The organism is Candidatus Limnocylindria bacterium, from assembly GCA_036523395.1.
Taxonomy (GTDB): domain Bacteria; phylum Chloroflexota; class Limnocylindria; order P2-11E; family P2-11E; genus CF-39.
The window spans coordinates 1-57,671 of the sequence record DATDEH010000072.1; the positions used below are offsets into that span (position 1 = coordinate 1).

The 57,671-nt window shown below is 67.6% G+C and carries 58 protein-coding genes and 1 riboswitch (1 of these 59 running past the window's edge); of the genes, 29 read left to right on the plus strand and 29 right to left on the minus strand.

Going from position 1 to position 57,671, the window contains the following annotated elements; genetic code table 11:
* The 5 genes from VI056_09185 to VI056_09205 form a co-directional block, all read left to right on the plus strand.
* The coding region (locus tag VI056_09185; GenBank protein ID HEY6203204.1) for an amino acid permease at positions 1–602 on the plus strand (602 nt) is incomplete at its 5' end.
* Positions 583–2,664: an APC family permease gene (locus tag VI056_09190; protein ID HEY6203205.1), complete on the plus strand. Its 2,082-nt coding sequence runs from the start codon at positions 583–585 to the stop codon at positions 2,662–2,664. The genes VI056_09185 and VI056_09190, both read left to right, overlap by 20 nt.
* 13 nt (positions 2,665–2,677) lie before the next feature.
* Positions 2,678–3,106, plus strand: coding sequence for a universal stress protein (locus VI056_09195; GenBank protein HEY6203206.1), 429 nt, complete (start codon positions 2,678–2,680; stop codon positions 3,104–3,106).
* Positions 3,103–3,573, plus strand: a complete 471-nt coding sequence (locus VI056_09200) for a TrkA family potassium uptake protein (protein ID HEY6203207.1) — start codon at positions 3,103–3,105, stop codon at positions 3,571–3,573. Before VI056_09195 ends, VI056_09200 begins: the two co-directional genes overlap by 4 nt.
* On the plus strand, positions 3,574–4,230 hold the full coding sequence (locus tag VI056_09205; protein HEY6203208.1) for a TrkA family potassium uptake protein: 657 nt from the start codon (positions 3,574–3,576) through the stop codon (positions 4,228–4,230).
* On the opposite strand, the gene VI056_09210 is transcribed toward VI056_09205, so the two are convergent.
* From VI056_09210 to VI056_09225, 4 genes are all read right to left on the minus strand, one after another.
* Positions 4,227–6,311, minus strand: coding sequence for an APC family permease (locus tag VI056_09210; protein HEY6203209.1), 2,085 nt, complete (start codon positions 6,309–6,311; stop codon positions 4,227–4,229). The genes VI056_09205 and VI056_09210 overlap by 4 nt on opposite strands.
* A gap of 90 nt (positions 6,312–6,401) precedes the next feature.
* Positions 6,402–7,100 carry a response regulator transcription factor gene (locus VI056_09215; GenBank protein ID HEY6203210.1) on the minus strand — a complete coding sequence of 233 codons (699 nt, stop codon included), beginning with the start codon at positions 7,098–7,100 and terminating at the stop codon, positions 6,402–6,404.
* 13 nt (positions 7,101–7,113) lie between these two features.
* Positions 7,114–8,664, minus strand: a complete 1,551-nt coding sequence (locus tag VI056_09220) for an ATP-binding protein (GenBank protein HEY6203211.1) — start codon at positions 8,662–8,664, stop codon at positions 7,114–7,116.
* Positions 8,665–8,684: 20 nt separating this feature from the next.
* Complete coding sequence (locus VI056_09225; GenBank protein HEY6203212.1) at positions 8,685–10,016, minus strand: Hsp70 family protein; 1,332 nt, start codon at positions 10,014–10,016, stop codon at positions 8,685–8,687.
* A 166-nt stretch (positions 10,017–10,182) separates the two neighbouring features.
* On the opposite strand from VI056_09225, the gene VI056_09230 reads away from it, so the two are divergent.
* The 7 genes from VI056_09230 to VI056_09260 all read left to right on the plus strand — a co-directional run bounded on the left by VI056_09230 (position 10,183) and on the right by VI056_09260 (position 18,789).
* Positions 10,183–10,551 (plus strand): MerR family transcriptional regulator, encoded by a 369-nt coding sequence (locus VI056_09230; GenBank protein HEY6203213.1) that lies wholly within the window; start codon positions 10,183–10,185, stop codon positions 10,549–10,551.
* Positions 10,552–10,564: 13 nt separating this feature from the next.
* Positions 10,565–11,026, plus strand: a complete 462-nt coding sequence (locus VI056_09235; protein HEY6203214.1) for an Hsp20/alpha crystallin family protein — start codon at positions 10,565–10,567, stop codon at positions 11,024–11,026.
* Between the two features lie 117 nt (positions 11,027–11,143).
* The gene (gene lon / locus VI056_09240; protein ID HEY6203215.1) at positions 11,144–13,651 is read left to right on the plus strand and encodes an endopeptidase La; all 2,508 of its coding nucleotides are present in this window, start codon (positions 11,144–11,146) and stop codon (positions 13,649–13,651) included.
* Between the two features lie 70 nt (positions 13,652–13,721).
* Positions 13,722–14,687, plus strand: a complete 966-nt coding sequence (locus VI056_09245; protein ID HEY6203216.1) for a DnaJ C-terminal domain-containing protein — start codon at positions 13,722–13,724, stop codon at positions 14,685–14,687.
* Positions 14,688–14,711: 24 nt separating this feature from the next.
* Positions 14,712–17,351 (plus strand): ATP-dependent chaperone ClpB, encoded by a 2,640-nt coding sequence (clpB, locus tag VI056_09250; protein HEY6203217.1) that lies wholly within the window; start codon positions 14,712–14,714, stop codon positions 17,349–17,351.
* A 38-nt stretch (positions 17,352–17,389) separates the two neighbouring features.
* Complete coding sequence (locus VI056_09255) at positions 17,390–18,472, plus strand: M28 family peptidase (protein HEY6203218.1); 1,083 nt, start codon at positions 17,390–17,392, stop codon at positions 18,470–18,472.
* Between the two features lie 47 nt (positions 18,473–18,519).
* A complete protein-coding gene (locus VI056_09260; GenBank protein HEY6203219.1) occupies positions 18,520–18,789 on the plus strand; it encodes a hypothetical protein in 270 nt (89 codons plus the stop codon).
* Here VI056_09260 and VI056_09265 read toward each other — a convergent pair.
* The 7 genes from VI056_09265 to VI056_09295 all read right to left on the minus strand — a co-directional run bounded on the left by VI056_09265 (position 18,779) and on the right by VI056_09295 (position 22,060).
* Complete coding sequence (locus VI056_09265; GenBank protein ID HEY6203220.1) at positions 18,779–19,300, minus strand: RNA polymerase sigma factor; 522 nt, start codon at positions 19,298–19,300, stop codon at positions 18,779–18,781. The genes VI056_09260 and VI056_09265 overlap by 11 nt on opposite strands.
* 41 nt (positions 19,301–19,341) lie before the next feature.
* Positions 19,342–19,770 (minus strand): hypothetical protein, encoded by a 429-nt coding sequence (locus tag VI056_09270; GenBank protein HEY6203221.1) that lies wholly within the window; start codon positions 19,768–19,770, stop codon positions 19,342–19,344.
* Between the two features lie 76 nt (positions 19,771–19,846).
* The gene (locus VI056_09275) at positions 19,847–20,479 is read right to left on the minus strand and encodes a hypothetical protein (GenBank protein ID HEY6203222.1); all 633 of its coding nucleotides are present in this window, start codon (positions 20,477–20,479) and stop codon (positions 19,847–19,849) included.
* Between the two features lie 136 nt (positions 20,480–20,615).
* Positions 20,616–21,137: a class I SAM-dependent methyltransferase gene (locus VI056_09280; GenBank protein HEY6203223.1), complete on the minus strand. Its 522-nt coding sequence runs from the start codon at positions 21,135–21,137 to the stop codon at positions 20,616–20,618.
* Positions 21,137–21,610 (minus strand): D-aminoacyl-tRNA deacylase, encoded by a 474-nt coding sequence (dtd, locus tag VI056_09285; protein ID HEY6203224.1) that lies wholly within the window; start codon positions 21,608–21,610, stop codon positions 21,137–21,139. The genes VI056_09280 and dtd overlap by 1 nt, the downstream gene beginning before the upstream one ends.
* Before the next feature lie 15 nt (positions 21,611–21,625).
* Positions 21,626–21,832 (minus strand): hypothetical protein, encoded by a 207-nt coding sequence (locus VI056_09290; protein HEY6203225.1) that lies wholly within the window; start codon positions 21,830–21,832, stop codon positions 21,626–21,628.
* Between the two features lie 42 nt (positions 21,833–21,874).
* Complete coding sequence (locus tag VI056_09295; GenBank protein ID HEY6203226.1) at positions 21,875–22,060, minus strand: hypothetical protein; 186 nt, start codon at positions 22,058–22,060, stop codon at positions 21,875–21,877.
* A gap of 163 nt (positions 22,061–22,223) precedes the next feature.
* Between VI056_09295 and VI056_09300 the strand changes: the two genes are divergently transcribed.
* The 3 genes from VI056_09300 to VI056_09310 are packed head-to-tail and all read left to right on the plus strand — an operon-like array spanning position 22,224 to position 25,590.
* Positions 22,224–23,522, plus strand: coding sequence for a tetratricopeptide repeat protein (locus VI056_09300; protein HEY6203227.1), 1,299 nt, complete (start codon positions 22,224–22,226; stop codon positions 23,520–23,522).
* A 35-nt stretch (positions 23,523–23,557) separates the two neighbouring features.
* Positions 23,558–25,309, plus strand: coding sequence for a DNA polymerase/3'-5' exonuclease PolX (gene polX / locus VI056_09305; protein ID HEY6203228.1), 1,752 nt, complete (start codon positions 23,558–23,560; stop codon positions 25,307–25,309).
* Complete coding sequence (locus VI056_09310; GenBank protein ID HEY6203229.1) at positions 25,306–25,590, plus strand: acylphosphatase; 285 nt, start codon at positions 25,306–25,308, stop codon at positions 25,588–25,590. The genes polX and VI056_09310 overlap by 4 nt, the downstream gene beginning before the upstream one ends.
* A gap of 1 nt (position 25,591) precedes the next feature.
* Here the strand turns inward: VI056_09310 and VI056_09315 are convergent, their stop codons facing one another.
* Positions 25,592–25,990 carry a hypothetical protein gene (locus VI056_09315; GenBank protein ID HEY6203230.1) on the minus strand — a complete coding sequence of 133 codons (399 nt, stop codon included), beginning with the start codon at positions 25,988–25,990 and terminating at the stop codon, positions 25,592–25,594.
* Between the two features lie 46 nt (positions 25,991–26,036).
* Here VI056_09315 and purH point away from each other — a divergent pair, with 46 nt between their 5' ends.
* Together purH and VI056_09325 are read left to right on the plus strand one after the other, a co-directional pair.
* Positions 26,037–27,587, plus strand: a complete 1,551-nt coding sequence (gene purH / locus VI056_09320; GenBank protein ID HEY6203231.1) for a bifunctional phosphoribosylaminoimidazolecarboxamide formyltransferase/IMP cyclohydrolase — start codon at positions 26,037–26,039, stop codon at positions 27,585–27,587.
* A 44-nt stretch (positions 27,588–27,631) separates the two neighbouring features.
* Positions 27,632–29,101 (plus strand): AAA family ATPase, encoded by a 1,470-nt coding sequence (locus tag VI056_09325; protein HEY6203232.1) that lies wholly within the window; start codon positions 27,632–27,634, stop codon positions 29,099–29,101.
* Between the two features lie 2 nt (positions 29,102–29,103).
* On the opposite strand, the gene VI056_09330 is transcribed toward VI056_09325, so the two are convergent.
* The 3 genes from VI056_09330 to VI056_09340 form a co-directional block, all read right to left on the minus strand.
* The gene (locus VI056_09330) at positions 29,104–29,802 is read right to left on the minus strand and encodes a PIG-L deacetylase family protein (protein HEY6203233.1); all 699 of its coding nucleotides are present in this window, start codon (positions 29,800–29,802) and stop codon (positions 29,104–29,106) included.
* A gap of 2 nt (positions 29,803–29,804) precedes the next feature.
* Positions 29,805–30,995, minus strand: coding sequence for a glycosyltransferase (locus tag VI056_09335; protein ID HEY6203234.1), 1,191 nt, complete (start codon positions 30,993–30,995; stop codon positions 29,805–29,807).
* A 71-nt stretch (positions 30,996–31,066) separates the two neighbouring features.
* Complete coding sequence (locus VI056_09340) at positions 31,067–32,050, minus strand: GNAT family N-acetyltransferase (GenBank protein ID HEY6203235.1); 984 nt, start codon at positions 32,048–32,050, stop codon at positions 31,067–31,069.
* Between the two features lie 60 nt (positions 32,051–32,110).
* Between VI056_09340 and VI056_09345 the strand changes: the two genes are divergently transcribed.
* The 3 genes from VI056_09345 (at position 32,111) to VI056_09355 (ending at position 35,740) form a co-directional block, all read left to right on the plus strand.
* On the plus strand, positions 32,111–33,271 hold the full coding sequence (locus tag VI056_09345) for a glycerate kinase (protein HEY6203236.1): 1,161 nt from the start codon (positions 32,111–32,113) through the stop codon (positions 33,269–33,271).
* 10 nt (positions 33,272–33,281) lie between these two features.
* Complete coding sequence (gene glpX, locus VI056_09350; protein ID HEY6203237.1) at positions 33,282–34,271, plus strand: class II fructose-bisphosphatase; 990 nt, start codon at positions 33,282–33,284, stop codon at positions 34,269–34,271.
* 74 nt (positions 34,272–34,345) lie between these two features.
* Positions 34,346–35,740 (plus strand): tetratricopeptide repeat protein, encoded by a 1,395-nt coding sequence (locus tag VI056_09355; protein ID HEY6203238.1) that lies wholly within the window; start codon positions 34,346–34,348, stop codon positions 35,738–35,740.
* On the opposite strand, the gene VI056_09360 is transcribed toward VI056_09355, so the two are convergent.
* A complete protein-coding gene (locus VI056_09360) occupies positions 35,694–36,542 on the minus strand; it encodes a bifunctional 5,10-methylenetetrahydrofolate dehydrogenase/5,10-methenyltetrahydrofolate cyclohydrolase (protein ID HEY6203239.1) in 849 nt (282 codons plus the stop codon). The two genes, VI056_09355 and VI056_09360, sit on opposite strands and share 47 nt — an antisense overlap.
* On the minus strand, positions 36,542–37,168 hold the full coding sequence (locus VI056_09365) for a cyclodeaminase/cyclohydrolase family protein (protein HEY6203240.1): 627 nt from the start codon (positions 37,166–37,168) through the stop codon (positions 36,542–36,544). The genes VI056_09360 and VI056_09365 overlap by 1 nt, the downstream gene beginning before the upstream one ends.
* 55 nt (positions 37,169–37,223) lie before the next feature.
* Positions 37,224–37,329, plus strand: a riboswitch (SAM riboswitch).
* Positions 37,330–37,381: 52 nt separating this feature from the next.
* Here VI056_09365 and VI056_09370 point away from each other — a divergent pair.
* The 4 genes from VI056_09370 to VI056_09385 all read left to right on the plus strand — a co-directional run bounded on the left by VI056_09370 (position 37,382) and on the right by VI056_09385 (position 41,687).
* Positions 37,382–38,302: a methylenetetrahydrofolate reductase gene (locus VI056_09370; protein HEY6203241.1), complete on the plus strand. Its 921-nt coding sequence runs from the start codon at positions 37,382–37,384 to the stop codon at positions 38,300–38,302.
* A complete protein-coding gene (locus VI056_09375; GenBank protein HEY6203242.1) occupies positions 38,299–39,261 on the plus strand; it encodes a hypothetical protein in 963 nt (320 codons plus the stop codon). Before VI056_09370 ends, VI056_09375 begins: the two co-directional genes overlap by 4 nt.
* The gene (locus VI056_09380) at positions 39,258–40,247 is read left to right on the plus strand and encodes a methionine synthase (protein HEY6203243.1); all 990 of its coding nucleotides are present in this window, start codon (positions 39,258–39,260) and stop codon (positions 40,245–40,247) included. The genes VI056_09375 and VI056_09380 overlap by 4 nt, the downstream gene beginning before the upstream one ends.
* Positions 40,248–40,355: 108 nt before the next feature.
* Positions 40,356–41,687, plus strand: a complete 1,332-nt coding sequence (locus tag VI056_09385; GenBank protein ID HEY6203244.1) for a M20/M25/M40 family metallo-hydrolase — start codon at positions 40,356–40,358, stop codon at positions 41,685–41,687.
* Here the strand turns inward: VI056_09385 and VI056_09390 are convergent.
* Together VI056_09390 and VI056_09395 are read right to left on the minus strand one after the other, a co-directional pair.
* Positions 41,684–42,091 (minus strand): HIT family protein, encoded by a 408-nt coding sequence (locus tag VI056_09390; GenBank protein ID HEY6203245.1) that lies wholly within the window; start codon positions 42,089–42,091, stop codon positions 41,684–41,686. The two genes, VI056_09385 and VI056_09390, sit on opposite strands and share 4 nt — an antisense overlap.
* Positions 42,092–42,107: 16 nt before the next feature.
* The gene (locus tag VI056_09395; protein ID HEY6203246.1) at positions 42,108–43,244 is read right to left on the minus strand and encodes a DEAD/DEAH box helicase; all 1,137 of its coding nucleotides are present in this window, start codon (positions 43,242–43,244) and stop codon (positions 42,108–42,110) included.
* A gap of 77 nt (positions 43,245–43,321) precedes the next feature.
* Between VI056_09395 and VI056_09400 the strand changes: the two genes are divergently transcribed.
* Positions 43,322–44,470, plus strand: a complete 1,149-nt coding sequence (locus tag VI056_09400) for a site-2 protease family protein (protein ID HEY6203247.1) — start codon at positions 43,322–43,324, stop codon at positions 44,468–44,470.
* Between the two features lie 37 nt (positions 44,471–44,507).
* Here the strand turns inward: VI056_09400 and VI056_09405 are convergent, their stop codons facing one another.
* The 8 genes from VI056_09405 to VI056_09440 all read right to left on the minus strand — a co-directional run bounded on the left by VI056_09405 (position 44,508) and on the right by VI056_09440 (position 50,766).
* Complete coding sequence (locus VI056_09405) at positions 44,508–45,404, minus strand: pseudouridine-5'-phosphate glycosidase (protein ID HEY6203248.1); 897 nt, start codon at positions 45,402–45,404, stop codon at positions 44,508–44,510.
* Complete coding sequence (locus VI056_09410) at positions 45,405–45,911, minus strand: MogA/MoaB family molybdenum cofactor biosynthesis protein (protein HEY6203249.1); 507 nt, start codon at positions 45,909–45,911, stop codon at positions 45,405–45,407. It lies immediately after the preceding gene.
* Positions 45,908–46,369 (minus strand): cyclic pyranopterin monophosphate synthase MoaC, encoded by a 462-nt coding sequence (gene moaC / locus VI056_09415; protein ID HEY6203250.1) that lies wholly within the window; start codon positions 46,367–46,369, stop codon positions 45,908–45,910. Before moaC ends, VI056_09410 begins: the two co-directional genes overlap by 4 nt.
* A 67-nt stretch (positions 46,370–46,436) precedes the next feature.
* Positions 46,437–47,690, minus strand: a complete 1,254-nt coding sequence (gene glp, locus VI056_09420; protein ID HEY6203251.1) for a gephyrin-like molybdotransferase Glp — start codon at positions 47,688–47,690, stop codon at positions 46,437–46,439.
* A 21-nt stretch (positions 47,691–47,711) separates the two neighbouring features.
* Positions 47,712–48,758, minus strand: a complete 1,047-nt coding sequence (locus VI056_09425) for an ABC transporter ATP-binding protein (GenBank protein ID HEY6203252.1) — start codon at positions 48,756–48,758, stop codon at positions 47,712–47,714.
* Positions 48,758–49,543, minus strand: coding sequence for an ABC transporter permease (locus tag VI056_09430; GenBank protein HEY6203253.1), 786 nt, complete (start codon positions 49,541–49,543; stop codon positions 48,758–48,760). The genes VI056_09425 and VI056_09430 overlap by 1 nt, the downstream gene beginning before the upstream one ends.
* Positions 49,540–50,340 carry a molybdate ABC transporter substrate-binding protein gene (modA, locus tag VI056_09435; protein HEY6203254.1) on the minus strand — a complete coding sequence of 267 codons (801 nt, stop codon included), beginning with the start codon at positions 50,338–50,340 and terminating at the stop codon, positions 49,540–49,542. The genes VI056_09430 and modA overlap by 4 nt, the downstream gene beginning before the upstream one ends.
* A 27-nt stretch (positions 50,341–50,367) precedes the next feature.
* Entirely contained in the window at positions 50,368–50,766 is a 399-nt protein-coding gene (locus VI056_09440; GenBank protein HEY6203255.1) for a helix-turn-helix transcriptional regulator, read from the minus strand.
* Positions 50,767–50,895: 129 nt separating this feature from the next.
* On the opposite strand from VI056_09440, the gene VI056_09445 reads away from it, so the two are divergent.
* From VI056_09445 to VI056_09460, 4 genes are all read left to right on the plus strand, one after another.
* The gene (locus tag VI056_09445) at positions 50,896–51,561 is read left to right on the plus strand and encodes a Maf family protein (protein HEY6203256.1); all 666 of its coding nucleotides are present in this window, start codon (positions 50,896–50,898) and stop codon (positions 51,559–51,561) included.
* A 22-nt stretch (positions 51,562–51,583) separates the two neighbouring features.
* Complete coding sequence (locus VI056_09450) at positions 51,584–52,243, plus strand: response regulator transcription factor (protein HEY6203257.1); 660 nt, start codon at positions 51,584–51,586, stop codon at positions 52,241–52,243.
* A gap of 80 nt (positions 52,244–52,323) precedes the next feature.
* The gene (locus VI056_09455) at positions 52,324–54,333 is read left to right on the plus strand and encodes an EAL domain-containing protein (protein HEY6203258.1); all 2,010 of its coding nucleotides are present in this window, start codon (positions 52,324–52,326) and stop codon (positions 54,331–54,333) included.
* A complete protein-coding gene (locus VI056_09460; protein ID HEY6203259.1) occupies positions 54,330–54,698 on the plus strand; it encodes a response regulator in 369 nt (122 codons plus the stop codon). Before VI056_09455 ends, VI056_09460 begins: the two co-directional genes overlap by 4 nt.
* On the opposite strand, the gene VI056_09465 is transcribed toward VI056_09460, so the two are convergent.
* Together VI056_09465 and VI056_09470 are read right to left on the minus strand one after the other, a co-directional pair.
* Positions 54,695–55,540, minus strand: coding sequence for a hypothetical protein (locus tag VI056_09465; protein HEY6203260.1), 846 nt, complete (start codon positions 55,538–55,540; stop codon positions 54,695–54,697). The genes VI056_09460 and VI056_09465 overlap by 4 nt on opposite strands.
* Before the next feature lie 49 nt (positions 55,541–55,589).
* Positions 55,590–57,671 carry the 3' portion of a PAS domain S-box protein gene (locus VI056_09470; GenBank protein HEY6203261.1) on the minus strand. It continues 324 nt past the right edge of the window, so 2,082 of the gene's 2,406 nt are visible here — the last part of the coding sequence; its start codon lies beyond the right edge, outside the window; its stop codon occupies positions 55,590–55,592.

Genomic DNA, 57,671 nt, shown 5'->3' on the forward strand with positions numbered 1-57,671 from the left:
TCGTCGTCGGCATCAGCAAGTTCCAGGTCGGTGCGTGGATGGTCATCGCGATCCTGCCGGTCCTCGTCGCGATGCTGTACGCGATCAATCGCCACTACCGATCGATCGAAGACAGCCTCCTCATCGCGGCGACCGCCCCGATCCGCGTGCAGCCGACGGTCCCGCGCGTCGTGGTGCCGATCAGCCGCATCGACCGCGCTTCGCTGCGCGCGCTGAGCATCGCGCGCGGCCTGGGCGGTGAGGTGCACGCGGTCCACATCTCGTACGACACCCAAGGCGCCGCGGCGTTCAAGCGGCGCTGGGAAAGCGTCGTGGGCGAGACGATCGCGCTCGATACCATAATCTCGCCGTACCGTGCGCTCATGCCACCGCTCCTCAAATATCTCGACGCGATCGACCGGGGTGGCCCCGGACGGCCGATCATCGTGGTCCTCGCGGAGTTCGTGCCGCGGCACTGGTGGGAAGCTCTGCTCCACAACCAGACCGCGTTGCTGTTGAAGCTACGGTTATTCGTACGACGCAACACAGCCGTGCTCGACGTGCCGTATCACCTCGACGATCCCGAACCGCTGGATGTGGAGGATGAGCGACCGGGGCGATAACGGTCGCGATGACCCTCCTGACGCGCCTTCGCTCGAGGAACGTGCGACCCACTCAGGAACGAAGATCGGCGACCGCCGCGTGCGGATCGTCCGACCCGCGGCCAGCGAGTTCCGGCGCCACAGCGGCCACTACGTCGCGACGCCACGCGTGGACGCGGCGCAAGGCAAGCTCGGGCGCGCCTATCAGGGCGTGCGCCGCATCCTGTTCGGCGCACGCCTGACCTCGGAAGAGGAGGCGGGAGAGCGGCTCTCGAAGAAGACCGGTCTTGCGATCATGGCCTCGGACAACATCTCGTCGTCCGCGTACGCGACCGAGGAAGCGATGCGCGTTCTCGCGATCGCCGGCGGCGCCGCTCTCGCGCTCACGATGCCGATCGCGATCGCGGTCTGCGTGGTCCTCGCGGTGGTGATCCTCTCCGAGTCGCGCGTCATCCGTGCGTATCCGAACGGCGGCGGCAGCTACATCGTTGCCAAGGAGAACCACGGGGTCATCCCTGGGCTGATCGCTGCCTCCGCGCTGCTCATCGACTACGTCCTCACCGTCGCGGTGTCATCGGCCGCGGGCGTGGCCGCGATCTCGAGCTTCGTGCCTGCCGTCCACGATCACCGCGTGCTGTGGGCGCTCGGTCTTATCGCGCTCCTGACGCTCGGCAATCTGCGTGGGATCCGGGAGGCCGGCGTGATCTTCGCGGCGCCGACGTACGTCTACATCACCTCGCTGCTCGGGCTCATCGCGTACGGCGTGTTCCGCATCGTGTCGGGTGATGTGCCAGACGCGGTCATCCCGCGCGACGCGTTCGAGCCGGAGGGACTCGAGCTGCTCACGCCGCTCATCGTGCTGCGCGCTTTCGCGTCCGGCTCGGTCGGCCTCACCGGTAGCGAGGCGATCGCCAACGGCGTCCCGAACTTCAAGTCACCGGAGTCACGCAACGCCGTGATCACGCTGGTCTGCATGGGCACCATCTTCGGCACCCTGTTCCTTGGGCTTACCTATCTCGCGACGCGCATCGGCATCGCGCCCGATCAGTCCGAGCTCGAGACGGTGAACAGCATGCTCACGCGGTCGCTCGTCGGCGACCGCACGCCGTTCTATTTCGTGGTGCAGCTCTCCACCGCGATCATCCTGCTGCTGGCCGCGAATACCGGGTTCAGCGGCTTTCCGCGCCTCGCCTCGGTGCTTGCCGACGACCGCTTCATGCCTCGCCAATTCGCCTTCCGTGGCGAGCGCCTCGCTTTTTCGTTCGGGATCATCGCGCTGGCGATCATGTCCGCCGCGGTCTTGGCCGCGTTCCATGGGAGCGTGACCGAACTCGTTCCGCTCTACACGATCGGCGTGTTCGCCGCGTTCACGCTCTCGCAGAGCGGTCTCGTGCGACGCTGGTGGCATCTTCGCAATCCCGGATGGCGCCTCAGCATGTTCATCAACAGCTTCGGCACGATCGTCACCGGCACGGTGCTCGCGGTGGTCGTGTACACGAAGTTCTTCTACGGTGCCTGGATGGTGCTCGTCGTCATGCCGATCCTGGTCGGCCTGCTCTACGCGATCAACCGCCATTACACGACCGTGCACGACTCGCTCACGCTGGACCGGCCTGATGAGCCCATCCCGACGCTGAAGCCGCCGGTCGTGATCATCCCCGTCGCGCGCCTCGATCGCGCGACGCTGCAGGCGGTCGCGTTCGCCCGCTCCATCTCGCCGACCGTACGCGCCGTGCACATCGCGACGACCACCGAGAGCGCGAAGGAGTTCGAGCGCCGTTGGAAACGCTGGACGACCGAGGTGCCGCTCGATGTGATCGAGTCGCCCTATCGCTCGCTATTACAACCGCTGCTCCGCTACATCGACGCCATCGACAAGCGCGACGACCGTCCGATCACCGTGGTGCTTGCGGAGTTCGTGCCGCGCAACTGGTGGGAATGGATACTTCACAGCCAGACGGCGCTTCGCCTCAAGCTCTCGCTGCTCTTCCGTCCGAACACGATCGTCATCGACATTCCGTATCACACCGAAGATACCGGCCACGGCGTCACACCACGCGAGCCGAACGAACCATCGCGGTAGACTCCCGCGAGCAATGCAGTTGAAGCGCATCCTCGTGCCGCTCGCGGGCACGAGCGTGGACCCCGAGGTCATTCGCGTGGCGGTGGTCCTCGGGAAGCCCGCGAAGGCCGAGATCGTGGCGATCCATGTGATCGAGGTCAGGTGGAATCTTCCTCTCGACGCGATCCTGGAGCCTGAAAGCGAGCGCGGGGAGGGCGTCCTCGACGACGCCGTAAAGGTGGCGGAGCAAGCCGGCGCGCACATCGAGACAGAGCTCGTGCAGGCGCGGGAGGCGGCGGCCGCGATCATCGACACAGCGCGGGACAGAAAGACGGACCTCATCTTGCTCGGCATGCCGTTCCGCAAGCGTTTAGGCCGGGTGTACGTCGGCAAGACGGTCCAGGGCGTGTACGTAGGAGCGCACTGCGCAGTGCTCGCGTATCGTCAGGAAGAGACACGTTGAACATCGTCATCGTCGGATGCGGCCGGGTCGGCGCGTTCCTCGCGGGTCAGCTGGACAAGGCTGGTCACGCGGTCACGATCGTCGACCTCGAGCGTGGTTCGTTCGTCCACCTACCTCAGAACTTCGGCGGCACCACGCTGCTCGGCAACGGGACCGATCTCGAGGTCCTACGAACGGCCGGGGTCGACAAGGCGGATGCCGTCTTCACACTCACCCAGGGTGACAACCGGAACCTCATGGCGGCGCAGATCGCGCGCCAGATCTTCGGTGTGAAGCGGGTCATCGCCAAGGTGAACGATCCCATCCGTGCCGCGCTCTACCGAGAGCACGAGATCAGCACGGTCTCGCGCACGACGATCCTGGGCACGCTGCTCGAGGCGATGCTCATGGGCGATGCCGAGGTGGGGAAGGTGCTCATAGAGAAATCCAAGAAGGCGGAGACCGCGATGGCGGGGGAGCTCGGCTAGGTGTATTTCGTCATCGCAGGGGGCGGAGAGGTGGGCTTCCATCTCGCCAAGGCGCTCCTCGAGTCGTCCCACGAGGTCATGCTCCTCGAGAGCGACCGGCGGCGAGCGCAGGTCATCGAGGAGCAGCTCGGCTCGATCGTCCTCAACGCGCCGGCAGACGAGGGCCGATACCAACTGGAGGCCGGCTGCCAGCGCGCGGATGCCGTGATCGCCGTGACAGGCCAGGACGCCGTCAACCTCATCGTCTGCCAGCTCGCGAAGTGGAAGTGCAACGTCCCGCGCGTGATCGCTCGCGTGAACGACCCGAAGAACGAGATCGTGTTCAAGGCCCTCGGCATCGACGAGACGATCTCGTCGACGCGCGTGATCATGAACGTCATCGAGCAGGAGCTTCCGTCGGGCGGGTTCATGCCTCTGATGCCGCTCACTGGGTCGCATCTCGAGCTCATTGAGGCGGAGATCGCCGCAGGCACGCCTGCCGCGGGCAGGGCGATCGGCTCGCTCGGTCTGCCGGACGGCGCTGCCGTCGGCGGGATCGTGCGCAAGGGAAGCGTCGTGCACGCTGACGACGACACGAAGCTCCAGGTCGGTGACCGGATCGTCGTGCTGTCACCGACAAAGGACGAAGCCAGCGTGCGGAAGGCGCTTTTCGGCTAGGACTCGGCGGGGTCCCATCCGTCGCTGGCGACGTGGTACGGAATGTCGACGACGACCGTGTTCGGCCGGAAGAAGAGGCGCAGCTTGAGCCGGAGCGCGGTCTGGTTGTGGAGCACGTATTCCCAGAAGTGGCGCGGCACGAACTCCGCCAGCACGATCGTGATCGGGCGCTCCGGATCCTGCCGCGCTCGCGCATCGACGTAGGCGAGCAGTGGCGGGATGAGAGCCCGGTAGGGCGATTCGATGACGACCAGAGCGATGCCATCGTCGCGCGCGCGCCAGCGCTCCCGCATGCGCTCCGCAGCGCCTGCGTCATCGGCGACATGCACCGCCGTCACGTCGTTCGAGATCGAGCGCGCGAACGCGAGCGCGTGAAGTGCGGCGCGATCGAGCCTGGCTACCGGCACGATGACGTGCGGCACGGCCATGCGCGGGAGCGGCAGGTCGGGTCGCTCGAGCGTCAACAGATCGCCGACCGTCCGGTAATGGCGGGAGATCGCCCACATGAGCGCGATGAGGGCGGGGATGAGCACGGCGATCATCCACGCGCCGAGCGCGAACTTCGCCACTGCGACCTCGACGCTCACGATCGCGGTGGTCACCGCGCCGATGCCGTTGATCGTCGCCCGCAGCCGCCAGCGTGGCTCGGTCGCTCGTAGGCGCCACCAGTGCTTCACCATGCCGCTCTGACTGAGCGTGAAAGCGATGAAGACGCCGATCGTGTAGAGCGGGATGAGGTTCGTCACGCTGCCGGCGAATGCGACGATGAGCAGCGCGGCCACGAGCGACAAGAGCACGATGCCGCTCGAGAACGCCAGTCGGTCGCCGCGGAACTGAAAGACGCGCGGCAGGAAACGATCGCGCGCGAGGATGCTCGCGAGCCGCGGGAAGTCGGCGAATGCGGTGTTTGCGGCAAGCACCAGCAGCAGCGCGGTCGCGATCTGTACCAGGTAGTGGTAGGGCGTGCCGGTGCCCACGATCGTTCTCGTCAGCTGGCTCACCACGGTCTCCTGCTCGCTCGGGTCGGGCACGATCCCAAGCTGACCGGCGAGGAAGCTGATGCCGAGGAAGATCGAGCCGAAGCAGAGGCCCATGAGGATGAGCACGCGCTGGGCTCGTTTGGGCTCGGGAGGCGCGAAAGCGGGCACGCCGTTCGAGACGGCTTCCGTACCGGTCAATGCGACCGAGCCGGCGGCGAACGCGCGCAGGAGCAGGACGAGTCCGAGCGCCTCACCGGTCCCGGTCGGGATCCAGTCCGCCGGCGGCACGTAGCTCGGCAAGGCGCCGGTCGCGGCGAGGAAGAGGCCGTAGCCGAGTAGTCCGAACATCGCGCCGAGGTAGACGTACGTCGGCGCCGCGAAGATGGTCGCGCTCTCGCGAATGCCGCGAAGATTCCCGAGGCACAGCAGCGCAACGAACGCGACGCCGACGGTGACGCGTAGGTCGAAGAGCCCTGGAAAGATCGAGGTGAGGGCCGCCACGCCGGCAGCGATCGAGACCGCGACCGTGAGGACGTAATCGGTGAGGAGCGCACCGGCCGCGATGAGTCCCGACACCGGTCCGAGGTTGTCGCTCGCGACGATGTACGAGCCGCCCCCGTTCGGGTATGCGCGGATCGTCTGTTGGTAGCTGGTCACGACGATAGCGAGCACCACGACGATGCCGATCGTGATGGGCATCGTGAGGGCGAGCGCACCTGCGCCCGCGAGCAGGAGCACGCGCATGATCTCTTCGGTCGCGTACGCCGCGGATGAGATGTTGTCGGACGCGAAGACGGCAAGGCCCTTGAGCGTCCCGACGCGTTCCTCGATCTCCTGCTCGGAGCGGAGCCGTCGCCCGATGAGCAGCGTGCGCAGCGAACCGAGCGCGCGTCCCGCTCGGCCATGGCCCTCGAGCACGCGCTCCTCCGCGACGAGGTAGCCGGGTGCGCGATGCTTGAAGTCACCGTCCCGCGGCGTGACGATGCGTACGTACCGCGAACCTGGGAGGCGACCACGAACGACATGCCGCCGCACGAGGTCGGGTGAGCGTTGTGGGGAGGCTGCGGCCTCTTCGGTCGCAGGCTCCTCTGGTAATGCCATGCACCAAGGGTGCGGCGGTGTTGCTCAACGCAGGGTCATCGGAATCCGCCGCCCGCTCAAAGTTCGCTCAATACGTGCGTAGCTGGCGGGTCAGGCCTCCTCAGTGAGCAGCCGGTAGCCGATCCCTGGCTCGGTCGCGATGTAACGCGGTTTCTGTGGATCCCGCTCGAGCTTCTTGCGAAGACGCGCCACGTAGACGTGCAGGTAGTGATCTTCGTCACCGTATTCGGGTCCCCAGACCTCCTGCAGCAGCATCGAGTCGGTCACGACATGGTCCGCGTGCCGCACGAGCGCCGTAAGGAGCGCGTACTCCGTGGGCGTGAGATGGAGCTCTTCGCCGTCGACCGTCACGCGCCGGTGCTCGACGTCGACGATGAGTCCCCGTGCGCGGAAGACGGGCTCATCCGTCCCCGACCGGAGCGTGTGGCGCAAGGCGACCCGGATGCGCGCAAGCAGCTCCGCTACGCCGAACGGCTTTGTCAGATAGTCGTCCGCGCCGAGATCCAGCGCGCGCACCTTGTCGCGCTCCGCCCCGCGCGCCGATAGGACGATGATCGGCGCCCTACCTCGGCTGCGCAGCGTCCGGATGAGGTCGAGACCATCCAGGTCCGGTAGGCCGAGGTCGAGCAGGATCAAGTCCGGATGCGACTCGACGCGCTCGAGCGCCTCGCTGCCGGACTCGGCGACGTCGACCCGAAAGCCGCGGCTTCCGAGATTCGCGCGGACCGCGCGCACGATCGCGGGCTCGTCGTCCACGAGGAGGATGCGCGCGCCGGTCGGCGGACTCATCGTGTCGCCGGGTTCACGGTGTCGTCGCGGCGGTGCGCGGTCTCGCGGGCTGCTCGATCGGAAGCGTGAAACGGAATACCGCACCGCCCTGGGGGCGGTTGCGGACCGAGATCCTGCCGCCGTGCGCCTCGACAAGACCTCGCGCGACGGCGAGCCCCAGCCCGGTCCCGCGCGGCGCGCCGCCGGATGAGCCGCGAAAGAACGGTTCGAAGACACGATCGAGGGCCTCCTTCGGCACGCCCGGCCCATCGTCTGCCACTTCCACGATGGCTTCGCCACCTTCGACCGCCGCGCTGACCGTGATCGCCGTTCCCGGGCGCGTGTGCCGTGCCGCGTTCTCGATCAGGTTCGAGAGGACCTGGTCGATCTCGACGTAGTCGAGCGAGATCGGCGGGAGGTCTTCGGGCACCTGCACCTCGAGGTGATGTTTCTCGGTGAGTGGTCGCAGCCGTCCGACGACGTCATCGATGAGAGCCGCGAGGTCGTACCAGCTTCGTTCCGGGTGCAGCGTCCCGGATTCCATTCGCGAGAGGTCGAGCAGGTTGCTGACGATCCGGCTCAGCCGGCGCGCCTCGTGTTCGATGTCGGCGAGGAAGCTTTCGCGCTCGGCATCCGTCCAGCGGACGTCGGTCTGCCGGAGGCTTCCAGCCGACGCGACGATCGACGCGAGTGGCGTGCGAAGGTCGTGTGACACGGCGCCGAGCAGCGCGTTCTTCAGCTCGTCCGCCCGCCTTAGGATCTCGGCGTCCGTCGCGCGCTGGCGCAGCCGTGAGCGCTCGATCGCGCCAGCGAGCTGCGTCGCGACCGATGCCAGGATGCGATCGTCCGCCGAATGGGGCTCGGGCGACGCGCGGATGATCGCGAGCGAACCGATACGCCGTCCACCTGCCTGGAGCGGGACGGCATGCACTCGCTCATCGCGCGCTGAGGTGTTCGAGCCATGAGGGTTCATGACCCGGATCCAGCGCGCCCCCGCTCCAGAGGCAGAACGGGGGGATGGGATCCACGTGGCCAGCGAGCCGATTGCCGCGCCTTCCAGGGCCGTGACGTCACCTGCGGTCGTGCGATGTCCGACGCCGCCGTCGTCCAGCTCGACGACCACGCCGGCGACACGCAATCCCTGGCGTACGCGCTCGGCTACCGCGGCGAGTGCTGTGTCCAGGTCGGGCTCACCCAGAACGCGGGCAACTTCGAACAGGAGCGTGGCGTCGCGGGCGCGATCGGCCGCCTCGCGCGCACGATCGCGCTGGCTGGCCGCGAGTTGGCTGGTCACGACCGCCGTCACGAGGAAGGCCACGAGCGCGAACCACTCGTTCGTGTCGGCGACGCGGAGCGTGTGGATCGGGTCGACGAAGAACCAGTTGAACGCCAGGAACGACACGATCGACGCCGCGATCGCCGGCCCGCGTCCAAGGAGCGTCGCGGAGGCCAGCACCGCCATGAGGTAGAGCATCGAGATGTTCGCGACGTGGGCGCGCGCCTCGATCGCGCCGATGATGGCACTGATCAGGGCCACGGCCGCGAGCGCGGCGGCGTATCCACGAAGTGGAGCGAGACGCCGCATCTCTTCGAGCATACGCGGCGTTACCGCGCGAGCGCGGCTTCCTCGACGCCAGGCATCGCAAGACCCGCGGCGACGCTCGTGAATGCCGCTGCGTCACGAACGCGCGCGTTCGGGAAGCGCCGCGCGAGGAGCGCGCGGAAGGCCGGGATCGCGCTCGATCCGCCCGTCGTCACGACCTCGACGATGTCGGTCGAGCGCACCGTCGCGCGGACGAGCACGTCCGTAACGAGCGCGTCCGTCTCCGTCACGAGGTTGTCGATGAGGCGTTCGAACCGACCGCGTGTCACGCGGGCGTCGACGTCGACCGCGCCGTGGTGATAGGTGAGGATCGCCGCGGGCTCGCTCGAGAGAGCGCACTTGGTGATATCCGCGGTCATGAAGATCTCGTAACCGAGCTGGAGCTCGATGGCGCTGCGGAGTGCGGCGAGCTCGCGCTTCGGAGCGCCCTGGCGAACGAGATCGTCGAGCGCCTCGAGCAGCGGCTTCTCGTTCAGTGCCGATAGCGCATGCCAGTCGTGCAGCGCGTTCACCATGAACGCTGGTAGACGCAGACGTTTCGGTGTCCAGGTCGCCCGCGAGCCGAGCTGTGGCGCGATGACGTCGTCGATGAGCCGCTCCGTGCAGCGGTCGCCGCCGATGTTGCGGCCCGCCGTCGACAGCACCTCGAGCGCTCCGGCCTGGCGCCGAACGATCGCGAGGTCCAACGTGCCGCCGCCGAAATCGAAGACGAGCGTCAGCCCCGACGTGACGTCCGCCGCGTGCGCAGCGCCGACGGGCTCGAACGCGAAGCGGACCTCACCGATCCCGGCGAGCTCCGCCGCGCGACGCATGCGGCCCACGGCCCGCGCCTCGGCCGCCGGCCCGCCGATGTACTCGACGGGCCGGCCGACCGTGATCTCCGCTGGCATTTCGCCGACGAGGTCGCGTACGCGCTCCCGCACGTGCGCGAGGACCACGGCGATGAGGTCTTCAAGGCCGCGCTCCTCGCCGAACACGTTTGTGCGAACGTCGAGCGGATCGCCCAGGAAGGTCTTCAGCGCTTGGAAGAGCCGGCCCGGTGAAGACGTGTCGGTGTAGATCACGGCCTCGACCGTCTTCTGCCGCGGGTTCGACGACTCCATCCGGATGCCGAGCGGCTTGAACTCCCGCGTGACCGGGCCGCGCTGGCGGTTATCCAGGAGATACGCGTCGATCGCCGGCCGCCCGACGATGCTCGACCCATCGCGCCGGACGTACAGGACCGTCGGCATCGCGGCCCCGGCGAGCGGGTCGACAGGCAGCACGGTCGAGCGCTCGCCGTCCCAGACAGCGACCGACGTGTTGGAGGTACCGAAGTCGAGACCGAAACGCACGGCGCGCGATTGTCCCACTCGGGGACGACCGCGCGTGTATTTCCGCGGGCCGCCGGTGCGTCTTCGCCTGATGGCTGGCTCTTCTTGCGCGTGGCGGCCGACAAGGGTTGTGCAGCCAACGGCAGAAGTCTTGACAATGGCGTTGACAGGTTTTATACAAAAGCGCATGGCAGGTGGTCACCGACCCGTCTACGTCATCTCCATCGCGGCCGGTCTCGCGGGCTGCCATCCGCGGACGCTACGGATCTACGAGGAGGAGGGCCTGCTCGAACCGGTCCGGACCGAGACGAACATCCGCCTCTACTCCGATGACGATCTGCAGCGCGTACGCGTGATCCGGTACCTGACACAGGTGCGCGGCGTGAACCTCGCGGGCGTGAAGCTGCTTCTTCACATGCGCGATGCTGCGGACCTGATGGAGGACCTCATGCGCGAGCTCGCAGAGCTCGGCAGCGAAAAGGACGACGTGGACGGACAGGTGGACACCGCCGACCAAAGACCAAAGCGCGGCCGAACAGACGGCACGCGCTTCTAAGAGGAGGACGAACATGACCATCGCCCGATTCACGCCAATGACCGACATCGTGTCCCTCCGCGACGCCATGGATCGTCTCTTCGAGGAGAGCTACATCCGTCCGACCGTTTGGACGGGGCTCGCCGCGGGCCAAATGGCGGTCCCGGTGGACCTCTGGGAGACGAAAGACGCCTATCACCTCCGCGCTGATCTTCCCGGTGTGACTCCGAATGAATTGGAGATCAACGCAACGAGCGATTCCATCTCGATCGGTGGCGAGGTCAAGGGCCGGACCGACGTGAGTGAGGACGGTTGGCTCCGACAGGAGCGGCGCGCGGGCAAGTTCCAGCGCGCCTTCACCCTTCCCGTCGCGATCGATCCGACCAAGGTCGAGGCGACCTTCGAGAACGGCGTTCTGCAGCTCGTGCTGCCGAAGGCTGAGAACGTGAAGCCCAGGACCATCAAGGTCAACGCGACCGGCGGGAACTCGAAGTAGTACCAATAGGAACGCACGGGGCGTGGCCGGGCGGAATGGTGCGCCCGGCCACGCCGTTTCACATGACGAGCGCGCAACGCATCTGACCTGAACCGCGAAAAGAAACAGAGGACCAAAATGACGGACGAAACGAAGACGACCACGCCGACGGGCGCGTACCCGAGCGATCTACCGGTGGTACCCCTGCGCGAAGCGGTCGTCTTCCCGAAGCTGGTCGTGCCACTCGGCGTCGGCCGCGAGAAGTCCGTCGCCGCGATCAACGCCGCGATGGCGGAAGAGCGGCACCTCATCGTGCTCGTCGCCCAGCGCGACGCCGAGATCGACGACGTGCAGCCCGAGCAGATCCACAACGTGGGCACCGTCGCCGAGATCGTGCGTCTGCTTCGCATCCCGGACGGCAGTGCGCAGATCATCGTCCAGGGCGCCCAGCGTGTACGCATCACCGGATACCAGCCTGAGTCGCGATTCTTCCGCGTCACCTTCGAGCCCATCGAAGAGGAGCTCGGTGACCCGGTGGAGCGCGAGGCGCAGATGCGCAACGTGAAGGCGCTCTTCGAGCGCTACGTCGACAACGGGGGATCCATCCTGCCCGAGCTCGCGATGACCGCGAAGAACACCGATGACCCGGCGCACTTCTCGGACCTCGTCGCATCGAGCCCGGACCTCACGCTGGAGCAGCGCCAGCAGCTTCTCGAAACGCGCAACGTCATCGAGCGACTGCGCTTCCTCGGCGTGTTCCTCGCGAAGCAGAACGAGATCCTCGAGCTGAAGCAGAAGATCCAGAGCGAGGTCCAGCAGACGCTCGACAAGACGCAGCGCGAATACATCCTGCGCGAGCAGATGAAGGCGATCCAGAAGGAGCTCGGCGACGACGACCAGGGCTCCGAGGTGCGGGAGCTGCGCGAGAAGATCGAAGCGGCCGGCATGCCCGATCCGGTGAAGGAGAAGGCGCTCAAGGAGCTCGGCCGGCTCGAGAAGATCCCGCAGGCGTCGCCCGAGACAGGAGTTATCCGCACCTACGTCGACTGGCTGGTATCGCTGCCGTGGAAGGTCGCGGCGAACGACGACTGGGACATCGCTCAGGCGGCGAAGATCCTCGACGAGGACCACTACGGCCTGCCGAAGGTCAAGGACCGGATCATCGAGTACATGGCGGTGCGCAAGCTCTCGCAGAACCTGCGCGCCCCGATCCTCTGCTTCGTCGGCCCGCCGGGCGTCGGCAAGACGAGTCTTGGCAAGTCGATCGCGCGCGCGATGGGTCGCAAGTTCATCCGCATGTCGCTCGGCGGCATCCGTGACGAGGCCGAGATCCGCGGGCACCGCCGCACCTACGTCGGCGCGCTCCCCGGCCGGATCCTCCAGAACATGAAGACCGCCGCTGAAGTGAACCCCGTGTTCATGCTCGACGAGATCGACAAGGTCGGCGCGGACTTCCGCGGCGACCCGAGCTCGGCGCTGCTCGAGGTGCTCGACCCCGAGCAGAACAACACGTTCTCCGACCACTACCTCGAGGTGCCGTACGACCTCTCGAAGGTCATCTTCATCACAACGGCCAACGTCGAGGACACGATCATCGCGCCGCTTCGCGACCGCATGGAGATCATCCGTCTCCCCGGCTACACCGAGGAGGAGAAGCTTCACATCGCGAAGGGCTACCTCGTCCCGCGCCAACTGAAGCAGCACGGCCTCGCCGGCGGCGAGCGTACCGACGGCGAGGTGAAGACGGACGGTCCGGTCTCGCAGGACGGCACGAACGTCCAGCCGGCCGTGACGCCCGCGATCGAGCCCAAGCTCGTGATCGGCGACGAGGTTCTCCGGGAGCTCGTCCGCCGCTACACGCGCGAGGCCGGCGTCAGGAACCTCGAGCGCGAGATCGGCACGATGTGTCGCAAGGTCGCGCGTGCGATCGCCGAGGGCAAGACCGACAAGGTCGAGATCACACTCGACAAGGTCTCCGAGTACCTCGGCCCACAGCGCTTCGACTACGGCCTGGCCGAGGAAGAGGATCAGGTCGGGGCCGCCACCGGCGTCTCGGTCTCCGAGGCGGGCGGTGACGTGCTCACCGTCGAGGCCACCGTCATCGACGGGAAGGACGAGGACTTCACACTCACCGGCCAGATCGGCAAGGTGATGGAGGAGTCCGCCCGCGCCGCGCTCTCTTACGTCCGAGCTCACGAGCGTGACTTCGGGATCCCGAAGGGATTCTTCGAGGACCACGCGATGCACATCCACGTCCCCGCGGGCGCCATCCCCAAGGATGGTCCGTCCGCCGGCGTGACGATGGCGACCGCCATCGTGTCCGCCCTCTCGGGCCGCCGCGTCCGACGCGACGTCGCGATGACCGGTGAGATCACGCTGCGCGGTCGCGTCCTTCCGATCGGCGGGGTGAAGGAGAAGCTGCTCGCGGCGCACCGCGCCGGGATCAAGGTCTTCATCCTCCCCGAGAAGAACAAAAGGGACCTGATCGACATCCCCAAGGAAGTTCTCGACACGGTCGAGATCAAGACCGTCGACAACGTCGACCAGGTCCTGAAGATCGCCCTCCAGCCGGGAGGGCCGACTGTGACGCCGGCGCAGATCGAGGCGGCCGCGCATACGTCGATCGTCCCGCCGCCGGCACACTAGAGGGGTTGCAGGGGTGACTCCGCCGCTGAAGAGGGGGTTGCAGAGGGTTCTCCCCCTGCGATAAACGGGCATGCCGGTCGAATACAAGGACTACTACAAGACACTCGGCGTCTCGAAGAACGCGAGCGCCGAGGAGATCAAGAAGGCATACCGCAAGGCCGCGCGCCAGCACCATCCCGACATCAACAAGAAGCCTGAGGCCGAGAAGCGCTTCAAGGAGATCAACGAGGCCAACGAGGTGCTCTCCGATCCCGAGAAGCGCAAGCGCTACGACACCGTCGGTCCGGAGTGGGAGCGCTTCCGGCAAGGCGGCCAGCAACCCGGTGGATTCCAGTGGGTCTACACCGGCCAACCCGGCCAGGACCCGTTCAACGGCGGCGAAGCGGGAGGGTTCTCCGACTTCTTCCGCACGCTGTTCGGCGAGGGACAGACGGACTTCGACGCCGGGACACTCTTCGGGCGTCCGAGCACGCGGCGGCGTCGTGCGGTTGCGGGTACGGATGTCGAGAGCGAGGTCGAGGTAACGCTGGCGGAGGCGTACAAGGGCACCGAGCGATCGGTCGAGATGCGCCTCCCCGATGGAGCGACGCGCCGCCTCAGCGTGAAGATCCCGGCGGGCGTGAAGGACGGTCAGCGCATCCGGCTCGCGGGACAGGGCGCGCCGGGCAGCGCGGGCGGACCATCGGGCGATCTTTTCCTCCGCGTGCGTGTGAGGCCGCATCCGGTCTTCGAGCGAGACGGTGAGGATCTGAGGCTGGTGTTACCCGTGGCTCTGCACGAGGCGCTGCTCGGCGCGGAGGTCACGGTCCCGACACTCAAAGGACGCGTGTCGCTCCGGATACCGCCCGAGACTCAGAACGGCCGGACCATCCGGCTCGCGGGGCAGGGGATGCCGCGCGCGACCGGTGGGCACGGCGATCTGTACCTGACCGTCAAGGTCGTGCTGCCGACGAAGCTGACCGACAAAGAGCGCGAGCTCGTCACGGAGCTCGCGACGACACGCGCTGGTGAGGATCCCCGCAAGGGACTCCTCTAAAGAGATTGAGCAGGTAGTGAAATGATCGATCCGAAGAAGCTCACAGAGAAATCGCAAGAAGCGATCATCAGCGCGCAGCAGCGCGCGACCGAGAACGGACACAGCCAGATCGATGTCGAGCACATCGCCGCTGCGCTGCTCGAGCAGCAGGGCGGGGTCGTGCCGAGCGTACTGACGGCGCTCGGCGTTCAACCCGCGCAGCTCACTGCCGCGCTGCACACCGAGCTCGAGCGACAGCCGAAGGTCTCCGGCAACGTGCAGATCGGCGCGTCCGCGCGTCTCGGGCGCGTGCTGCAGCAGGCGCAGAAGGAAGCAGACGCGCTCGGCGACGAATACGTCTCGACCGAGCACCTGCTGCTCGCGATGACCGCCGACAACGGTTACACCGGCCAGGCGCTCAAGCGCCTCGGCATCACGCACGAGCGCGTGCTGGGTGCGCTCAAGGACGTGCGGGGCAACCAGCGCGTGACCGACGCGAATCCGGAGGGCAAGTACCAGTCCCTTGATAAATACGGCCGCGACCTCACCGACCTAGCGCGAAAGGGCAAGATCGATCCGGTCATCGGCCGCGACGAGGAGATCCGACGGGTCATTCAGGTGCTGTCGCGTCGCACGAAGAACAACCCCGTGCTCATCGGCGAGCCAGGCGTCGGCAAGACCGCGATCGTCGAGGGACTCGCGCAGCGCATCGTTCGCGGCGACGTCCCGGAGGGCCTCAAAGAGAAGCGCATCTTCGAGCTGAACATCGGCTCGCTCCTCGCGGGCGCGAAGTACCGCGGCGAGTTCGAGGAGCGGCTCAAGGCCGTCCTGAAGGAGATCGCGTCGAGCGAGGGCCAGATCATCCTGTTCATCGACGAGCTCCACACCGTCGTCGGGGCCGGCGCGGCCGAGGGCGCGGTGGACGCCGCGAACATGCTGAAGCCGATGCTTGCGCGCGGCGAGCTTCACACGATCGGCGCGACGACGCTCGACGAATACCGCAAGCACATCGAGAAGGACGCCGCGCTCGAGCGGCGCTTCCAGCCGGTGTACGTCGGCGAGCCGTCGATCGAGGACACGATCTCGATCCTGCGCGGGCTGCGCGAGCGCTACGAGGTGCACCACGGCGTGCGCATCCAGGACTCCGCGCTCGTCGCGGCCGCGACCCTTTCCGCGCGATACATCTCCGACCGGTTCCTGCCGGACAAGGCCATCGACCTCGTGGACGAGGCGGCGTCGAAGCTCCGCATGGAGATCGACTCGATGCCCGCCGAGCTCGACGAAGTGGACCGGCGGATCCGCCAGCTCGAGATCGAGCGCGAGGCCCTCCGAAAGGAGACCGACGAGGCCAGCAGGGAGCGCCTCGTCCGTCTCGAGAAGGAGCTCGCGAACCTGAAGGAATCGTCCGAGGGCCTGCGCTCCAGATGGCAACAGGAGAAGGCCGCGATCCAGCAGATCCGCGAGAAGAAGTCCCAGCTCGAGCAGGTACGCATGGACATCGAGAAGGCCGAGCGTGCCGCCGATTACGGCAAGGCCGCCGAGCTGAAGTACGGGACCCTCGCCGCGCTCGAGCGAGAGGTCCGCGAGGCGGAGGAGAAGCTCGCGTCGCTGCAGCGCGGCGAGAAGCTGCTCACCGAGGAGGTCACGCCCGAGGACATCGCCGAGGTCGTCGCGAAGTGGACCGGCATCCCGGTCACCAAGCTCCTCGAGGGCGAGGTCTCGAAGCTCCTTCGGATGGAGGAGAACCTCCACGCTCGCATCGTCGGACAGGAGGAGGCGGTGACCGCGGTCGCCAACGCAGTGCGGCGCGCGCGCGCCGGTATGCAGGATCCGAACCGTCCGCTTGGCTCGTTCCTGTTCCTCGGTCCCACCGGCGTGGGCAAGACCCTTCTCGCCAAGGCGCTCGCGGAATTCCTGTTCGACGACGAGAAGGCGATGGTCCGCATCGACATGAGCGAATACATGGAGAAGCACACCGTCGCTCGCCTCATCGGCGCGCCACCCGGGTACATCGGATTCGAGGAGGGCGGGCAGCTGACCGAAGCGGTCCGACGCCGACCCTTCGCGGTGCTCCTACTCGATGAGATCGAGAAGGCTCATCCGGACGTCTTCAACGTCCTGCTGCAGGTGCTCGATGACGGCCGTCTCACCGACGGTCACGGTCGGACGGTCAGCTTCAAGAACGTGGTGATCATCATGACCAGCAACGTCGGCTCGACGTTCATCACCGAGCTCGCGGACCAGCCCGAGATGATGCGGAAGCGCGTCATGGATGCGCTCCGCGGGCAGTTCCGTCCCGAGTTCCTCAACCGCGTCGACGAGATCGTCATCTTCAAGAACCTCGTGACCGAGCAGCTCATGGAGATCGTCGAGAAAGAAGTGCAGATCCTGGCGAAGCGTCTCGCGGAGCGCAAGCTCACTCTCGAGCTCACGAGGAACGCAAAGGCGTTCGTCGCGAAGGAGGGCTGGGATCCGGCCTACGGTGCCCGTCCGATCAAGCGCACGATCCAGCGCCTCATCCTCGACCCGCTCGCGCAGAAAGTGCTGTCCGGCGAGTTCAAAGAAGGCGACACCGTCGTCGTTGACGCTGACAACGGCAAGGTCGTCTTCTGGTCGCAGCAGTACGCCGCGGAGAAGGCCGAGGAACATGAGAAGAAGCCGGTCGGCGCGGGGAAGATGAACTAGCACACTGTTCGCGGCGAGGGCCCGTTTAGCCTAGAACGATGAGGGCTCTCGCCGCACTGCTCGTCACGCTATCTGTGTCATGCGGCGCGATACCGGCGAGCGTCGGTCTGAACACGTCATCACCGACGGCCGCAGCGGTCCCGTCGACAGCGGCGGCGAGCGCTTCCATCGCAGCGTCCGCGACGGCTCGTCCTACGCCCACGCCGAGTCCGACACCGAAGCCGATCGCGGACATCGTCGCGCAGATCAACCCAGCCAAGCTCGACGATCATCTGCGCGCCCTGACCTCCTTCGTATCGCGTCATCCACTGCATCCGGGACACGCCAGGGCGGTCGCATACCTCATGGAGCAGCTGACCGCGATCCCGGGCGTGGTCGTGCAGGACATCCCGACTTCGTACAACGGTGTCAGGCTCGACAACATCTTCGCGACGATCAATCCGCTCGCCGCCGGCGCCGAGGGCTTCCTCGGCGGCGCCGGGATGGTCTGCGCGCACTACGACTCCACCGCGAATCGCACGCCGGGCTGGCGTCCCGCGCTCGATCCCGCGCCGGGCGCCGACGACAACGCGACCGGTACCGCCGCGCTGCTCGAGTACGCGCGGATCCTCGCCGCGGATCGCGCGTCGTTGCGCATGCCGATCGTGCTCGCGTTCTTCGACGGCGAGGAGTACTTCTTCAAGGGCAGCCTCGCCTATCTGCAGTCCCTTCCGCCGCCGAATCCGTACCGTTGGGTGATCAACATCGACATGGTCGGATTCAATCCGCTCGCAGACCGCCTCGACCTCGTCTACTACACGGCGAAATCCGCAGGGCTGCGCGACCGCGTGAAGGACGCGAACCAGCGCTACGCGATCGGCATCTCGCCTCTCGTCGAGCAGCTCGCGACCACCGACGCGTTCATCCTCGATGCCGCGCCCTTCGGTCTCGTCGGCGGCATCCCATCGGTCGCGCTGGTGCAACGCTACGGTGAGATCGACTCGACGTTCCCCGGCAACTTCACGTTCCACACGGTGAACGACACTCCCGACAAGATCACGAACAAGCGCCTCTGGCTCAAGGCCGCGAAGCTGACGCTCGCAACTGCGCTCGATCTCGCGCGCGGTGGGGCGCAGCTCTGACCCGGCGCATCAGCGTCCGCGCACAGCTCGCGATCTTCGGGGCACTCGTGGCGATCTTCGTGATCGCGTTCCTTTATCTGCGCCCCGGGGTTGGCGCCCTCAGCGACGCCGAGTACGTCGCCATCGCGAAGGCAACGCCGCAGGGACAGCTCTACTTCAAGAAATATGACGCGCCGTGCCAGGTCATACGCGTGTTCACCGTCCAGGTGAACTGCGATTACGTGCCCCCCGGCGCGACCGCGACGGAGAAGTTCCGCGCGAACATCGATCCACGAACGAACGCGGTCATCGAGGTCGAGGTGGACTTCACTCCCTGACGCTCAGCTCCTTTGCGAGGGTCGCCAAGCCTCGGCGTTGTAGCTGCTCGACCGCTCCTTCGGTCTTCCCCAGCACCTGCGCGGTCTCCCGGCTGCTGAAGCCGAGCACAAAGCGCATCACGACCGTCGAACGCTGATCGTCCCCGAGCTTCGCCAGGGCCGCCTGCAGCGTGACCCGCTCGACCACGTCCCCGGAGCGATCGTGGGAAACGAGGTCTGGCACATCTTCCAAAGGGAGCTGCGGCTTCGCCTTCCGGCCGCGATCGATGATGGTGTTCCGAGTGATCCTGATCAGCCATCCGGTGAACTGGACGGCGGTGCCCCGAAACCGCCTGACGTTCTCGATGGCGCTGAGGAACGCGTCGGCCGCCGCGTCCTCGGCGTCCGCGACCGTTCGGGTGTGAAAGTAAGCGAAGCGATACACGCTGGGATAACACGCCTCGTAGAGCCGGGCGAACGCGTCGCGGTCGCCGCGACGCGCCGCGTCGATGAGCTCTTCATCGGGGATCACCCCGGCGATTCTGCGACGTTCCGCTGCGCCGGGGCCGGACCTTACTTCTGTCCGTCGTCCTGGTTGTTGTTGTTGCCGTTAGCGCCATTGCCGCTGGTGCCGGCGCCGCCGCTCGCGCCCGTGGCCGGTGTCGCGGCTCCGTTGTCCTTGTGGTCCATGTCCCCGTGAGTTCCGGCGCCCGCGGTCTTGTTCTCCTTGGCGCCGTCTTCGTTCGTGCCGCACTCGTTGTTGCCCTTGTCGGTCGACGCCTGCTCGTCGTGCATCTTGCCGTTCTCGTCGGCGTCGCTGGCGACCTGTTTGTCCTGCTCGTCCGCGTCCAGGTTGTTCGCGCCCGTGTCGGTGCTGCCATCGGTGTTGCACGTGTCGCCGGCGAGCACCGCGACCTCGACCGCGAGCGTCGTCGCAGAGCCGGCGATGAGCGCGGCCGCGGCGAAGACGCTGATGAAGAGTGCTCGAAGATGAGTCCTCATATGTCGTTCCTCCTGTCGAATGCGCGTCGGGTTGATCGCGTGATCTGCGGAATAAGACGTACGGAAGGGCCGGAACCTACGGCCTAGTACCTTCGTTCTGTCCGTTCGGCCCGTTCTGCCCGTTCTGTCCATCGTTCTCGTCGCGGTCGGCGTCGCGATCGAGGGCGGACTGCACGCCGTTCAGGACGTTGTTGTTCTCCCCATTCGCTTCCTGACGGGACTCCTCGAGGCGGTCCCGGGCCCCGCGCTCGAAGGCGGCAAGGTTCCTCTGCTCGAGTTGGCGTTGCCCGTCGGGCAGGCGTGCGATGTCAGCGCGAGCGCGCGCGAGATAGCGGAGCACGTCGTCCAGCGTCACGCGCAGCGCGTCTGGTGACGCTTTCTTGGCGGCGCTCGCCGCTTGGGCGACGCGACGGTCGGCCACGCTCAGAGACGCGCTCGCGGATCCGCTGGCCGATCGGGGCAGCGTGAGATACGCGTCGTCGAGCCCGCGCTGGAGCGCGAACAGGGGTTCGCCTGGCGTGCTGGCATACGCGGCTCCGCCGAGGCTCAGGACGAGCAACACCACCGTGGCGAATGCGAACGCCGGCCGCAGCCAGACCAGTCCGCGCGGCCGCGGGGCCGTCGCGCGGCGGCGGATCCGATCGAGCGAACCGACCGGAGGCTCGATCGCGCGGCCCTCGGTGACGAGGAGCTGGGCGGCCCTCGCCAACGGGCGCAGGTCCGCGTGTAGCTCGGAAGGGTCGACCGCCTCCCCGCTCGCGAGACGGTCTAGGGCATCGCGTTCAGCCTGATCCATCGCCGAGAAAGACGTTCAGGCGGGCCGAAAACCTACGGCCTCGTGCCTGTCAGACCCTGATGCTCGCCGCCGAGTAGATCCGCCGGAGGAATCTGCTGGGTACGCTCGCGAGCTCGCGCGTGCCTGTGAAACCGTTCGCATCGGCGAGCGCGCGCCACGTCTCGAACGTCAGCGGGTGCGGGACCCACGTGTTCCCGTGATCGGCGTCGTATTCCACGAGCAGCAGGCGTCCGGATGGCTTGAGCATCGTACGCACGATCTCGAGCACCGGCGCCTTGTCGCGAACGAAATGCAACGAGTTCGCCATCACGACACCGTCGAGGGACGCGAGGTCGACCGCCTTCGTGAAGTCCGCGGCAAGCGTGCGGACCGTCGCGCCACCCGGTCGAACCGCGCGCTCGAGCTGGCGCAGCGCGCCGCGGTCACGGTCGACCGCGACGACCTCGCCTTCAGGTCCGACGAGCTCCGCGAGCGCGAGCGTGAAGGCGCCCGTCCCGGCGCCGAGGTCGGCCCACCTCCCGCCGCGCGTGACTCCGTCCCGAAGGAGGCGAACGTGCTCCGCGTGATCCATCAGGCCTTGCGGCCGAGGTCCGCCTGCGCCCACCCGTCGGTCGAGAGCACCAGCGTCACCGGGCCGTCCGCCTCCAGGACGATGCGCATATCGGCCCCGAATCGTCCCTGGGCGACGGCGGCGTTCGCGCCGCGGAGCACGCCGCAAAACGCTTCGAAGAGCCGCCGGCCGAGCTCCGGTGCCGCGGCCGCAGTGAAGTCCGGCCGCCGCCCGTGGCGGACGTCGCCGTAGAGAGTGAACTGGGGGATGACGAGGACGCTTCCGCCGGTGTCCTTCAGTGTGCGGTCGAGGCGGCCGCGGCCGTCATCGAAGATCCGCAGAGCGAGGATCTTCGCCGCGATGCGCTCGCCGTCCTCGGGCCGATCGTCGGCCGCGACGCCGAGGAGCACGCTGAGACCCGGCCCGATCGTCGCGAGGGTCTCCTCCGCGACGTGAACGGAAGCGGAGCGCACACGCTGAACGACCGCGCGCACCGCCGTCTGTCCTGTCTAGTCCAGCATCCAGGGGTTGTCCCCGCGGACGACCGACTCGACCTCGCTTGCGGAGAGGTGCCCGGGCGCGAAGACCGTCATGCTCTTGTCGAGCGGTAGCCGCGTGATGTACGTGACCTTGCCAAAGCGGTAGCCGTGCTGGAACAGAAAAGGCTTGCCGTCGATCTCGATGCGCTGCCGGCGATCTGTGGATGTAACGGGCACGACGTCAGTATGTCGAAGCGCCCGACCGACCGCCCCTCAGGGCTATTCGGTGAACGGCCAGGGCGCGGGCGCTGGCTGCGGTGCCTCGGCACCGGGAAGTCCCGGGTCGTACGGCACGACGTTGAGGGACGATCCACCGTCGTCCGCAGCCGCCACGTTCGCTGTGAGCGCGAGGATCATGAGCGTCATCACCAGGGCGCCCATGAGTCGCTTCCGAAGTGGTGTCACCTCTGTCTCCCCTCGTTCCCTCCCCCGTTCGGCGGATTGTGCCCGCTGAGAGGGGTTGGCTATCGTCTGGCGAGTCTACGAACGCTGAACATGCAGGCGCAATGCGAAACAGGACGCCTGTCTGTCAGTTCGGTGACATTGGAGCGATGTGACGACCACTGACATGCTGGCGAAACCTAACGGGACGAACGGACTCGGGGCCCGCGTACGCGAAGCGCGACGCGAAAGAGGCATGAGCCAGGCTCAGCTGGCCGGCGAGGAGCTCACCAAGGGGTTCATCAGCCAGGTCGAATCCGGCCTCGTTCGCCCATCTGTTCGTTCGCTCCAGATCCTCGCGGCGCGGCTCGGTAAGAGCCTGGATTACTTCCTCGGCGACGAGCCGCTCGCCACGTCGAAACGTCTTGTTTTCCACCGTTTGGCCGCGGAAGCCGCCGCCGAGCGGCGCGACTGGACCGTCGTCCGGGATGAAGTGACCCAGGCCCTCGTGGACAAGCCCGAGAAGCGCGAGCGCGCGACGCTGCTGCGCTTCCTGGCGCAAGCAGAGATGAACACCGGAAATCGTGAGGTCGCCTTCGACCGCATCGGCGAGGCGCTCTCGCTCATCGACGCGACGGCGGACGCCGCCGAGGTCGCGCACCTTCTGCACCTCCGTGGCATCGCGTACGGACAGATCGGTCAGTACGTCGCCGCAGCGGAGGCGCTCGAGGCGGCGCGCGACGCGATGGAGCGGCACGAGGTCAGCGATCCCCGTCTACGCGCACGCATCCTCGTCGCGCTCGGCACCGCCTATCGCCGTCTGAACCGTACCGCCAAGGCCATGCAGACCTATGTCTCGGCGCTGGACCTCGCGAGCGGCATCGACGAGCTCCGCCTCGCGGCGCAGGGCTACATGGGTGTTGCGGTCTCTCTCTATGACGCTGGTGAGCTCGACGGCGCGATCGCGAACTACCGCCGCGCGCTCGATCTCTTCACCCGTGTTGAAGACACCACGTTCCAGCTCCAGGTGCTGCACTCGCTCTCGTCGATCCACTTCGAGATGGGCAAGACCGATGAGGCACGTGAGCTCGCCCAGCGTGGCGCAGCGACGGCCCGCATGGTCCACGACGAAGGAATGGTCGTCGTCGCCGAGCTTGTGATCGCGCGGATCGCCCTCGTGAATGGCGACGCGGAGCAGGCGCTGAACATCGCGCGCCACGCCGAGAAAGTCCTCACCGATCAGCCCGTGCAGCGCGCCGACGCGCTCCGCGTCATCGGCGCGGCGAACGACGCGCTCAAGGCGTTCACCGCGAGCGACCGCGCGTACCGCAAGGCCGTCGAGCTCCTTGTGGAGGTGGGCGACCACCCGAACCTCTCGACGTTCGCTGCCGAGTACGCGATGAAGCTGCGCGCGCGCGGCGAGACCGATCAGGCCTTCCGCTACCTCGAGCTCGCGCGCACCCCGGTGTCCACCAACCGCACCTAGCGCGACGCTCTCGCGCGCTCGCTAAGATTTCGCTCGTGCCCCGCGATGCCGTCACGTATGACAACGAAGGCGTCGCCGCGGTCCTTGATGAGATCGGCGATCTCCTCGAGTTAAAGGGCGAGAACGTCTTCCGCGCGGTCACTTACCGGGCCGTCGCTCGCGCGATCCGCGATCTGCGCGAGCCGATCGCCGCGCTGGTCGAGCAGGATCGCCTCGGCGAGATACCCAAGGTCGGTCCGTCGGTCCGCGACGCGATCGTCCAGCTCGTCAGCACGGGAACGTCGCAGCGTCACGAGGAGCTCAAGGCCGCGGTGCCCACCGGTCTCCTCACGCTCCTGAGCGTGCCGGGCGTCGGACCGGCGACCGCGCGGATCATCTACGACAACCTGAGGATCACGACCGTCGACGATCTCGAGGAGGCCGCGAAGGCCCATCGCCTGCGTGAGCTGCCCAAGATCCAGGCGAAGACCGAGGAGAACATCCTCAAGTCGATCACGTCACTCAAGCAGCGCAGTGGCCGCACTCTGGTGCACCACGCTCGCGAGGCCGCGAGCTCGATGGTCGATTGGCTGCGGCAGGAGACACGGATCGAGGCGGTCTCCATCGCGGGGAGCCTGCGGCGCTACCGCGAGACGATCGGCGACATCGATCTGCTCGTCGCGTCGACCACGCCGGGGCCGGTGATGGACGCGCTCGTGCGAGCACCCGCGGTGGAGCGCGTGCTCGCGAAGGGGGAGACGAAGACGTCGGTGATCGTCGCGCGCGGCCTGCAGATCGACCTGCGCGTCGTGCCGCCGGACTCCTGGGGCGCCGCGATGGTCTATTTCACTGGGTCGAAGGAGCACAACGTCCGGCTGCGCGGCCACGCGCTGAAGAAGAAGCTCCTGCTCAACGAGTACGGGCTCTACCGGGTGGGCGCGGAGGCACGCGGTCAGGAGATCGCCTCGCGCACGGAAGAGGAGATCTACGCCGCGCTGGGGATGGACCTCATCGCGCCGGAGCTGCGCGAGGATCACGGCGAGATCGACGCCGCGATCGCGCACACCCTTCCGGCGCTCGTCACTCTCGCTGACATGCGGGGCGATCTCCACACCCATACGAACTGGACCGACGGCCGCGACACGCTCGCCGACATGGCGCGCCGCGCGCGCGACAAGGGCTACTCGTACTACGCCGTCACCGACCACTCGCCCGGCCTGGGCTTGGTGAATGGTCTCGGTCCCGAGCGCATCACCGCCCGGATCGAGGAGGCCCGTCGGCTCAGTGAGGAGCTCGCGCCGTTCCGGATCCTCGTGGGCACCGAGGTCGATATCCGAGCGAACGGGACGCTCGACTACCCCGACGAGATGCTGGCGCGCTTCGACATCGTGAGCGCGTCGGTGCACTCCGCGTTCGGCCAGACGCGCGACGTCATGACCGAGCGGGTGCTCACCGCGATGCGGCATCCGCTCGTCACCCAGATCTCACATCCGACCGGGCGGCTCCTCGAGCGGCGCGATCCACACGCACTCGATCTCCAGGCGCTCATCGACGCGGCCGCCCTGACGGGGACGTGGATCGAGATCAACGGTGGACCCGAGCGGCTCGACCTCCCGGACGTCTGGGTACGGAAGGCGCTGGACAAAGGAGTGACGCTCGTCGCGAACTCCGACGCGCACCGTACCGAAGAGATCGACTGGATGGAGTACGCGGTCGCGACCGCGCGTCGCGGCTGGGCCACGCGCGCTTCGATCGCGAACACCGCCGCTCTCGATGACATGCTCGCGAGGCGCAAGCGCCGCGCATGACGCGAGCGCGTTTCGTCGTGCGCGGTCTCGTGCAGGGCGTGAACTTCCGCGCCGCCGCGGTGCGCGAGGCGACGGCTCACGGACTCACGGGCTGCGTTTGGAATACCGACGACGATGCGGTCGAGCTCGTTGCCGAAGGCGACGCGGATGCTCTCGCTCTACTTGAGCGATGGCTGGCACGCGGACCGAGCCTGGCCCGCGTCGAGCGCGTCGAGCGCATGGATCTCGGCGGTGTGCGGCGTTATCAGGACTTCAGCGTCGCGTACGCGGCGCCGGAGTGATCTAGCGCCGCCGCCGCTTCTTGCGCCGCTCCGGCTGTGGGAAGTAACGCTGACGGCGCTGCTCGCGTTCCCAGGCAGCTTCCTGCGGCGGTAGCACGTAGAGATACATCAGTCCGAGCGCCGCGATGTTCGCCGCGATCGTGACGCCGATCACCCAGAACGGCAACTTCGCGATGATCCAAACCATGAGCACGATGAGGAACACGATGTTGGTCCAGAACGCCCACGATTTGAGCGTGTTCTCAGCCGGAGGCACGGGTCCGCGGCGCCGCCAGTTGTACCAAACGACGTTCGCGACAAGGGATATCGCGACCGCGTAAACAGCGGGCCAATAGAACCGTGACTCGGTATTGAAGGGCTGGGAAAAACGGTCAATGAAGTGACCGAGGTCGAACGGCACGGTCCGGCTATGCTAGCGACCGCCAGCGGGATTGACAGGAGACACCGTGCGAGCACTCCTCTCAGCTTCTGATACGACCGGTCTCGTCGCGTTCGCGCGCGGTCTGCGCGAGCTCGGCTGGGATCTCATCGCGACCGACGGCACGCGTGCCGCCCTCGCGATGGAGGGCGTTGACTCGAAGGCAGTCGAAGAGCAGACCGGCTCGCCGGTGCTGCTCGGCGGTCGCGTGAAGACGCTGCATCCGCGCATCCATGCCGCGCTCCTGGCGCGGCGGGACAACGAGTCGCACCGGGCCGAGCTCGCGCGCGAGGGCATCGAGCCGATCGACCTCGTAGCGGTCAACCTGTATCCGTACGCAAAGGCCGCAGCCGCAGGTAAGCGAGGTCTCGAGCTTCAGGAGCAGATCGACATCGGCGGCGCGACCCTGCTGCGCGCCGCGGCGAAGAACTATCAGGACGTCGTCGTGATCGCGAGGCCGGACCGGTACGGTGCCGTGCTCGACGAGCTCAAGGGCCGAGGCAATGTTTCACTAGAGACACGCCGGCTCCTCGCCGCCGAGGCGTTCTCGCACACCGCGGCGTACGACGCGACGATCGCGGCGCGCTTCGTCGGCGAGGCCGGCATCCAGTTCCCCGACGACATGACACTGTCGCTCCGCAAGGTGCGCGACCTTCGGTACGGCGAGAACCCGCATCAGCAGGCGGCCTTCTACGCGATCCGGGGTGAAGAGAGCGGCGCGATGGTCTCGATGGAGCAGATCCACGGACGCGCGGCGAGCTTCAACAACGTGCTCGACATCAATGCGGCGTGGCGCATCGTGTCCGACTTCGCGCAGCCGACCGTCGCGATCGTGAAGCATCAGAACCCATCCGGCATCGCGTCGGAGAGCGACATCACCAAGGCGTACCGCAGGGCGTTCATGGCCGACTCGGTCTCGGCGTTCGGCGGCATCGTTGGCGCGAACCGCCAGGTCACTCGCGAGCTCGCCGAGGCGATGCAGGACACGTTCTACGAGGCGATCATCGCGCCGGGGTACGACGACGACGCCCTACCGCTCCTTCGTCAGCGCAAGAACCTGGAGATCCTCGGGGTACCGAACGCGCTCGTTGACGGCCGTCGTGTCCGCCGCACCGACGATCACGCGCTCGATCTGAAGAAGGTCTCCGGCGGCATCCTGGTGCAGACGCCGGACGAGTCCGTGACCGAAGAGGGCAACTTCAAGGTCGTCACCGAGCGCACCCCAACGCTCGAGGAGCTCACCGACCTGCTGTTCGCGTGGCGATGCGTTCGCCACGTCACCTCGAACGCCATCGTCCTCGTGAAGGGCCTTGCGAGCGTCGGTGTCGGTCCCGGTCAGCTCTCGCGGGTGGTCGCGGTCGAGGTCGCCGTGCGCAAGGCGGGCGAGAACGCGCGCCTGGCGGTCATGGCCTCCGACGCGTACTTCCCGTTCCCGGACGGCATCGAGGTCGCCGCGCGAGCCGGCGTGACCGCGATCATCCAGCCCGGTGGCTCGCTGCGCGACGCGATGATGATCGAGACGGCCAACAAGCACCGCATGGCAATGCTGTTCACGGGCAGGCGACATTTCAAGCATTAGCCAGCCCGCGACACCAGTTTTTTCCCGGTCGTAACCTCTCCGGCATGACCGATCCGAACGGTGCGTCGACCCGGGAATTCGCGTCCTCGTTCAAACGCTTCATCGATGCGATGAACGCTGAGGCGGCGAAAGAGAGCAGCCCACTGCTCGAGCGACTGCGCGCGCATCTGGGCGGCGATCCCGGCCGCATGCCCATCGTCAGCGAGGACTTCGACAACTACGAGCATCCGAATGTCCAGGTCGCGCTCGACAAGGTGCTCTATTCGAACGGCCGGAGTGCTGATCTCGTCGGCTTCTCCGCTCCGAACAAACGATGGCAGCAGTTCGCGTTCTCGGATCTCCTGGCGACGAACAGCCCATACGGACGGATCTCGGAAGGCCCCGTCGACTATGTGAACTTCCATCTCGAGGGCGACCGGACCCTCGCGTGCGTCCAGTACGGGCTCTTCTTTGTGACCTCAGGCGACGATCGGATGACCGTCTTCGTGGTCGGGCCCCCGACCCTGGAGATGGGGCCGCGGACCCGGCTTCGCGTCGAGGTCGCGTGCTCCCGCCGCGATGCCGCTCTCGCGCTGCTGCGCGATCTCACTGCCGCGAGTAAGGAGCTCAACGTCTACCGCGGCAAAGCGATCTCGCTCGCACCTGGCCAGTACGGAGTGCAGTCGCTCGTGAAGTTCCACCGGCTGCCCAGCGTGCGCCGCGACGAGGTCGTACTACCCGACGGCGTGCTCGAGCGGATCGAGCAGCACGCGGTGCGCTTCTCCGACCACGCTGCGGCGCTGGTCGCGGCGAAGCGCTCGCTGAAGCGCGGCATCCTCCTCTACGGTCCGCCTGGCACCGGCAAGACGCTGACCGTCATGTATCTCGCCACGCAGATGACCGGCAGGACGCTGATCATCGTGACCGGCCTCGGCATGGGCGGTCTCGGCACGATCGGTCAATTCGCCAGAGTGCTGGCGCCCGCGACCGTCGTTGTCGAGGACGTCGACCTCATCGCGCAGGAGCGCGGCATGCCGGGCCAGCAGGCGAGCCCGCTCTTATTCGAGCTGCTCAACCAGCTCGATGGCCTTGCCGATGACGCCGACGTGCTCTTCATCCTGACGACGAACCGGCCGGACATCCTCGAGCCGGCACTCGCGGCTCGTCCTGGACGTGTGGACCTGGTCGTCGAGCTGCCTGTCCCAGATGCTCGAGGGCGCGCACGCCTACTCGAGCTCTATGCGCGCGGACTCACGCTAGAGGGCGTCGACTTCGCGCGTTACGTCGAGAAGACCGACGGAGCAAGTCCGGCGTACATCAAGGAGCTGCTGCGTAAGGCCGCGCTCCTCGCGGCGATCGCGGGATCGCGGGCCGTGACGCCGGAGCACTTCGACGCCGCGATGGATGAGCTCTCCGCCGGAGGCGAGCTCGCGAAGCGGATCGTCGGCTTCGGCACGTCGGGCGTCCCGCTGGGTCCGGTCGGACCGATGCGACCTGCGGGGTTCCCAGCGATCGAGGTCCGCCGGGCGCCCTGAGGCTAGGCGAGCTCGATGTAGCGGAACGCCTCCGCGGCCGGGAGGTTCCACGTCGCGCCGATGCTCTTCGCCCACGCCCGCATCCGCTTCGGGAATTCGGTGCGGCCGCCGAGCTGCGAGCGGTGTGCCTGGAGCGCCTTGATCTTCCTATCGAGTGTGCCGCTGATGTCGAACCACACGTTCGGCTCGCGTGAGCCGAAGAGGAGGACGCGCGAGACCCGATGCTTCGCGAGCTTGCCGCCGCTCAGCTGGTCGGGAAAGAACAGGTGATCGCGAGCGGCAATGACGCCGTCCATGCCGGACCACCCCGCGACCCGGTGATCCGGATGGATCTGGTAGTGGCTCCACGGATCGTTGGTGAAGACGAGATCCGGCTTGTGCATCCGGATCGCGAGGCACACCTCTTCACGAAGGGCCATGGATCGCTCGAGCTCGCCGTCGTGGTGACGCAGGAACACGAACTCCTTGACGCCGATCGCCTCACCGGCGGCCCGCTGCTCCTTCTCGCGCGTCTCGGCGAGGGTCTCGGGCGGCATCTTCGGATCGTGCGTGCCCTTGTCCCCGCTGGTGAGGAGGCAGTACGTCACGTGCGTCCCTCGCTCGATGAATGCCGCGAGTGTCCCCGAGCAGCCGAAGTCGACGTCGTCGGGATGCGCGACGACCGCCATCGCGCGCTTGGGGATCGCGAACGCGTCGGGCACGACTAGACCTTCACCGCCGGTGAGGATGCCAGAACCAGGTCGTAGAGCGCGTTGATCTTGTCGCCAACGTTCTGCCAGGTGTAGTGCTCGGCGCGATCGCGCGCGCCGTGCGCGAGATGCATCCGCAGACGGTGGTCCGTGAGCACCTGCTCGATCGCGTCGGCGAGCGCCTGGTCGTCGCCGGCGGGAACGAGCAGGCCGGACTCGCCGTGCTCGATCAGCGTCTGAAGGCCGCCGACGCGCGTGCCGACGACCGGTGTGCCGCAGGCCATGGCCTCGAGGGCGACGAGCCCGAACGATTCTGTTAGTGATGGGACCGCGCAGACATCGGCCGCGGCGTAGTAGAGCGCGAGCGTCTCCTGATCGAGCGAGCCGACGAAGTTGACGTTCGCCTCCAGGCGATGCTCGTGCACGAGCCGCCGGAGCTCGACGATCTTGTCGGTCTCGGGCGCGTCGTCACCCGGGTCGAGAGCTCCGCCGACGACGAGGAGGCAGACATCGCTGCGAAGGTCCGGCCGGCGCTGGAACAGCAGCCCGAGCGCGCGCAGCAGGACGTCGATCCCCTTGATCTGCTCGATGCGACCCACGAACAGCACGATGCGCTGGCACTGGTCGCGTCCGAGCTTCTCGCGCGCATCGGCCTGCCGGATCGGATGGAACAGCGTCGGGTCGACGCCGCACGGGATGATGTGGACCTTCGCCCCGTCCGCGCCGTAGAGCTCGCGCAGCTCGCCGAGCTCGATCTCGCTCGCCGCTACGATCGCCGCGGATTCCTGGACGGCCTCGCGCTCGATGGTGATGCGCACGTCGCTCTCGCCGTCGATGTCCTCGTCCATCACCTCGCGCTTCACCAGGCCGAGGGTGTGGAACATCTGGATGCTCGGCACGCGCCAGCGGGCGGCGAGGGTGCGCGCGACGCTCGCCGAGAGCCAGTAGTGCGCGTGGATCAGGTCGTAGGACCGACCTTCGGCGGCGACGTACTCGTCGAGCTTCGCGGTGAACTCGTCGAGGTGGTCGTACACGTCCATCTTCGGCCAGTAGCCGATCGGCCCCGACTCGATGTGGACCACGCGCGCGTTCTCGCCGAGCTGTTGGATCCGCGGGTCGTACTTCTCGCGCCAGCGGGTGAAGACGTCCACCTCGACGCCGCGCTTCCCGAGTACGCGCGCCAGCTCGCGAACGTAGACATTCATGCCACCCGAGTCTCGACCGCCAAGCTTTGCGAGCGGACATGCGTGGACCGACAGCATCGCGATGCGGCGAGTCACGACAGAGAGGCCTCGAGCTTCGCGAGCCAGCGGTCCGTCGCGCCGAGGTCGTACTTGTACGGCTCGTCGCCGCGCAGCAGGTCGTACGTATCGAAGCGCTCCGCGATCGCCTCGCGGATCGCCCAGGCGTGGCTCACGATCCCGATCGACAGTGAGGCGAGCGCGGGATCGTAGGCCGCGTTGTACAGCGCGAGCGTTCCGCGGTACGCGAACGCGAAGAGCACCGCGGCATCCTGGTCGTGCGCGCGCAGCACGCCGAGACGGAGGCGTCCCAGCGGGGCAAGCGCGTCGGCGATGTCGCGGAAGAAATGCTCGACGTCCGGTGTCATGAAGTCGGCTTTCTCACCGCGCGAGAGGCGGTGCAGCGAGAAGAAGCGATCGAGAGTCGCGCCGCGCTCGGCGTCCGTGGCCCACCGGAACGTCGCTTGCGTCGCGTTCTCGAGGCGGCGGATCTTCCGGCGCAGCTCGTGCCGCTCCTTCTTTCCCAGACTCTGCACGTACGTCTCGAAGTCGCCCGGCAGACCGAGGCGGGGGCTGGTGATCAGCCGTGAGCGCTCGACCCGATAGCGGCGCGTAGCGAGCACCGAAGCGATGGCCTCGAGCGTTGGCGCGCTTTCCGGGACGAACTCGAGGCGGACGCGCCGCGGCCGCTCGCCGGCGATCCACTCCGCGACCGCTGTCGCAACTGCGCGCTCCTTGCCGACCGGGGCGACCACGTCCTGTTCATCGGTCAGCTCGCCGCCGGCGAAGCGGAGCGTGCCGTCCATGTCACGCGCCAGCGCGGCGATACCGTGCGGCGCGTGGCCCACCGCGAGGGTGATCGCCTCGGCGCTGTCGTGTTCGCGCGCCACCGCCATCCACTCCGGAGTGAGGAAGATGCTCGCTGGCGATCGCCGCTCGGCGATCTGCGACCACGCTCCGGAGAGCTCGGCGGGGGCGCGCGGGGTACAGCCCGCGTCAGGCCCGGTCGTGAGGGTCACGTGCTTCCGAGTCTAGGGGGCACGCAGGAAGAACGTCCGCATCGTACCTATCATTCCCGCGTGCCCGAGCGCGACGCGCCGCGGGTCGTGATCGCTCCCCAATCGTTCAAAGGCAGTGCCGACGCGGTCGCGGTCGCGAGCGCGATCGCGCGCGGCGTGCGGCGCACATGGCCACGCGCCGTTTGCGTCGAGCTACCGCTCGCCGATGGGGGAGAGGGGACGACGCTTGCCCTCGTGCGAGCGACCGGTGGTGAGATGCGTGGCGCTCGCGTGCACGATCCGCTCGGACGCGAGATCGACGCGCAGTGGGGCGTGCTCGGTGACCGCGTCACCGCGGTCCTCGAGATGGCTGCCGCGAGCGGGTTGCCGCTGCTTCGAGTGGTTGAGCGAGATCCGCGCATCACATCGACGCGCGGCACGGGCGAGCTCATCCTGGCCGCAGCCGCGTCGGGTGCGCAGCGGATCGTGATCGGGATCGGCGGCAGCGCGACGAACGACGGCGGCGCGGGCATGGCGCGCGCGTTCGGCTATCGATTCTTCGACGCGCACGGTGCCGAGCTCGCCGAGGGTGGAGGCGCGCTCGTGCATCTCGCGCGCATCGAGGGACAGACCGATCCACGCCTCATCCGGCCCGCCATCGACGTCGCGTGCGATGTGCGCAATCCGCTGCTCGGTCCCGAGGGCGCCACAGCGGTCTACGGACCGCAGAAGGGCGCGACGCCGGAGATCCAACGCGCGCTCGAAGCCGCCCTCACGCGGTATGCCGACGTCGTCGAAGCGTTCGTGGGTCGCGACGTGCGGAGCGTGCCGGGTGCCGGTGCGGCCGGCGGCCTCGGGGCGGGGCTCATCGCGTTCCTCGATGCGCGGCTCGTCTCCGGATCGGCCCTGGTCCTCGACGCCGTCGGTTTCGATAAGCGTCTCGTCGGAGCGGACCTCGTGATCACCGGCGAGGGCCGGATCGATGGCCAGAGCAGCTACGGCAAGCTCACCCATGCCGTGACCGTTGCCGCCAAACGCCGCGGCGTCCCCGTCGTCGCGGTCGCGGGGACGGTCGGTCCCGGTCATGAGGCGATGCGTGAAGCCGGCATCGAGGCCATCGAGACGCTCGCGGGCACGTCGGACGCCGACCGAGATGCCGCGATCCGCTACCCCTTACCACGCATCGAGGACGCGGCCGAGCGACTGGCACGCGGTCGTGCACCGGCGCGCGGAAGCCGATAGGGTCTGGCCCATGCTCGGTCCGCCGATCCCCACCGATCGCACTTCCAGCCTCGAGCTCGTGCGCATCACCGAAGCGGCGGCGATCTCGGCCGCGCACTGGATGGGACACGGCGACAACGACCGCGCTGACGAAGCTGCGGTCGAGGCGATGCGCAAGGCGATGGATGAGGTCGCGTTCCACGGGACCGTCGTCATCGGCGAGGGCGAGCGCGACCAGGCACCGATGCTCTACATCGGTGAGAAGGTCGGTCGTGGCGAGGGTCCCGAGGTCGACATCGCGGTCGACCCGCTCGAGGGGACGAACCCCGTCGCGAAGGGCCGCGCGAACGCGCTCGCGACGATCGCCGTGTCGGAGCCCGGAGGCCTGCTGCACGCGCCGGACACCTATATGGACAAGCTCGTGGTGGGAAAACCTGCGGCAGGGAAGGTCGATCTCGACCGCCCGGTCGCGGAGAACCTCAAGATCATCGCGAAGTCGCTGAATCGCGATGTCGACGACCTCACCGTCGTCGTACTCGACCGACCGCGTCACGCACAGCTCATCGCGCAGCTGCGCGCGGCCGGATCGCGCATCAAGCTCATCGAGGACGGCGATCTCATGGCGGCGATCTCGGTGGCCGTGGCGGGCACCGGTGTGCACGCCGTGATGGGCATCGGCGGCGCACCCGAGGGCGTGCTCGCAGCGGCAGCTCTGAAGTGCCTCGGTGCGGAGATCCTCGGCCGTCTCAAGTTCCGCAGCGACGAGGAGCGCGAGCGCGCGAAGAAGATGGGCGTCGTCGACGACGGGCGCGTGTACCGGACCGACGATCTTGCGAGCGGACGCGATGTGCGATTCGTCGCGACGGGTGTCACCGACGGCGATCTTCTGCAGGGCGTTCGTTTCTTCGCCGGTGGCGCGCGGACCCACTCGGTGCTGATGGATCGCCGGCTCGGGAAGCTCCGCTTCATCGACTCGACGCACTTCGAGGACCCGGCGAATCCACCCGTCGTCCGGCTCTAGCGACACGCGGGCGCTAGAACGTACTGTCGATCTACAGTTGACGTCCGCGCGCGACGGGCGTAGCGTCTGGCGCCGTGCCCACGCGCACCCGTCGGCATCGCGCGGCCCCGGACTCTCCAGCACTGCGCCAGCTCGGTCAGCGCCTTCGTGAGGCACGCGTCGCGGCGGGGTTGAGCCAGGCTCAGCTGGGGTCCCCGTATTACACGCGTGCCCACGTGAGCGCGATCGAGCTCGGGAAGATCCATCCCGCGATGAAATCCCTCGAGCACATGGCCGCGAAGCTTGGGAAGGCGGCCTCCTACTTCGTGGAAGACGCCGCGGTCGCACGTTCTCGTCGCGAGCAGGAATTCGACGTCGATCGCACGATCGCTCTCGCGTCGCGGATGACCGCCGCGGACTGCATCAGGCAGGCCGATGAGCTTCTCGAACGCGATGCGCTTTCGACGAATCAACGCAGCCGCCTTCACCTCGCGCGCGCGCGGGCCTTGAATCTGACTGAGCGGCCGAGTGGGGCCCTTCGAGATCTGACGATCGCGCAGCGCCTCGCCGCGCAGCTCAAGGACCCAGGGTTAGCGCACACCATCGACTACGAGCTCGGGGCCGCGACACGCGGGACCGGAGACTCATTGCGCGCACGGGACCTCTTCCTCGCCCTGCTCGGAACCCTCGAACGGAGCAACGATCGGGATCGCCTCCTACGGATACGCGTGCTGCAAGCACTCGGGGCAGTTTGCGTCGATCTCGGTGAGCCTCAAGCAGCGGCTGGCTACCTCAATTCCGCACTCGAGTGGGCTCAGGACGTCGGCGACCTCAGCGCGTTGTTCGCGATCTACTACGCCTTAGCCGTGTCGCATCGTGCTCAGGGCGATCTCGAGATCGCGACCACGTATCTGCAACGCGCTCTCGCGGCAAGCGAGGTGGCCAGGGATCTGACAGCGACCGCGATCGTCCACAACATGCTGGCTGTGATCGCTGCCGACGGCGGTCGGGTTCAGGCCGCGTATGAGCATGCCGACCGCGCGATCGACCTCGGTCGGATGGCCGGACCGATCGTGTACGTCGCGCATTACCTGAACACAAAGTCCGAGTGCGCTGCCAAGCTGGGTGATTGGACGACGGCCGAGCACGCCGCACGGGAGTCACTGGCCCTCGGGAAGACGGCCGAGAATCAGGTGGCGGCTGCGGCCGGTCACGTCGCGCTCTCACAAGTGTTCGAGCATCGCGGCGAAGGTGAGGTGGCAACTCGCGAACTCCTACAAGCGGCCGACATATACCGCAGCCTCGGCTCGAAGGCGGAGCTCGCAGACGTGCTCATGAGGCTCAGCCGCGCCGCTAAGGCACGCGGCGATCTCGTCGAGGCGGAGCGTTTCGCGACGCTGGCGTTCGAGGCGACCCGCTCGATAAGCACGTTCGTGGATGCGGCTAGCCGCCCGCCGTCTGCGCCTCCGCGGCGGTCAGCACATTCCTGAGTAGCAGAGCGGTCGTCACGGTCCCGACGCCTCCGGGCACGGGGCTGAGCGCTCCCGCGACGCTCGCGACGCTATCGACGTCGACGTCGCCGGCGAGACCAGCGGGTGTCATGTTGATGCCCGCGTCGATGACGGTCGCACCGGGCGCGACCATGTCGCCCGTCAGGAATCCCGCCCGCCCGACGGCGACGACGATCACGGACGCGCGGCGTGTCAGAGCGCCGACGTCGCCAGTGCGCCTGTGCGCGACGGTCACCGTCGCGTCCTCGTTCAGGAGGAGCGCCGCGGCCGGACGGCCGACGACAGTGCTGCGCCCGACGACCACCACATTCGCACCGCTCAGTCGTATCTCGTGGAACTTGAGAAGCTCGACGATCGCCTCTGCGGTCGACGGGACGAAACGCGGACGGCCATCGAACAGCAGACCGACGCTGTGCGGGCTCACGCCCTCGACGTCCTTCGTTGGCGCGATGTGATCCACGAGATGGCCCTCGTCGAGTTTTCCCGGCAGCGGCGTCAACAGCAGGACGCCGTGGATCACAGGATCGCGACTCGCGCGCTCCAGCTCGGCGACCACCGCGGCTTCGGTCGCATCGCGACCGAGCGAGACGTCGCGCACGACAATGCCGAGGCTCTTTCCGCCGGACACGAGTCGCTGCAGATACGTGTTCGCGGCGGGGTCGACGCCGGCCGAGATCGTGGCCAGCGCCGGATGGACGCCGCGGCCCCGCAGTGTGTCGGATCGTTCGTGCGAGCGCGCGTTCAACTGCTCCGCGAGCGGTCGCCCGTGCAGCAGTCGCATCAGCGCGCGATGCGCGTCTCGACGAAATCCGTGATCCGTTTGCGCTGTGCTTCGGCGCCGTCGAGCGCGCGATCGAGGTCCTCCGACAGTGCCTTGACCTGCGCGGGATCTTTCACCGACGCGAGGTTGATCATCACGTTCAGCGACGCACCGCGCAGCGCCGCCTCGGCCATGAGTGCGCCGACCCCGATGTCGCTCGCGGTCGCCGGTGTCGCCTTGGCGATACCGCGCTCGCACGCGTCGAGCAGTCGCCGGCTCGTCTTCGCGACCTCGAGCGGAACGCGTGAGGCCGCGAGCAAAGCCGACTGGAGGCGCTCGGTCCGCTCGCGTTTCTCGTCGTCATTCGACTTCGGCAGCTTCAACGCTTCCGCGACGCCGCTGTACGCCGCGCTGTCGTCGTCCACCAGACGGAGGAAGTCGGCGCGCAGGTTCTCCATCTCGGCGACGTAATCAGCGAACCATCCATCTTCGGACTTCTTGGCTGCGATGCGGGCGACCATCGCCGCGAGTGCCGCTCCGAGGGCGCCCGCGTATGCTGCGGCGCTGCCTCCACCGGGGACCGGAGCATCGGAGGACAGATCGTCCGTGAACGCGCGTAAGGTCCGGTCAACGAGCCGTTTGGTCATGGGAACGGCGAGAGTGTACGTGTTACGATTCGACGAAAGTTCAGACGCGATTCCTTTTTCATCCAGAAGAGGCTGAGGGAACGGCCCGATGACGCCTCGGCAACCAGCGGAGGCCCGCTACGGTGCCAACTCCGGCCCTGAAGATCAGGGAAAGATGAGAGAGGGTCGACCCGCAAGGGCGACTTCTCTTGAGATGGAGAGGTCGTTCTTCATTTGAGCAACCTGGCAGCGCTCCTCCGGCAGGGCGAGTTCGTCGTGACCGCCGAACTCAACCCGCCCAAGAGCGCATCCGGGACCGCCGTGAAGCGTCGGGCGGCCATCCTGAGGGGCACCGTCGACGCGGTCAATGTCACCGACAGCAACCGCAGCGTCGTGGCGATGGCCGCGATCCCGGCCGCGTTGCTGGTTCGCGAGGCCGGCGTTGAGCCGGTCGTCCAGATCACGGGACGCGACCGGAACCGGATCGCCCTCCAGGCGGACCTGCTCGGTGCCGCCGCGCTCGGTCTCGCGAATTTCCTGTTCATGAGCGGCGACGACCCAAAGCACGGGAATCACCCGGACGCCGTGCACGTCAAGGATCTCGACGGCGTTGGCCTGGTGAAGATGGCGGTCGGCATGCGGGACGACCATAGGTTCCTCTCGGGCGACGAGATAAGGCAGGCACCCGAGTACTTCATCGGCGCGACGGCATCGCCGTTCACCAAGCCGATGTCGGCCGATCTCGAGCGCACCGTGGAGAAGATCAACTCGGGCGCGGACTTCCTGCAGACGCAGCCGGTGTTCGATCTCGCGACGTTCAGTCAATGGCTCGCCGAGCTGCGGCGCATCGGCGGCGGGCGCCAGGCGTCCGTCATCGCCGGAGTCCTCGTGCTTCGCTCCGCCGAGCAGGCCGAGCGTGTCGCACGCGTGCCCGGCGTCGCTCTCGGACAGGATGTCGTCGATCGGCTCAAGAAAGCGCCCGACGCGGAGCAGGAGGGCATCGCGATGGCAGTCGAGATGTCGAAGTCGCTGCGGGCCCTCCCCGGTGTTCACGGCGTGCATCTGTACTCGATCGAATGGCCCGAAGCCGTTCCATTGGTGGCGGAGCGCGCGGGCCTCTTGCCACGACCGAAGGTAAAGGAGTCGAACTCATGAAGACGACCGTGATCGGCGCGTATCCCAAGATCTCTGACGAGCACCAGGACCTGCGCCGCGCGCTGCACCGTTACGACCGCGGGGAGCTCGACGCTGACGGACTCTCCGCCGTGCTCGACGAGAGCACGCGGTGGGCGATCGGCGAGCTCAACTGGGCAGGCATCGACGTGATCAATGACGGACAGATCCGCTGGGACGACCTGCTCGCTCCGTTCGCGCGCGCCTGGAACGGGTGCGATCGCGGAGCGCTCGAGCGCTTCTACGACAACAACACCTACTTCAGGCAGCCGGTCATCACCGGACCGATCACGACCGACGGCAAGACGCTCGTGCGCGATTTCGAATTCGCGCGCCGCGAGGCTCGGGGTGAGCTGAAGGCGGCGGTCTGCGGCCCGCTGACATTCGCGACGCTCTCAGAGGACAGCCACTACAAATCGCTCGAGGAGCGCACGCTCGCCGTCGCCGATGCGATCGCGGCGGAGATCCGCGGGCTGGGGGCGGCGGGCGCGACCCTTGTTGATGTCGAGGAGCCGGCGCTCGTCGCGCACCCCGAGCACTTCGCTATCGCCCGCGCGGCCATCGAGCGTCTCGCGGCGGCCGGCGTGCCACTCGCGCTCCAGACCTACTTCTTCCCGGCCGATCCGCTTCTCGATGCGCTCGCGGCGTTTCCCATCGCCCAGGTCGGCATCGACGTGCGAAGCCGCGACACGCGTGTTCTCGAGAAGCTCACCGGGCTTCGCCAGACCGTGGTCCTCGGCATCGTCGACGCGCGCAACACGCGCGTGGAGACGGAACGGGAGCTCGTCGGTCTCATCGAGGCGGCTCTCAGGCGGATCCCGGCCGAATACCTCTGGCTCGCCCCGACGACGGGGCTCGAATACCTGCCGCACGACGTCGCGGTGGAAAAACTGAAGGCGCTGGTCTCGGCTGTGCACGCGACCGGAGGGGTGAAAGCATGAGCGATCAGGTGCTGCTCACGACGAGTGTTGGCTCGTTCGGAAAGCCCGATTACCTGCAGAAGGCACGGAACGCGAACGCGCGCGGGAAGCTCGGCGATCCCGAGCTGAGCGAGCTCGAACGTAAGGCCACCGAGGAGTGGATCCGCCGTCAAGAGCGCCTCGACCTCGACATCCTCGTCGACGGCGAGATGTATCGCGGCGACATGGTCGCGTACTTCGCCGAGCGTCTCGATGGGTTCCGCATCGGCGGTCTCGTGCGCTCCTATGGCAACCGCTACTACCACAAGCCGATCATCGCCTCGAAGGTCGCGCGTCCAAAGCCGATGACCGTCGATTGGTTCCGCTTCACGCAGTCCCTCACGGATCGGCCGGTGAAGGGAATGCTCACGGGGCCGTACACGATGCTCGACTGGTCATACAACGAGGCGTACAAGACGCGTCGTGAGGCGGCGCTCGCGCTGGCGGAGGTCGTGCGTCAAGAGGCGGAGGATCTCCAGGCCGCCGGCGCGCGCTACATCCAGATCGACGAGCCCGCCATCCACGCGCGGCCCGAGGAGATCGACATCGCCATCGAGGCGATGGGTGTGGTCACCCAGAACCTCGACGCAAAGACGATCTCGCACATCTGCTACGGAGACTTCGCCGCGATCTATCCGAGAGTCCTCGACCTGCCGGTCGATCAACTCGACCTCGCGATGGCGAACTACGAGTACCGATGGCTGCAGCTCTTCGACAAGAACCCGTTCACGAAAGAGCTGGCGATCGGCATCGTCGACGTGCACCAGCACGAGACCGAGACCGTCGCGGTGGCCGCCGAGGGCATCCGCAAGGGCCTCCGTTACGTCTCGAAGGAGCGGCTCTTGCCCCATCCCGACTGCGGACTGAAGACGCGTACCGTCGAGGAGTCCGAGGAGAAGTGCCGCGTCGTTGTCGAGGCGACCAAGGTCGTGCGGAAGGAGCTGGCGCGGCAGGCGACACCGGCCTAGACATACCGGCGTGGCATCGCCTGAGGCGCCAGAGCTCGATCGCGCGAGGCTGACGTCGGTCGCGGCGGCTGCGCTCGGCGCGGCGTCGACCTGGACTAGAGTCTCGGCGTGGCGAGCCTGGTGGAGGAGACGACCGACCTCCTGCAACACCTGATCCGGAACGAGTGCGTGAACGACGGCACGCCCGCGTCCGGACACGAGATCAGAAGCGCCGACACGCTCGCGAGCTACCTCCAAACGCCCGGCGTCGAGATCAAGCGGTACGAGCCGCAGCCTGGTCGTGGGAGCCTCGTGCTGCGTATCGAGGGGAGCGATCCGAAAGCGCCGACGCTCCACTTCATGGGGCACACCGACGTGGTCCCGGTGACGCGGTCGGGGTGGCGGCACGATCCGTTCGGCGCGGAGCTCATCGACGGAGAGGTCTGGGGCCGCGGTGCGGTCGACATGCTCGACGTGACCGCATCGATGGCGGTCGCGGTGCGGCATCTCCTCACGAGCGGGTTCCGGCCGAAGGGGACGTTCATCTACTCCGCGGTCGCGGATGAGGAAGCGCTCGGCACGCACGGCGCGCAGTGGCTGACCGAGAACGCCTGGGACGACGTGAAGAGCGACTACCTGCTCACGGAGTTCGGCGGCGCGCGCTTCCCGATGGGGAAGGGCACAAAGCTCCCGATCATGAGCGCGGAGAAGGGCTCGCAGTGGACGCGGCTGCGCGTGAAGGGCACGCCGGGCCACGGATCGATGCCTTACAAGTCGGACAACGCGCTGGTGAAGGCGTCCGAGGTCATTACGCGCGTCGCGCGGTACAAGGCGCCGCTGCATCTTCAAGAGGTCTGGCGCTCGTTCGTCGCAGGCATCGATCTCGGTACGGTCGAACGGATGGCCCTCACGAACCCAGCCTCGTTCGATGTCGCGCTCGAGCGCGTGCCCGAGGCCGCGCAGCCGATGCTGTACGCGGCGACGCGCACGACCTTGTCGCCCAATATCGCACACGCGGGCGTGAAGGTGAACGTCATCCCCGACAGCGCGGAGGTCGACATCGACATCCGGACCCTGCCCGATGACGACGGCGAGGGCGTTCGCAAGATGCTGCGCGAGGCGATCGGCGATCTATGGAAGGATGTCGAGGTCGTGCATGAGGGAAGCAACCCCGCGAGCTCGTCGGCGATAGACACGCCGCTCTGGGACACGCTCACGAAAGTGACGCGGCGGCTCATCCCGGACTCGACCACCGTGCCGTTCCTCATCGTGGGCGCGACCGACGCGCGCTTCTTCCGGCGCAAGGGCGTCGTGTCATACGGCTACGGTCTGATGAGCGACAGGATCCCGTTCGGTCAGTTCGCGAAGATGTTCCACGGCAACGACGAGCGGGTCGACCAGGAGACGCTGCGCCTCATGAGCGAGCTCTGGGAGCAGACGGCGCGGGCGTTCGTCGGCTAGAGCGCGAGCGCCCTCCGCAGCTTCGCCGCGATCTGCTCGGCCTCACCGTTCGAATATCGCCGCCGGATCCACATGCCGCGACCCGGTGAGAACAGGCCATCGCCCTTGCGACGCGGCACGCAGTGCACGTGGACGTGCGGCACGCTCTGGCTGATGCGCGTGTTCACCGCGACGAACGAGCCGTCCGCGGCGAGCGCGGCTCGGAATGCGATCGACAGGCGGCGCGCGAGAAGGAACAGCGGGGACACCTCGCTCTCGGGGATGTCGTCGAGCGTGTCGTAGTGGCGCGCGGGCACGATGAGCGTGTGCCCGGGAAACACCGGCGCGTGGTCGAGGAACGCGACGACGTGGTCGTCGCGGTAGACCGACAGATGCTCCGCGCCGCCCACGACCGCGCAGAACACGCAGCCGGCTCGCACGCTAGCGGCCGTACAGCTCGAGCACCTCGCGTCGGAACGGCACACCGGCCTTTGATCGGAGGCGCTCGAACTCGTCGAGGTCCCACTCGCCGACGAACGTCACCGCGACCCCGGCCTCGCCGGCGCGCCCGGTGCGGCCGACGCGGTGCGTGAAGGTCTCCGCGTCCTCGGGGAGGTCGTAGTTGATCACGTGCGAGATGTCCTCGATGTGCAGGCCGCGCGCCGCGAGGTTGGTCGCGATCAGGACCTTGATCTCGCCGCTGCGGAACTGGTCAAGCGTCCGTTCGCGTTCGCGCTGCGACAGATCGCCGTGGATCGCGGCGACCTTCTGGCCGCGCCGCTTGAGATCGTCGAAGAGCTTGTCCACTCCGCGCTTGGTGTGGCGGAACACGAGCACCTGGTCCGTTTCCCAGCGGCGCAGGAGCTCGGCGAGCGCCTTCGGCTTGTCCTGATCGAGGACCTCGACGTAGACCTGCTCGATGGCCACGAGGTTGCGCTGACCCGGATCGATCGAGATCTGTGCCGGGTCCCTGGTGAAGCGATGGGCGAGGTCGCGGATCTCGCCCGACAGCGTCGCTGAGAAGAGCGCTGTCTGGCGCTTTGCCGGACACATGCGCAGCAGCTTGCGAACGTCGGGCGCGAAGCCCATGTCGAGCAGGCGGTCGCCCTCGTCGAGAACTACGACGCGGATGCCGTCGAGCGAGAGGCTGCCGCGGTCGATGTGATCCAGCAGCCGACCGGGCGTTCCGATGACGATCGGGACCCCGCGTTTGAGGGCTCGCTCCTGCGGGCCATACGGGACCCCGCCGTAGATCGCCACTTCGTGGGTGTGACGGTACTTGCCCAGCGCGCCGAATTCGCGTGTCACCTGTACGGCGAGCTCGCGCGTCGGCACGACGACGAGCGCCTGCGGTCTTTTCTCATCGGGGTCGATGCGCTCGATGATCGGGATCGCAAATGCCGCGGTCTTGCCGGTGCCGGTCTGCGCCTGCGCGAACAGGTCGCGGCCGGCGCGCAGCACCGGGATCGCCTCCTGCTGTACGGGCGTGGGCGCCATGAAACCGAGCTCATCGATCGCGCGCGCGATGTCGGGATGGATCTCGAGCGTGCCGAAGCGCCCGGTCGCGACCTGTGTCAAGCCACGTGGCGTCGCTGGCGCTCGTCCAACATCGTCCTCATCCGCTTCCAGTATCGCATCGCGGCTATGCTCGCCTGGTGCCCGGATCGTTCCGTGTCGCGCGCATCCTCGGTATCGACATCCGCATTCACATCTCGTGGCTGCTGATCTTCTTCCTCGTGCTGCTCTCGCTTGCCGACCAGGTGTTCCCTGATTGGTACCCCCAGTGGTCGCAGGAGAAGACGTTCGTCGTGTCGGCGATCGCGGCGCTGCTGTTCTTCACTTCGGTGCTGCTGCACGAGCTTGCGCATGCCATCGTCGCGCTGCGCTTCAAGATGTCGGTCTCCTCGATCACGCTCTTCCTCCTCGGTGGCGTAGCGAATCTCACGAAGGAGCCACCCAGCGCAAGAGCGGAGTTCTTCATGGCCTCTGCGGGCCCCTTCACCAGCCTCGCGATCGGCGGTCTCGCGCTCCTCGTGCAGCAGCTCGTCACCGACAACATCATCCGTTTGCCGTCGCTGCAGCCGGTCGAGGGAGTTGCGCGCTACCTAAGCTTCATCAACATCGCCGTCGCGCTCTTCAATCTGGTGCCGGGGTTCCCACTCGACGGTGGGCGGGTCCTGCGCTCGATCATCTGGGGGATCCGGGGCGATCGCGTCGTCGCGACGCGCATCGCCGCGCGCGGCGGCCAGCTCGTCGCCGGCCTGATGGTCGTGTACGCCGCCTCCCGAGTCCTGAACGGCGAGGCCACCGGTGGGCTGTGGCTCGGTCTCATCGCCTACTTCCTCTACGGAGCGGCGTCCCAGGCGCTGCAGCAGGAGCGAGTCACCGCGGCGGTTGGCAGCGTTCGTGTGGCTCAGCTCATGACGACGGACTTCCGCTCGGCACCGGCGGGGATGGCGATAGGACAGCTCATCCGCGACATCGTCCTGCCGAACAACCTTCAGGCGATCCCGGTCGTCGCGAGCGACAAGCTCGTCGGCCTCGTCACGATCGCCGATCTGCGCAAGGTCGAACAGGATCAGTGGGCGACGACAGCGGTGGATGTGGTGATGACTCCGGCCTCCGCGCTCGCGACCGTGTCGCCGGGCGATGAGCTCGTCGCGGCGCTCGACCGCTTCGGGAGCGGTGACCTTCCGCTCCTGCCCGTCGTCGAGCGCGGATCGCTCGTCGGCGTTCTGTTCCGCGAGTCCGTCGTCGGCTATGTACGCATGCGCGAGATGCTGGGTTTCGACTCCCGGCGGTAGGGATCGCGAGCCTGATCCGGAGCAGACCGGGACCCGGCTAGATCGAGAGCGCCAGCGCGATCTGCGCCGCGATGCGCGCGTTGCCGCGCAGCAGTGACACGTTTGCCACGAGGCTGCGCCCGCCGGTCGCGTCGCTGAGCTGCGCGAGTAGGAAGGGTGTCAGAGCGGCGCCGCGAACGCCCTGCCGTTCGGCCGCGGCGAGCGCGCGCGCGACCTCGGCCTCGGCCTCGCGCCGGTCGAGCGCGTCGCGCTCCGCGATCGGAACGGCGATCACGATCCCCGCTCCGCGCGCGAGCTGCTCGCGCGCGACGCGTGCCGCGGCGAGCGCGTCGTCGACGCGATGGGCGAGCGGCAGTCCGCTCGACCGGACGTAGAACGCCGGCAGCTCGTCGGTGCCGTAGCCGATGATCGGAACGCCGAGGGTCTCGAGGCGTTCGAGCGTGAGCGCGAGGTCGAGCACGAGCTTCGCGCCCGCGCAGACGACGCACACCGGATGCTTTGCGATGGCCTCGAGGTCCGCGGACTCGTCGAAGGAGCGTTCGCCGCCGCGGTGCACGCCCCCGATCCCTCCGGTCGCCATGACCGCGATGCCGGCGCGGGCCGCGATCTCGACCGTCGCCGCGACGGTCGTGGCTCCCAGTCCGCGGCGCGCGAGTACCGGCGCGAGGTCGCGCAGTGACACCTTCGCGACCGCGAGGTCCTCCGCGAGGCGGACCAGGAGCGCGTCGTCGGCGCCGACGATCGCCTGGCCGTCCGCGATCGCGATCGTGGCGGGCAAAGAACCGAGGCCGCGCACCTCTTCCTCGAGCGCGCGTGCGGCCTCCAGGTTCTGCGGCCGGGGAAGGCCGTGCGCGATGACCGTGGACTCCAGGGCGACGACGGCCCGGCGCGCGGCAAGCGCTGCGGCGACCTCAGGGTGGACCGCGAGCTTCACCTAGGCGCGGCCGCGGGCGTGACCGGTCTCGCCGCTCTCGCCGGCGAGCAGCTCGATCGCGTGAGGGAGGACCGGCAGCAGCACCTCGAGCGACTCGCGGACCGCGCGTGGCGAACCCGGCAGGTTGATGACGAGCGTCGAACCAACCGCGCCCGCGACGCCGCGCGAGAGCATGCCGTGCGGGGTCTTCTCGAGCGACCGGGCGCGCAGGGCCTCGGCGATACCGGGTACCTCGCGGTCGATCACACGCCGCGTCGCTTCGGGCGTGACGTCGTTCGGCGAAAGCCCCGTGCCGCCGCTCGTGAGCACGACGTTCGCGCCTGCGCGCACCGCACTGAGGATCGCGGTCGCGATGCCGGCCGCGTCGTCGGGCACGAGATCGCTCTGGATGACCTGGTGGCCGGCGCCAGCGAGCGCGTCACGCATCGCCGGTCCGCTCTCATCGGCTCGCTGGCCCGCGGCGCCCCTGGTGCTCACCGTGATGATCGCGGCGCGGACCGAGCTCACGGCGCGCGGTACTCCCCGCTGCGCCCGCCACTCTTCAAGACCAGGCGAACATCCGTCAGTCGCGCTCCGCGCTCGACCGCTTTCAGCATGTCGTAGAGCGTGAGGCCCGCGACCGCGACCGCCGTGAGAGCCTCCATCTCGACACCGGTCCGCGCCGTCGTCGCGACGGTCGCCTCGATCGCGATGCCGGTCGCTTCGATCGTCACATCCACGCTCGCGTGTGTGATGGGCAGGGGATGCGCGAGCGGGATCAGCTCAGACGTCTTCTTCGCCGCCATGATCCCGGCGAGCCGCGCGCTCGCGAGCACGTCACCCTTCGGCGTGCGTCCGTCGCGGACGAGCGCGAGCGTTTCGCTCGAGACCAGCAGCATCCCGCGCGCGGTGGCGCGTCGCTCTGTCACGGCTTTCGCGCCGACGTCGACCATCCGCGCTGCTCCGCGCTCATCGATGTGCGTCAGCGTCTTGCGCGCCGCAGCAGGCCCGGGTTTACGCGCCGTCGCGCCTGCTGACTTGCGAGCCGGCACGCTAGTGATCCTCCGGCAGATCGGTGAGCAGAACGCTCACGGTATCGCCGGGACCAGCGGCCGCGATCGCTTCAGGCAGATCGATGAGAGCATTCGCGAGCGACATCGAGCGCAGGATGCCGGAGCCCTGCGGCCCGGTCGACCGGACGGTCCCGGCCGCGGTGTCATAGATCCCGCGCGCGAACATGCGCAGGCCGACCGGCTTGTCGACACGGTCGAGCAAACGCGCCTGCACGCGCGGGCGATGCAGCTTGGTCCGTCCCGACATCTTCAACAGGGCCGGGCGCACGAAGAGCTCGAACGTGAGGAGCGCCGAGACCGGATTGCCCGGCAGCCCGAAGATCGGAACGGCGCCGCGCTTGGTGCGCAGCTCGCCGAATGCGAGCGGGCGGCCGGGACGAAGGGCGATCGACCAGAAGTCCATCTGCCCCATCGCGTCGACGACCGGCTTCACATGGTCGTGGTCGCCGACGGAGACTCCGCCGCTCGTCACGACGAGGTCGCCGAACGCCGCGTTGCCCAGCGCATGCCGCAGGTCGTCGGCCGAGTCGCGCGCGATCCCGAGCTCGAACGCCGCGCAGCCGGTCGCGCGGACCGCGGCCGCGAGCGAGTAGCGGTTCGTGTCGCGGATCTTGCCCGGGCCCGGCTCCTCCTCGTTGATGTCCACGAGCTCGTCGCCGGTGGACAGCACGGCCACGTTCGGACGACGAACGACGTTCACTTTCGCGCGGCCGATCGATGCGAGCACGCCGATCTCGGCGTGTCGCAACAGCGTTCCGCGCGCGAGGATGACCTCGCCGCGCCGCAGATCCTCGCCGGCCTGTCGCACCGCGACGCCCTTCGGCGTCGCCTTGTCGATCGTGACGACCGAGGCGCCGTTGTCGGTGTCCTCGACCCGCACCACGGTGTCGGCGCCATCAGGCATAGGCGCGCCGGTCATGATGCGCATGGCCTCGCCGGCCCCGACGGCGCGTTCGGGCATCGAGCCGGCGGCCACGGCGCCGACGACGCGGAGGCTCACGCCGTCGCGCATGACGTCTGCTCCTCGCACGGCGTAACCATCCATCGCCGAGTTGCGGAACGGCGGCACATCGCGGTCGGCCGTCGCGTCCTCGGTGAGCACGCCGCCGAGCGCGTCGAGGAGGCCGACCTCCGTCGGCGCGAGCGGCTCGATCCGCGCGAGCACGCGGTCGAGTGCTTCATCGACGCTCAGCGTCGAGACCGCCGCGCGCGCCGCGCTGGGGCTGGTGGGCATCGTCAGGAGTCTAGGAGCGACTCAGGCCGGGTAGACCGCGACCTCCGCTGCCTTGAGGCTGACCCACACTTCGCCACCTTCGGCGAGATGGAGCTCCTGGACCGCGGCCGGCGTCACCTCGGCGACCATTCGCGGCGTGCCGCCGACGGTCACCCGCACTCGGTCACCCTGCTGGTCGAGCGAGGTGATCCGGCCGGACCATACGTTGCGAGGTGTGCCCTCAGGTTGCGATCGGTAGAGCGCGACATTGCGCGGGTGGATGACGGCGAAGACCTCGCCGTCCACGCCGTCCATCGCGGTCAGCGTGCCGCCACCCTCTATCGCGATGTGGCCTCCGCTGGCGTGCCCGCGCATGAGGTTGACGCCGACAAGGTCCGCCACGTAGCGCGACCGCGGTCGCTGCGTCACCTCGCTGGCTGTGCCCGATTGAAGGATGCGGCCGTCTTCAAGGATCACGAGCCGGTCCGCGAGCGCGATCGCTTCGAGAGGATCGTGGGTCACGAGGATGCGGACGCCGTCGAAGTGCGCGAGGTCGCGTTTGAGATCGCGCCGTACGTTCACGCGCGCGGATGCATCGAGGGCGGCGAGCGGCTCGTCCAGCAGGAGGAGCCGCGGATCGGTCGCGAGCGCGCGAGCCAGCGCGACGCGCTGGGCTTGACCACCGGACAACGCACTCGGTTTCGCGTCGGCGTAGGCGGCGAGGTCCATCCGCTCGAGCCAGCCACGCGCGATGGCTCGCGCTGCGCCGCCGCGACCGCGCGCGCGCAGGCCGAAGGCGATGTTGTCGATCGCGGTGAGGTGCGGGAACAACAGGTAGCTCTGGAAGACGACACCGATGGGACGGCGTTCGGTCGGAACGTAGGTGCGTGTCTCGGTATCCTCCAGGACCACGTTGTCGAGCACGACCGAGCCGCGACCGATCGGGGTCAGGCCGGCGATAGCTCGCAAGAACGTGGTCTTGCCTGCGCCGTTCGGGCCGAGCACCGCAACGACCTCGCCGGGGTCCGCCTGGAGCGCCACCGCGAGGTCCAGCGTGCCGAGCCGAAGCTGGATGTCGACGCGAAGCATCAGTCGAGGCGCAAGTAGCGGTCACGAAGCGCGACGAGGACCGCCAAGGACACAAGCAGCAGCACGAGACTGAGGACGATCGCGACCTCCGGCCGCGTCTCCATGGCGATGTACACGGCGAGCGGAAGCGTCTGCGTGACCCCAGGGAGGTTTCCCGCGAATGTGATCGTCGCGCCGAACTCGCCGAGTGCACGGGCCCAGCAGAGAACTGCGCCCGCGAAGAGCGACGGAGCGACAAGTGGCAGCGTCACCTGGCGGAAGATCCGCCACTGGCTCGCACCGAGCGTGCGCGCGGCTTCTTCGTAGCGCTGATCGATCGAGCGGATGCCCGCCTCGACCGTCAGTACCAGGAAGGGCATCGACACGAACGTGGCCGCCATCACCGTTGCGGCGGTCGTGAACGGGATGCGTAATCCGAAGCCGGCGTCGAGCCATTCGCCGACGAGCCCGCGGCGGCCGAACGCGACAAGAAGAGCTACTCCGCCGACAACCGGCGGAAGGACCATCGGAAGTGTGGTGAGTGCGCGGACGACGTTTCGCCCGGGGAACGCGACGCGGGCGTAGATCCACGCGAGCGGAACACCCAGCAGCAGGCCAAGCACGGTGGCCGCGACCGACACGAGCAGCGACAGCCTGAGCGCAAGAAGCGCCTCAGGAGCCATCAGATCGCTGACGGCGCTCTCCCACGACACGCGATACAGCAGGCCCGCGAGTGGAAGGGCGAAGAACGCCACGCCGATCGCGGCGAGTGCCGCGATCGCGATTGGTGGCCGCGCGGCTCTCACGGTATTGAGAATCCGAACTCCGCGAGCAGCCGCTGTCCCTCATCCGAAAAGAGGTAGTCGACATACGCCTTCGCAAGGCGCGGATTCTTCGTTTCCTTCACCACGGCGATCGGGTACCGGGCTATGACCTGACGCTGTTCGGGAATGTCAACGCCGGTCACGCGAGCGCCAGCCGACTTCACGTCGGTCACATAGACGATGCCCGCGTCCGCTTCGCCGAGTGCGACCTTGTTGAGCACCGCCCGGACGTCGATCTCCTGGCTCGCCACCTTGACGGTGACGCCGGCCTTCTGGACCGATTCCAATGCGTACTTACCGGCCGGCACGGTCGGTGCGGCCAGCACCACGATCAGCCCGGGCTTCGCGAGATCGGTCAGGCCGGTGATCCCCTTGGGGTTTCCGGCCGCGACGGCGATCTGCAAGCGGTTGCTGACGAAGATCGCGGGCGCGCCATCGTTGAGCTTCGCATCCACGATCTTCTGCATGTTCGCCTCGTCCGCCGATGCGAACACGTCAGCCGGCGCGAGGTTGATGATCTGGGTCGCGAGCGTTGACGATGACCCGAAGTTGAACGTGAACTCGGTGCCAGGGTTCTTGACCTTGAGCTGGTCGGCCGCCTTCTTGAAGGCGTCGGTGAGTGATGATCCCGCGAACACAGTGATGCTCCCGGCGAGCGGTACTGGCATCGGCGACGAAGACGCGGTATTCGGTGCCGGCGACGATGCCGCGGGGCTCGCACCACCGCAGGCAGACGCGACGACCAGAATCGCGATGGCGAGCGCGGGCAGGCGGTGCACGTGAATCTTCCCGAAGCCTCTCGTCCGCTAGACCGTGGCGGCAGCGCCGCGCGCGATCTCAACGACAACGTTCGTAGCCTTGACGACGCACACGACCGGCATCCCCGGCCGGAACGCAAGCTCCTCGGCGGCTTCCGCGGTCATGAGGCTGACGAGGCGGAACTGACCGGCCTGCACCTCGACCACAGCAGCGACGCGATCGCGCTCGACCTTCGTCACGATCCCCGGGAACCGATTTCGCGCGGATTGGGCCACGATCGGGCGCTCGCGTTTCAACTGACGGCGCTCCGTCTGTAAGCGCCGGATCTCCGACATGGCGACGAGCCGCTGGCCACCTTTCGTGCGGGTGACCTTGAGCCGCCCCGAAGACTCCCAGCGGCGGATCGTGTCGATGGATACGCCAAGCACTTCGGCGGCCTCGCCCACGCGGATCGCATGCTGCATAGGTTTTGGCGTTGGAGATGGCATTGATACATAGGTATATCAGAACCTGGAGCTTCCGGACCGGGCCGGCGGCTGCCGGTGGCGCCGGCAGCGGCGTCTACTCTCGCCGCGATGCTGCGTCTTGCGTCCTCGTCGCCGCGTCGCATCCAGCTCCTACGACTGCTGCAGGTCACATTCGAGTCGACCGCCCCCGACATCGACGAACGGGGCATCGCCTCTCCTGCGCGGGCCAAGGCCGATGCCGTCGCGCGACCCGGGGAAGTGACGATCGCGGCTGACACGGTAGTCGAGATCGGCGGCGAACTCCTCGGAAGACCGACCGACGACTCGCACGCGGTAGCGATGCTGGCGACCCTTTCGGGCAGCAACCACGAGGTCCGTACCGAGGTCGCCATCGTCGCCGCGAGTGGCGCGCGACGGCGATTCGCGGTGCGTTCGCGCATCAGGCTCCGCGACCTCTCGCTACGCCAGATCGAACGCTACGTCGGCACCGGTGAGCCGTTCGATAAGGCCGGCGGGTACGCCATCCAGGGCGAGGGTCGGCGGCTCGTCGACTCATACGAGGGATGTCTCGCGAACATCACCGGACTGCCGCTTTGCCACGTGTACTTCGCGCTCCGCGGCGCCGGTGTCGTGCCGCGGGAACGCCCGGAGATCGTCTGCCAGGCGCACTTCACCTTTGTTTGCCCGGTGTGGCGCAAGGCGCAGCGGCAGGGTCGCGCGCTGCGCGACGGCGTGGAGTACGGCTCATGGTCGGAGGACGTTTCGGACGGTTAGGGTGCGGCTAGAGTGAAGGCTGGTGAACGACCGCATCACGGTGCTAATCGTCGATGACCACCTTGCCGTCGCGGAGAGCCTCCAGGCGCTTTTCTCTCGCCAGGTCGATCTCGATATCGGCGAGGTGGCGACGAACGGCGCCGCCGCTCTGCGCCTCGCGGCCGAGCGACCGCCCCAGGTCGTGCTCATGGATCAGAACCTGTCAGGCGAGTCCGGCGTCGCCGTCGCGGCGGCGATCCTCGCGGCTCATCCGCGGACGGCGGTCGTGATGCTCAGCGGCGCCATGAGCCAGGACGAGCTCATCGCCGCGGTCGAGGTGGGCGTGTCCGGATACCTTCTGAAGACGACGCCCGCGGCCGAGATCGTGAAGGCCATCCGGCGCGCCGCCGCCGGTGAGATCCTGCTTCCGCCGGACGAGCTGTCGTCGCTCCTGCGCCTCGGACGAGAGCGAACGCGCCAGCGAGACGAGCGCCAACGCAATCTGCCGCAGCTCACCCGTCGCGAGCGCGAGGTCCTCGTCCTGATCGCCGCCGCGGTCGATGCCGAGCGCATCGCGGGTGAGCTCAAGATCAGCGTGAACACCGCGCGCGGCTACATCCAGAACATCCTCGAGAAGGTCGGCGCGCACTCTCGGCTCGAGGCCGTCGTTCGCGCGACAGAGCTGGGCCTGCTGGACGCCTAGGTACCACTACAGGCGCAGGGGTCGGACGCCCCTTCGTACAGCGCTTCTCCAGATCAGCGTTGGCCGATAGGTTTCCTCATGTGACCGAACGTAGGACCCACCCCCTGATCCAGGCCCTTGCCCCTGTTGTCTCGGTGTATGCCCTCGTCGTCCCCCTGGCGTTCGGGCTCCTCGGCCCCGCCATCGGGATCATCCCCGCTTCCTCGATCTTGATCGCGGCCTGGCTGCGGGGGAAGCGCGCCGCGCTGTTGGCCGCCGCTGTCGTCATGGTCCTCAGTACGCTCCTTTACGTTTCGGATGGCGAGAGTCTCGGGCTCGCGATACGCCAGTCAGCGCTTGCCGCGGGATTCTTCCTCGCGATCGGAATGCTGATCGCGCGCATCCGGGCGGACAAGGCGCGCGTCGAGCGGCTCACGATGTTCGACCGCCTGACCGATCTGCCTCGTCGCGACGTGTTCGACGAACGGGTCGCGCGAGTGCTTGGTGCGGGCGCGCGCGCTCACGTCGCGGTCATCGACGTGGTCGGACTCCGCATGCTGAACGAGAGCTTTGGTCACGATGTCGGTGATCAGGTCGTCCGAGAGATCGCTCGACGTCTTGCGGCGACCTTCAAAGAGGACGAGGTCGTGGCTCGCCTTGGAACCGACGAGTTCGGCGTGCTCGTGCAATCTGCTGGCACCGACGATGCCTTTGCCGCACGCGTCCTCGATACTTTCCGCGCGCCCTTCCTCATCGGAGGAAGCCTGTTGACCGTCGAAGGACTCGTTGGTATCGCGCGTTCGCCCGAGCACGGCGACACGAGTGCGATGCTCCGGAGCGCGGCCGCCTCGGCGAAGCGCTCGATCCGCCATCTCGCGGGCGGATGGGCCGCGGCATCTGAGACCCACTCACGTGACACTGCTGGCCGACTGCGAATGCTCGGTGAGCTGAGACGAGCGCTCGAGCGTGGCGAGCTGCGTCTGCACTACCAGCCGTTGCTCGACCTGATAAGCCGCGAGGTCCTTGGCGTCGAAGCTCTCATGCGCTGGCAGCGGAACGGCGAGCTCGTGCCACCGGCGGAGTTCATCCCACTCGCGGAGCGGACGGGTCTCATCGTGCCGCTGACCGACTGGGTGGTCGGCGAGGCGATGCGCCAGAGCGCGGCCTGGGCCCTGGTCGGGCACCCGCTCGGCATCAGCATCAACGTCGGCGCCAAGGCGTTTGGCGCGTCCTCGCACCTCGAGACCGTGATCGCGCAGGCTGTCGCGGATCATGGCGTGTCCGCATCGCAGCTCACGATCGAGGTCACCGAAACAGATGTCATGACCGACACGGTCCAGGCGTCGCTGACGCTCGCGGCCATCAAGAAGCTGGGCGTCCGCGTTGCTGTCGATGACTTCGGGACCGGTTACTCCTCGCTCAGCTATCTGAATCAGCTGCCGCTGGACGAGGTCAAGATCGACCGGTCGTTCATCAGTCGTCTGGTGCGCGACCCGCAAACCTCGTCGATCGTCCGTACCGCCATCGACCTAAGTCACGCGCTCGGGCTCGACGCGGTCGCCGAGGGCGTCGAAGACGAAGCGACCCTCGAGCGTCTCAAGCTGCTCGGTTGCGACCGCGCGCAGGGTTACTTCATCGCCAGGCCGATGCCCGCTGACGCCGTGCTGCCGTGGCTGCAGCGATACGTGCCGGCGCCGAGCGTGGTCACCGTGGTGCCGGCCGAGCGCGCTCTCACGACGCCGATCCGCGACGCGAACGGGAGCACCGTGCTCATCGTCGACGACGAGCACACCCTTCGTGTGGCCACCCACCGCATGTTGTCCAGCCAGGGGTTCAACGTTCTGCATGCCGCGACCGCCAGCGAGGCGATGCGGATCTGCTCAGAGCAACGCGGCTCGATCGACCTGGTCGTGACGGACATCTACCTCACCGACCAGCGCGGGACGGAGCTCGCGAGTCGCCTTCGCGAAACACAGCCCAGCGCCAAGTTCCTCTTCGTCTCGGGCGATCCGATGGCGGGCGAGCTGGTGAACAGCGGGTCATTCCTCGCCAAACCGTTCTCGAAGCAACAGCTCATCGACCGCGTCGGCCTCGTCATGGCGGCCGCATGAGTCGCATCCTCATCGTCGACGACGATCCACAGCTGGGCCGATCGCTGCAGCGCGTCCTCGAGCATGCAGGACATACCTGCTGTCTCGCGACGGATCCCTGGGTCGCCGCCGAAGCGGCAGCCGGCTTCAGGCCGGACGCGATCCTCATCGAGCTTCAGCCTGAAGACAACCCAGCACTCCGGCAGCTCCGCGATACCGTCGGTGCGATCCCCTTTGTCTTCATGGCCGGCCGGCACCAGGAGTTCGCGCAGCTCGGCGCACTCGTGGGAGCGTCGGACGACTGGCTGGCAAAGCCCGCGGCGCCACAGGAGTTCATCGTTCGTCTTGACACCGCACTACGTCGCGCGCAGTCCGAGGACGACTAGGCCGCAGGCCGCCGCTCCGCTTCATCCCGCGCAAGTGCGTCTTGAGCGATGCGCAGCACCGCGCCGCTGGTGACAAGGTCCGCGCTCCACGTCGCGTCGCCGACCCGGACCTGCCAGCGTGCCCCGGCGAACGCACGGACGTTGACCGTCATCGTGCGAAGCAGCTCGTCGAGTCGTGTGCGGAGCAGCGTCGCGATCCGTGCCGCGCGCCGTTCGTCTCCGATGATCGGCGCGATGAGCGCGACGCCCGAATCGCCGTAGCGGAAGGCGCTCGCATCTCCACCGAAGAGCGTCGATGCGCCGCCGAGAGTCGCGCGGATGCAGCGATGGATGATCGCCCTGCGCGTCGCCTCCGACGATGTATCGACGTCGGCGACGCCCAACACGAGCGCGAAGGCGCGCCCACCGTCGCGGGCCTGGGCAACGCACTCACGTAGCGCGCCGACGAGGACGCGGTCGAGATACGACTCCGCGACCGCGGCGGTGCGATAGGCGACCGGCGGAGCCTCGGCGATCACGGGTGCGGGTCGCGGTCCGGGCTCGGGTTCGGCAATGAGACGGAGCACCGTTGGGATCACCGCGCGCCAGCGTTCGCGCTCTGCGACCCGCTCCGCCGCCCCGAGCCGCGTGAGGGCGACCGCTGCCTCCGGCGCCGGAACGAGATGGCCGCCTTCGAGCAGGGACTGGAGCGCGCGGCCGAAGGCTCCACTTGCAAGCGGAAGGCGCTCCGCGGAGATCGACGCCAGCAGCGTCGCCGGTCGCGCGGTCGTCGACGCGAGCGCCTCGAGGAGGTAGAGGCGGTAGAAGGCGGTCGCGAGGCCGGTCGCTGTCGGGCGGACCACGGATGACCTCCGCACGTGACTCGTCTCCTGTTACGGCTCGCCCTTGCGGTCAAGCCTTGGTGGCGAGCGCCTCCTCGACGGCGACGAGAAGGGAGTCACGCGTGAAAGGCTTTTGGACGATGGCGCCATCGATCCGAAGCGTCGCAGTGTCGAGACCCCCGCTGTAGCCGGTCATATACACCACGCGGAGGTGCGGCCGTGCCTTGCGCAGCTCGCGCGCCAGCTCGTCCCCGGACATCTCGGGCATCACGATGTCGGTCAGCAACAGATCGACCGGCCCCAGCCACATGGTCGCGAGCTCGATGGCGACCTTTGTTCCCGGGGCCTGGAGCACGCTGTAACCGCGGTCGGACAAGATCCGTACGACCGACTTGCGCACGGCGGCCTCATCCTCGACGACCAGGATCATCGCCGCACTCGGCGCGGATTGCGGGGAGGGCGCCGTCCGGATGTCGTCGAGTTCCGCCCGCACACCCGTCCTCGCTGGGATGTGCACGTGCACCGACGTGCCGCGCCCGACGACGGATTGGATCGAGATCGCGCCGTGTGCCTGCTGGACGATCCCGTACGCCGTCGCGAGACCGAGCCCGGTTCCCTTTCCTTTTGGCTTCGTCGTGAAGAACGGCTCGAAGGCACGTGCGATCACGTCCTTCGACATCCCGTAGCCGGTGTCGGTCACATCGAGCCGAACGTATCGCCCCGAGGTCAGCCCGCCGGGCACGTCGCCGTTGAACTCCACATTCGTCGTCACAAGGACTGCCGTGCCGCCGTCCGGCATCGCGTCGGCCGCGTTCATGATGAGGTTCAGGAGGAGCTGCTCGAGCTGTCCCACGTCGATCTCGATCGTCCAAAGATCGGGGGCGAGGTGCAGGTCGATGGCCACGCTCTTCGGGATCGTCCTCCGCAGCATCGATCGAAGCTCAGTGAGGACCGCGTTGAGCTGCACATCCTGTGGATTGACGGCGCCGCGGTGCGCGAATGTGAGGAGCTGCCGTGTGAATGTCGCGCCGCGCTCTGCCGCAAGGCGGATCTGGACGACGTCGTCGCGTACCGGGCTGTCCGCGGGCAGCGTGTCCTCCACGAACTGCGAGTAGTTCATGACCACCGCAAGGATGTTGTTGAAGTCGTGGGCGATCCCACCGGCGAGACGGCCGATACCTTCGAGGCGTTCGGACTGCCGGAGGCGCTCCTCGAGTGTGAGGCGCTGCTCCTCCGCTGTCCTCCGCTCGGTGATGTCGCGGATGAACGCGGTGAAGAGGTGACCGGTTGGAGTCTCGGCCGGGGTGATCGACAGCTCGATGGCGATCTCGCGACCATCGCGCGTGCAGCCTTCGAGCTCGAGTCGTTTTCCCAGGAAAGGTCCCGCACCGGTCCGCCGGTACTCGGCGAGACCGGCGTTGTGTCGGGCGCGGTAACGCTCGGGCACGATCAACGAGACCAGCGGCTGGCCCATCACCTCGTCTCTAGACCAACCGAACGTCGCCTCTGCCTGTCGACTCCACTCGACGACATTGCCGTCTCCATCCATGCCGACGATGGCGCTGAGAGACGCATCGAGCATCGCGCGGGCGTTGGCTTCGTCGCGCCGATGCTCGGCGAGTTGCTCTTTGACCGTGGCAAGTAGCTCATTGAAGTTCTCGGCAAGCCGCGCGATCTCCCCAGGACCCTTCACGCCGACCGGATCCGCCAAGGTCGGGTCGATCACGCCACCGACGGCGCGGCTGAGCGCGGTCAACGGACCGACGACTCGCCGATACACGAACAGTGTGCCGACGAGGATCGCGACCAGGCCGACAGCGATCACGACCAGCTCTTGACTGAATAGGCTGTCGGCGCTCGCGGCTACTTCGCGTTCCTCGGCACCCGCGTAGACCTTCCAGCCGCGGGCTCCGGCCGTCGCCTCTCCGTACACGCGCGTGGCGCCGTCAAGATCCAGGCGGGTCGACTGAGACGCGTTCGCGAAGGCCGTGCCTTCGATCGCTGTGCCGGACCAGCGCACCGCGTCCACCGAGCGCGTCAGTGCCGTCCTGCCGTCCGGGGTGGTCACCACGAACTCGAGCTTGCGCGGACCTCCGAAGCGCTTGGCCAGCGTCGGCCCCAGGTCGCTGAGGTCCGCGAAGGCGGCAACGAC

Bases quoted from the DNA above. Each gene is read 5' to 3' on its own strand.
- VI056_09190 (HEY6203205.1), top strand. From the start codon at position 583: ATGAGCGACCGGGGCGATAACGGTCGCGATGACCCTCCTGACGCGCCT.
- VI056_09195 (HEY6203206.1), top strand. From the start codon at position 2,678: ATGCAGTTGAAGCGCATCCTCGTGCCGCTCGCGGGCACGAGCGTGGAC.
- VI056_09210 (HEY6203209.1), bottom strand. From the start codon at position 6,311: ATGGCATTACCAGAGGAGCCTGCGACCGAAGAGGCCGCAGCCTCCCCA.
- VI056_09215 (HEY6203210.1), bottom strand. From the start codon at position 7,100: ATGAGTCCGCCGACCGGCGCGCGCATCCTCCTCGTGGACGACGAGCCC.
- VI056_09220 (HEY6203211.1), bottom strand. From the start codon at position 8,664: ATGCGGCGTCTCGCTCCACTTCGTGGATACGCCGCCGCGCTCGCGGCC.
- VI056_09230 (HEY6203213.1), top strand. From the start codon at position 10,183: ATGGCAGGTGGTCACCGACCCGTCTACGTCATCTCCATCGCGGCCGGT.
- VI056_09235 (HEY6203214.1), top strand. From the start codon at position 10,565: ATGACCATCGCCCGATTCACGCCAATGACCGACATCGTGTCCCTCCGC.
- lon (HEY6203215.1), top strand. From the start codon at position 11,144: ATGACGGACGAAACGAAGACGACCACGCCGACGGGCGCGTACCCGAGC.
- VI056_09245 (HEY6203216.1), top strand. From the start codon at position 13,722: ATGCCGGTCGAATACAAGGACTACTACAAGACACTCGGCGTCTCGAAG.
- VI056_09255 (HEY6203218.1), top strand. From the start codon at position 17,390: ATGAGGGCTCTCGCCGCACTGCTCGTCACGCTATCTGTGTCATGCGGC.
- VI056_09270 (HEY6203221.1), bottom strand. From the start codon at position 19,770: ATGAGGACTCATCTTCGAGCACTCTTCATCAGCGTCTTCGCCGCGGCC.
- VI056_09280 (HEY6203223.1), bottom strand. From the start codon at position 21,137: ATGGATCACGCGGAGCACGTTCGCCTCCTTCGGGACGGAGTCACGCGC.
- VI056_09300 (HEY6203227.1), top strand. From the start codon at position 22,224: ATGCTGGCGAAACCTAACGGGACGAACGGACTCGGGGCCCGCGTACGC.
- VI056_09310 (HEY6203229.1), top strand. From the start codon at position 25,306: ATGACGCGAGCGCGTTTCGTCGTGCGCGGTCTCGTGCAGGGCGTGAAC.
- VI056_09325 (HEY6203232.1), top strand. From the start codon at position 27,632: ATGACCGATCCGAACGGTGCGTCGACCCGGGAATTCGCGTCCTCGTTC.
- VI056_09335 (HEY6203234.1), bottom strand. From the start codon at position 30,995: ATGAATGTCTACGTTCGCGAGCTGGCGCGCGTACTCGGGAAGCGCGGC.
- glpX (HEY6203237.1), top strand. From the start codon at position 33,282: ATGCTCGGTCCGCCGATCCCCACCGATCGCACTTCCAGCCTCGAGCTC.
- VI056_09360 (HEY6203239.1), bottom strand. From the start codon at position 36,542: ATGCGACTGCTGCACGGGCGACCGCTCGCGGAGCAGTTGAACGCGCGC.
- VI056_09365 (HEY6203240.1), bottom strand. From the start codon at position 37,168: ATGACCAAACGGCTCGTTGACCGGACCTTACGCGCGTTCACGGACGAT.
- VI056_09375 (HEY6203242.1), top strand. From the start codon at position 38,299: ATGAAGACGACCGTGATCGGCGCGTATCCCAAGATCTCTGACGAGCAC.
- VI056_09380 (HEY6203243.1), top strand. From the start codon at position 39,258: ATGAGCGATCAGGTGCTGCTCACGACGAGTGTTGGCTCGTTCGGAAAG.
- glp (HEY6203251.1), bottom strand. From the start codon at position 47,690: ATGCCCACCAGCCCCAGCGCGGCGCGCGCGGCGGTCTCGACGCTGAGC.
- VI056_09425 (HEY6203252.1), bottom strand. From the start codon at position 48,758: ATGCTTCGCGTCGACATCCAGCTTCGGCTCGGCACGCTGGACCTCGCG.
- VI056_09445 (HEY6203256.1), top strand. From the start codon at position 50,896: ATGCTGCGTCTTGCGTCCTCGTCGCCGCGTCGCATCCAGCTCCTACGA.
- VI056_09460 (HEY6203259.1), top strand. From the start codon at position 54,330: ATGAGTCGCATCCTCATCGTCGACGACGATCCACAGCTGGGCCGATCG.